Here is a 54,291-nt window from a genome sequence, read left to right on the forward strand (position 1 = left end):
CAGGCTCATAACCTGAAGGTCGCAGGTTCAAATCCTGCCCCCGCAACCACTTTTGTTATAACTCGCTCGAAATCACGATCTGACCTGGCCCCGCAAGTCTAATCGCTTGCGGGGCTTTGGTTTTTAGAAGGAAACGTGTGTTGGCTCCCCTGTGCGTGGTCGAGCGACGCTGCCGGACCATCGAAGGAGGTCCTCGTGCTACTCGTGGTCTGGGGGTCGGGGCCCCCGACCGCCTCGACGAAAATCTCGTAGATGGACGTGCCTTCGAGGTACTCGTGCAGACCGCGATCGGCGCCATCGACTAACTGCGGCAGCGCGTCGTCGTCGGACCGCTTCTCGACGGCCTCTTTTAGACAGTGCTCCGAGCCGAACATTGATTGGATGGCGTCGTGCATCTGCTCGAGCGTGATCCAAGTCGGCACCCCGGCGCGCCGCCAGATCGCGGGCCTGATCGCCTTACGCGGATCCCCGAATTTGCCGGTGACGGACCACTCGCCGGAGCATTCTGCCGACCGTCATCCGGCAGCCCGCCTTGAGAGGCTAACTCTTTGTGAATTTGGAGTTTTGGCCACAAGCTCGCAGCTTCCATGACAGGTCCTGCAGGTCTTGAAGTGGCATCCGCCGATCCTAAATCTTTCTCGCCGAACGGCGGATTACCGCGTTCGGCGCGAGGCTCGACCTTGAGGGTGAGCCGCCGCGCGCTTGCACATCGCTTCTAGCGAAGGGTGTGTTTGACCGTGCGTCCGATGCCGCTGCCGGCCACGACCGGCAGCCCGGCGATGGACCGGCTCGGCACGCTTCGTGCCCCTTGCCCTTCCGATGCAGTGCGGCCGCCGCCGGCGGCTCTTCCGTCCTCGAGGTTCATGGCGATGAATTTCGAGAAGATGGAGGAGTCCGGTCATGACATCACTCGCTGTGGAAACCAGGCCACTGCCGCTCAGGGAGTGGCCGGCGAAGGAAACGGACAAAGGCGGTGGTGACCCCGCGACGGTCAATGGCGCCGTCGCGACCTCGAACTGGAGCACGGATGCCTCGCGAAAGGCGTCTATGCGGCCAGATCCCGTTGACCTGGCCGCGTTCGAGTCGTTTCCCGCGAGCGATCCGCCAGCTTGGCTCGGCATCACCGCCGGCACCCCGATCAGACATGCCGAGAACGTTCCTACCGAAAGGAGGGGGCAATGAGCGCATTTGCCAAGACCAACCGGGACTTCGGTCCGTGCGGGCAGCGGATTCCGGCCCGATCCGTGTCGGCCAGGAAAGCCGATCTCATCGACCTGGACCAGGAGCGCTCGAAGCGCCGTCCATCGTCTGCGTTCTCTGCCAGCCCGGCACTGGGCCCCGCCGTGCGCATATATCGCCCGGCACGGAGCGTCATGCAGGCAGGACGGGCGCGGACCAAGAAGTGGGTACTCGAATTCGAGCCCAGATATGCGACCGAAATCGAGCCTCTCATGGGCTGGACGAGCTCGCGGGATACGCTCCAGCAGGTGAAGCTGACCTTTCCGAGCAAGGAGCGGGCGGTCGCATTCGCGGAACGCCAAGGCTGGCCCTATACGGTCATTGAGCCGCACGAGCCGAAGATTCGTCCCAAGAGCTATGCCGACAACTTCCGGTGGCAACATCCGCCGGCGACTCCGACCGGCGAGAAGGGACAGGCCCGGGGGAGGTGAGCGTGGCGCGCATCACCGTAAACGACTGTCTCGAACGAATCCCGAACCGTTTCGAACTTGTGCTGGTCGCGGCCGAGCGCGCGCGACAATTGGGCCGGGGCGAACCGCAGACGATCGAAGCCGCGGGCGAGCCGCGGACGCTGGTGTCCCTCCGGGAGATTGCCGCCGGCAAGGTCGATGTCAGCGAGTTACGCGAACGGCTGGTTCGCAGGCTCCAGCGCCATGGCTACGAGGAGATCGAGTTCGACGCGCCGCGGGATGCCGCCGGCCTCGGTCTGGAGCCTGATGGCGAGGCGATACTCGCCACCGCCGATCAGGCAAGAGAGGAGCCACGCAGCCATGCAGCGTGAGAACGGCTTGATAGACGGTCGCGCGACGGGTGGCGGCCAGACAGCGAGCCACGGCGAGCGCTGGTCGACCTTGGACTATGCGGTCGCTGCGGCATACGCCGCACTGCTGATAGCGCCCGCGCCGTTCTTCTGGGCGCCGCCGGCTTGGGTGTGGGCACTCATGAGCCTGCCGGGGCGCCCCGCCGAAACCGCAAGGGCGGACGGCCTGCAAGCCAAGCATCGGGAGGCGGAAGTACGACCTGCTGCGGTCGCGGCAAACGACAATGCCGCCGCGGTCCTTGGCAGGGCCCCTGATAGCGACAGGCAATGGGCCTGAAGGCGCTGCAGGAGGCTGTTTAACTCGATCACTAACGAAAGGAAGCACGACAGAGTACAGACACGAGGGAAACAACAATGAGAATCGCGCAAATTGCCCCTCTCTATGAAAGTGTTCCGCCGAAACTCTATGGCGGCACCGAACGCGTAGTGTCCTACCTTACCGAGGAGCTTGTCCAGCAAGGGCACGACGTGACCCTGTTCGCCAGCGGCGACTCACGCACGGCAGCACATCTCGTGCAAGGCAGCGAAACCGCGCTGCGCCTCAATCCCGAAGTCCGTGACCCGTGGCCATACCACGTCGTCATGCTGGACAAGATCAAGCGGCGGGCGGGCGACTTCGACGCCCTCCACTTCCACATCGACTACTACCATTTCCCACTGTTCCGCGAGATGGCGAGCCGGACCGTGACGACGCTGCATGGGCGGCTGGACCTGCCGGATCTGCCGCCGGTCTACAAAGCGTTCCCGGAGATGCCACTCGTTTCGATCTCCGATCATCAGCGCACGCCCTTGCCCGCCGCGAACTGGGCCGGCACGATCTATCACGGCCTGCCCCGCGACCTTCTGAAATTTCAGCCGGACGCGCGTCGCAGCTATCTCGCATTCCTTGGCCGCATTAGCCCCGAGAAGCGACCCGATCGCGCGATCGAAATCGCCCGCCGGACGGGCTTGCCGCTCAAGATTGCCGCCAAGGTGGACAGGGCGGACCAAGCATACTTCGACGAACATATTCGTCCCTTGCTGGACGATCCGCACGTCGAGTTCGTCGGCGAGATCGGCGAGGCGGAGAAGAGCGCCTTTCTGAGCGGAGCGATCGCGCTCCTCTTTCCCATCGACTGGCCGGAACCCTTCGGCCTCGTGATGATCGAGGCGATGGCTTGCGGCACGCCCGTCATCGCCTGGCGCAGGGGCTCGATCCCGGAGATCGTGGAAGACGGGGTGACGGGGGTCATTGTCGACAGCCTGGAAGGCGCAGTGGCCGCAGTGCCCAAGGCCATGGTGCTCGACCGCGCCGCAATCCGCCGCCGCTTCGAGGAAAGGTTTACCGCCGAACGCATGGCGCGCGACTATGTACGTCTGTACCAGTCGCTGGGTGGCGCCCCGACTCAGCCGGCGCTCGATCGCCGACCCGTGTCGACAGTGACAGAAGCGGCGTTCGATCGTGCGCAGGTACAGCGTTCGTCCACGCTCGAGTTTGTTGCGGCGGCCTGAGCGCCGCCGCAATGGACGAAGCGGCGACACCCGCGCGGCATATACCGAAGCCCATCGGGTGTCCCGCTTTCATAGGCAGCATTGGTCCGGAGACACAGCCCATGAGTGAGCCAGACTCGCAGGCCACACCGTCACAGACGGGCGGAGTCAGAAACTACGGAATTACCGCCACCTTCTCGTTGCCGGAAAGGCGGCTGCGGACTCTCAAACACGGTCATACATTCGGACTTTTCGACCCCCACGGCGACATCGTCCCGGGGCGGGGCAGTCCGGATGGCCTTTTCCATGACGACACGCGCTTTCTCTCCGGGCTGCAGCTTCTCATTAACGGCCTCCGGCCACTGCTATTGAGTTCCACGGTTCAGGACAACAACGCCCAGCTAACGGTCCACCTCACCAACCCCGATATCCTCGACGGCGAGACTCTGGTGCTCGCCAAGGACGTCATCCACTTCCTGCGAACCACCTTCATCTGGCAGGGAAGTAGCTTCGAGCGGCTGCGGGTCCAGAACTTCGGTGATCGCGAGCATCGCTTTACTGTCACCTTCTCTTTTGAGGCGGATTTCGCCGACCTGTTCGAGGTCCGCGGACATCGGCGTCCCCGGCGCGGCACCATCGAATGCGCGGTCGAGAATGAGAACGCCGCCGCGTTTCGCTACACCGCGCTCGACGGCCGTCGCCACTCGGCGAACCTTCGGTTCGTGCCCGCGCCGGTGCAGCTCGAGCCCGGCAGCGCCCGGTACGAGCTGACGCTCGCGCCGGGAGAGCAGGCGGCAATTCTGGTCACTTGTGCCTGCGCTAACGGCGATGGTCCAACAGCCTTGGAGCGCGGGTTCCTGCCCAGCTTTCGTGAGGCGCGCCGGGCGCACCGGTTGTCGACGAAACGCGCCGCGGCGATAGAGACTTCGAACGAGATCTTCAACGAAGTCCTCTGCCGCTCCATGGCTGACCTGTACATGCTCCTGACCGATACGGAGCACGGCCCGTACCCGTATGCGGGTGTTCCCTGGTACAGCACCGTGTTCGGCCGGGACGGCATCATCACGGCCATCGAGATGCTCTGGATCGACCCCGAAATTGCGCGGGGCGTTCTTCGCTTTCTCGCGGCGCATCAGGCCAAGGACTTCGATGCGCGCGCGGATGCCGAGCCGGGCAAGATCCTGCATGAGATGCGCTTGGGCGAGATGGCGCGTCTGGGCGAAGTGCCCTTCGGCCTCTACTACGGCAGCGTCGACGCGACGCCGTTGTTCGTACTTCTCGCCGGGCTCTACTACGAACGGACGCAGGACCTTTCGCTCATCCGCAGCCTGTGGCCCCACATCGAGGCGGCGCTCACTTGGATAGACACCCACGGCGACGTCGACGGGGATGGGCTTGTCGAATATGCCCGCAAGGACGCCGCCGGGCTACTGAACCAGGGTTGGAAAGACTCTCATGATGCCGTCTTTCACGACGACGGCCGCACGGCACCATTGCCGATCGCCCTGGTCGAGGTTCAAGGCTACGTCTACGCCGCCAAGCGTCACGCCGCACGGATCGCGCAAGCGCTCGGCGACCAAGCCAGGGCGGACGCGCTCGACCGGCAGGCGGACAGCTTGCGCGACGAAGTCGAGCAGCGCTTCTGGATGGAGGACAAGGACTTCTACGCTCTGGCGCTGGATGGCAACAAGCGTCCATGCCGCGTCCTGACTTCGAATGCCGGCCACCTGCTTTTTTGCGGCCTTCCGACTGTCGACCGGGCCGCCCGGGTCGCGGTCAAGTTGACGGGCACGGCCTTCTTCTCGGGCTGGGGGATTCGTACCGTCGCAACCGGCGAGCCCCGCTACAGCCCGATTTCGTACCACAACGGTTCGGTCTGGCCCCATGACAATGCTCTCATCGCACTCGGGCTCTGCCGCTACGGCGCGAGCGCACAGGCCCAGGAGGTTTTCCAGGCGCTGTTTGACGCAGCAGGATACATGGAGTTGCGCCGTCTGCCGGAGCTGTTCTGCGGCTTTCGGCGCCAGCCCGGTATCGGACCGACCATCTATCCCGTTGCCTGCACGCCTCAGGCCTGGGCAAGCGCAACGCCCTTCGCCTTGCTACAAGCGTGCCTTGGCATCCAGTTCGATGACGCCGGAAGGGAAATCCGGTTCCGGCGGCCCTGGCTGCCCCGCTTCCTGGACGAGCTGGTCATCCGATCGCTGCGGCTCGGCGAAACGCGCGCGGACATCCTGCTCCGCCGCTACGAAGACGATGTCTCGGTCAACGTGCTCGACCGCAACGATGACGTGGCCGTGACCGTGACACATTGAAGGTGGGGTATTCGAGGGCTTGAGCAAGAAAGGGATCCATCGGAGTACAGGCCATGACAGTCAGGAGCTTGCTGGAAAGAAAGGGAAATTTTGTCTCGGTGGCGGCGCCCACGGCCAGGGTCCAGGACATCGTCGATCAGCTTGAGAGCGACGATGTTGCCGCGGTCGTCATCAGCGGTGACGGCAAGGAGATCGAGGGCATCGTATCCGCCCGCGCTATCGCGCGCGGCCTGAAGCAGTTCGGCCGCGACGTGGTGGACCGTCCGGTTGGGGACCTGATGACGCGCGAAGTCGCGACCTGCGATATCGGGGAGCCGCTCAGCCGCGTTTACGAGCTGATGGACGAGCACCAGGTTCGCCACATCCCGATCACCAACGGTGGCGCGCTGTGCGGCATAATCAACACGCTCGCCGTGGTGAAGCATCGATTGGCTGAGATCGACGCGGAAGCAAAAGCGCTGAAGGAATACATAGCCGGGCGGACGTAGAAAGATACAAGGACGTCTGACGTGTGCACTCTGCGTTACTCTGGAGCCGCTCCCCGAGCACGATAGGCGCTCCGGATACGCTGACGGATGTCTCCAGGCTGATCGCCGATCGCTCCAAGGATGGCTTTTAGTTCCTGCCGAATCCCATGGAGTTGGTCTATTAGAGCGAGGACGACCGGTACGGCATCGTCGTTTACATTCATATCGCATCGGAGTTGGCAGACGAGGCAAGCGCGAGCAACATCTGCTTCGTCGAATACCGGGCCGTTCTCTCCCTGTGCGGGAACAACCCAACCGCGCCTTACCCAGAGGCGCAGCTGTCTGAGGGTGATAGCGCCAACGGTCTCGACGAGCTCTCTTTCCGTGAATGTCATGATGCCCTCCGCATTGCGGCGCGGGGGTCATAGCCGTGCGTCTTGCGCCATTCCTTCATAAATGCGTCTAACTCAGGGTCGATTTTTTCCGGCAATGCAACGTCCAATACTACGCGCTGGTCGCCGGCCGCGCCGCGTCCGGTCTTTATGCCTTTGCCCTTTAGTCGCAGAACGTCTCCAGTCGTTGAGCCCTTCGGCACTGTCATCATGACCCGGCCGGTGATAGTCGGTACTTCGACCTTGGCGCCCAGAACCGCTTCGTAGAGGGTAAGTGGGAGGTTGACGACGATATCGTTGCCGTCACGGCGAAAGACGGGGTGGGGTCTAACGCTGACTTCTATCAGGGCATCGCCAGGCGCGCCGCCGCCGACACCCGGCCTGCCCTTTCCCCTAAGCCTCAGCGTGCTGCCGTCGCGTGTGCCAATCGGGATATTCAGGTCGAGTGCGTTCCCGTCCGGGAAGGTGATTCGGCGGCGGCTTCCGTTCACCGCATCCAGGAAATCGACTTCAAGGTGATAGTGGATATCCTCGCCACGGGCCCGGAAGTTCCGGCTTGTGCCGGTCCTTTGCCCGAAGAAATCCGAGAAGACATCCGAAATATCTTCGAACCCGCCCATGCCGCCGGCCGTGCTGTAGCGGTTGGCTCGCCCCGCGTCGGCGTAGTGACGGTAAAAGTGCTGTTCGGCTCGCTCCGCTCCGGAAGCGTCGATCTCACCCCGGTCATAGCGGGCACGCTGCTCGGGGTCGCTTAGGAGATGATAAGCTGCCGAGACCGCCTTGAATCGGCTTTCCGCTTCCTTGTCACCGGGGTGTAGGTCCGGATGGAGCTCCTTCGCGCGCCTGCGATAGGCTTTACGGATGTCGTCCGAGGAAGCATCGCGTTCGACGCCGAGAATTTTGTATGGGTCCTCATTCACCGGCAAGCTCCATCGGCGCCTTGGCGGCCAATTCGGTTTCCGCGCTCGGTCGACGCGGTTCCAGCTTGATAAGGTTTTGCGTTAGTGTCTTCAGCGCCCGCTCATCCAGGGTTTCCCTTGTCAGGAGTGCTTGTGCACTCTCGTCAAGAATGTCCCGATTTTTCTCTAGGATAGCGAGCGTTCGCTCGAACGTTTCATCGACCACGCGTCGTACCGCCGCATCGATCTTTTCGGCGGTCGCTTCGCTGTAACGCCGTTCGGCTTGGCCAACCGGCTTTTCGCCGAGGAACCCCGGCTGCCGGTCATCATAGCTTACATAGCCGAGTTCCTCGTCCATGCCATAGCGCGCGACCATGGAGCGAGCGATATCGGTGGCTTTGGCCAGATCGTCCGCCGCACCGGTAGAGAGGTGACCAAAGACCAGCCGCTCGGCGGCGCGGCCGCCCAGTAGTACGGCGATCTTGTCCTCCAGCTCCTCGCGGGTCATCAGGAACCGATCCTCGGTCGGGCGCTGGATGGTGTAGCCGAGCGCACCAATGCCGCGTGGAATGATCGAGACCTTGTGCACCTCGTCGACGCCGGGAAGCGCCATGGCGACGAGTGCATGTCCCATCTCGTGGTAGGCGACGACCTTGCGCTCCTTGGGATTCAAGAGCCGGTTCCTCTTCTCGAGTCCGGCGACGATGCGCTCGATGGCGCGGGTGAAGTCATCCATGTTGACGGCATCGGCCTTGCGTCGCGTGGCGAGCAGGGCGGCCTCATTGACAAGATTGGCGAGGTCGGCGCCGCTGAAGCCGGTGGTGAGCGCGGCGATCTGCTCGGCGTCGACGTCCGGGCCGATCCGCGCCTTTTTCATGTGAACCCGCAGAATATCGACCCGACCCTTCTTGTCGGGTCGGTCGACGAGGATCTGCCGGTCGAAGCGGCCGGCACGCAGCAGAGCGGGGTCGAGGATCTCGGGCCGATTGGTTGCGGCGAGCAGAACGAGGCCCGTACTCGGATCAAAGCCGTCCAGCTCGGTGAGAAGCTGGTTCAACGTCTGCTCGCGCTCGTCATGGCCGCCGACAGGTCCGGCTGCGCCGCGCGCCCGGCCCAGAGCGTCGAGCTCGTCGATGAAGATGATCGCCGGCGCCTTGGCACGGGCTTGCTCGAAGAGGTCGCGCACGCGCGCCGCGCCGACGCCGACGAACATCTCCACGAACTCGGAGCCGGAGATCGAATAGAACGGCACGCCGGCCTCGCCGGCGACGGCGCGGGCGAGCAGGGTCTTACCGGTGCCCGGCGGCCCGACCAGCAGCACGCCTTTCGGCACGCGCGCGCCGAGCTTGCCGTACTCCTCAGGCGCCTTCAGGAACTCGACGATCTCCTGAAGTTCCTCCTTCGCCTCGTCGACCCCGGCCACGTCGCGGAAGCCGACCTTGGTGTCGGTTTCCACGTAGACCTTGGCCTTGCTCTTGCCGATCGACATCAGCCCGCCGAAACCCTGCCTTTCCGCAAAGCGGCGGATCACGAACATCCAGAGGGCAAAGAAGAGCAGGACGGGTACGACCCAGGAGAGAAGGGTGCTGAGCCACGTGTTTTCGACGGCCCCCGTATACTCGATGCCGGTGCCGCTCAGACGCTCCGCGAGCCCGGGTTCCACGCGCGTGGTGACGAAATGGCTCTTGCCGTTCTGAGGCTGGGTAAAGGTGCCGCGGATGTAGTCCTTGCCGACCACAACGTCCCGGACCAGCCCCTCATCCACATACCGTTCGAACCGGCTGTAGGGAATAGGCTCGACCGACTGCGTCTGAACCCAGAGATCGCGCAGCAGGATCACCCCGAAGACGGCGAGCACGACGTACCATAGGTTGATTTGTGTCTTGCGTTCCATGACGACGTTACCGCAATAAGGTCGACCTTCCAGCTGCACCCAACTTGTCAATACAACGCTGCCGCTGGCGGGCTCTGAAACAAGAATCGGGCACTGGAGCGCGAAGCGGTTTTGCCCGCACGTCCCATTGCGGTGAAGACGAGATACACCCCTTCCCGCCAACCTCGCTATGTGGTTCGCGTAAGCTTCGCGATGAAGTGCGGTGAAGCCGAGGCCTTTCTCGGTAGCCGGAAGCGTGACCTCGGCTTCACCGCATTGCGGCCCGCTTTCGCGGTCGGTTTACGCTGTCGCTCGCCAGCCTCCGCTGCGTGTCTCAAGGGCCTTCCAGCTGGAACTGATGGCGATAAGCGCCCCGAGAACTATGGCACTCCACATCGCCTCGGCCAGCGCCACATAGCCGAGTAGCCAGGGCGAGACCACCAGCCAGATGCCGACGGCGGCGTTCAGCCATTCTTCCCACTCCGCGAAGCGCAGCAGCGCCGCGACCGCCAGGGCAGCGACGACCAGCGCGCTGACCCACGCGTTCCAGGCTGCCGCCGGGACACCGGTCGTCTCGGTAACGCCCGCGCCTTCCGCGGAGCCCGCGAACTGGAATACCCACGGGGTAGTGAACAACAGGACGGCCAAGACAATATTGGCCCAATCCTGCCAACCCGACTTCTGGTCGATTTTCAGAGCCATGTCCTTACCTCCTTCACCTGAGCACGGACCCAGCCGCGCTCATTTCAGCCGGCATCGAGATAGGCGCGGGAATACAGCTGTTCAAGATCTACAGCCGCCCCGTGAGAATCGGTTCGAGCGAAGGTACTTGACAAGCTGCAACTCCATACCAAATCGGTGATCGCGGGATGCCACTGACGGGTCCCGGGGCAAGAAATGGCAAGTCCGACCGGCAGGGTTGGGCGCCAGCACGTTGCTTCGCAACGGAAGGATGTGCGCCTAGTCATTGATTGTCGCTCGGCTCGGTTGTAGCCGGGCCGCGTCGAACAAAGTCGGGCCTTGTCCATCTCTTGCTCTTCCTCCCGGCCCGGCAGGACACCCCCGCACCTTGAGGTTCCATAATCGGCAGCGAGCGATCGCGCGCATGCGCTTGCGCGTGCAGAAGCGATGCGCGGTTGGCCGAGAGGGATTGTGAACGAAGGAGGAAGAGCAATGCAGCTGACACAGATGGGCCGCACCGGCTGGGATCCCTTCGCCGAGATGCGGCAGCTTCAAGCCGATATGAACCGGCTTTTCGACAACGCCGGGGTGTTTCCCGCGGCGCAGGCCTATCCGCCGGTCAATCTCTGGATCGGCGACAGCAGCGTGGTCGTGACTGCGGAGCTGCCGGGCCTCTCCGCCGAGGACGTGGAGCTCACCATCCGCGAGGACACGCTCACCATTAGCGGCGAGCGGCGCCAGGCGGAAGAAGCCGAACACGCTGGCTGGCATCGTCGCGAACGACCGCACGGCGTCTTTTCGCGCACGATCGGCCTGCCGTTCCGGGTCGATCCGGACCAGGTCCAGGCGAAGTTCGACAACGGTGTGCTCGAGGTCGAGATGCAGCGCCCCGAGGCCGACCGTCCGCGCAAGATCGCGATCAACGGCAACTAGCAGCGAACGAAAGGAGGCAACCATGGCCCAGGAAATGACGACCACGGCGAAACGCGAGGTGGTGCCCGCAGAGCAGGGCGAGGTGACTCGCGCCGCGGTGGTCTACAGGCCCGATACCGACATCTACGAGACCGAGGACCAAGTGGTCGTCGTCGCGGACATGCCGGGCGTCGCGCCCGCGGACGTTGACGTCAACCTGGAGCGCCGCGTCTTGACCATCCGCGGTAATTTCCATCGGCAGGCGCACGACGGTTATCGGCTCGTGCATGCCGAGTATGGCGAAGGCGATTACGAGCGCGTCTTCACCCTCTCCGAGGAGATCGACCGCGACCGTATCGAGGCCAGTCACAAGAATGGCGTTCTGACGCTGAAGATGCCGAAGGCGGAGTCGGCCAAGACCCGGAAGATCACGGTCAAGGCCGCCTGACACCATCGGCGCAGAGCAAGCAAGAGAAGGAGGTTGAAATGCAGATCAGTGATCTCATTCCCTGGGGCCGCGACCGCAATGACGTCGCGCGGCAGCAAGGGGACAGCGACAACCCGCTGTTGAGCCTGCAGCGGGATATCAACCGCGTCTTCGACGACTTCTGGAGCCGGTTCGACCGTTCCGCCGGCGCTTCGAACGGACTGGTGTCGGTAACGGGACCGCGCACCGACGTGACCGAGACCGACGAGGCCGTCGATGTCTCCGTCGAGCTGCCGGGTATGGACGAGAAGGATATCGATGTCAGCCTGAGCGATGACGTCCTCACCATCCGGGGCGAGAAGAAGGCGGAGCGGGAGGAGAAGAAGAAGGGCTACTACCTCGCCGAACGCAGCTACGGCTCCTTCTACCGGAGCATTCCCCTGCCGCCGGGCGTCGATTCCGAGAAGGCCGAGGCGCAGTTCAAGAAGGGCGTCCTGACGGTGACGCTGCCGAAGACGCCGGAGGCGCAGGCGAAGGTTCGGAAGATCGAGGTGAAGGCGTCGTGAAGCGGTGCACAGCCTGACGGCCCAAGGGCCGTCAGGTTCTGTGCCCATGCTCCGCGGGTCGTCCGACCACGTCAGGAAAGCGAGGTGGGACGGCCGATGCGAGATCATGGAGGCCGTGATGTGCAGATCGGAGGAACCACAAGACAAACTGAATGCACTTCGCCAGACGCGGCGCGAAGAGACGGTTTTGACGGGAAGAAAGGCGGCCGATCGCCTCGCTCCCGATGAATCCGGGCTCCGTTTGCCGGCGAGCCTCGCTGCGTGCGGCCGCGCGGCACGGTCAGGCGGCGACGCGTCGACCTTGCGTCTGGTCATCGTTTCCAACCGCGTGGCGGATCCTGACCAGGACGGGCAGGCCGGGGGCCTGGCCGTCGCACTGGACGAGATCTTCCGCGTTCGACGCGGCCTTTGGTTCGGATGGAGCGGCCAGGTTCGTCGCGACGCCGATGCCCGCCCCGCCAGAAATCGAAGGGCCGAGAATGTTGATCTCGTGACGCTCGATCTGACGCCGCGGGAGTATCAGGACTGCTATCTCGGCTACGCCAACCGCTGCTTGTGGCCGATCCTTCACTATCGGACCGACCTGGTCGAGTTCCGGCACAGCTATGCCGAGGCCTACCAGGCCGTCAACCGGCGCTTCGCGGAAGCTCTGGGCCCGTTGCTGCGAGAAGACGACCTCATCTGGGTCCACGACTATCACTTGATTCCGCTGGCGCGCGAGTTGCGCCGCTTGGGATACCGACAGCGGATCGGCTTCTTCCTTCACGTTCCCTTCCCGCCGAAGGAAGTGTTCGCCTCTCTGCCCGGGTATGAGGAGATTCTCAGCGCGCTCGTCGCCTACGATCTCCTCGGCTTCCAGACGGAGACGGACAAGGCGTGCTTCCTTTCGACCATGGAAAGGCTGGTGGGTGCGCGTCAAGACGGGCACGGCCAGATCGACGCGTTTGGCCAATCTGTCCAAGTCGGCGTCTTTCCGGTTGGCATCGACGTCGATGGTTTCGCCGAGCTGGCCACTTCACCGAAAGCGCGCCACCACGTGGAAAGGCTGCTGGGCGCGCTTCAGGATCGCGACCTCATCATCGGCGTTGATCGCCTCGACTACACGAAGGGCTTGTCGCATCGCTTTGCCGCCTACCGGAGCCTTCTCGAGCGCGTCCCTGAGTGGCGGAACAAGGTGTCGCTGCTGCAGATCGCGCCCTTGAGCCGGCAAGAGCTTGGCCCGTACACCGTCACGCGCGAGGAACTGGACCGGCTCAGCGGCGAGATCAACGGGGTTTTCGCCGATCTCGACTGGACGCCGATCCGCTACCACGTGAAGCCACTCGCACGATCCACACTCGCGGCGTTGTTCCGCGCCAGCCGGGTCGGCCTTGTCACGCCTTTGCGCGATGGGATGAACCTGGTCGCCAAGGAATTCGTCGCCGCGCAAGACCCGGCCGATCCCGGCGTCCTCGTCCTGTCGCGCTTCGCCGGCGCGGCGGAGGGGATGAAGGAAGCGCTCATCGTCAACCCGCACGACGTGGACGGCACTGCCGACGCGATCAACCAGGCCCTGACCATGCCGCTCGACGAGCGCCTGGCTCGGCATGACGCCCTGCTGCAGAGACTCCGGAAACAGGATGCACAGGCCTGGCACCGCGCGTTCATAGACCGGCTCGCTGCCGGGAAGCCGGCATCTTCGGCCTTCCCCTTGGAAGCCGATGCCCCGGCGCCGATCACGGCAGCGCTCTGCAACGGCTCGCAACCGACTTCTTATCGCGACAGGGAGACACCGTCCAATGACCAGCTCTTAGACCAGGAGTACGAAGCATGACGAGAGCCAACTCATCGATTCTCAAGGCGATAATTATTGTGGTCGCGCTTGCCATGCCGTGGCGCGCGGACGCTGTCGCGCCGCTCGCGGGAGAAGGCGATGGCCGCGGTATCCCCACCGTTGCGCCGTTGCTGGAGAAAGTAACGCCCGCCGTGGTGAATATCTCGGTCGTCTCCGAGCGGCCGATGGAAAGCAATCCCCTTTATCAGGATCCCTTCTTTCGGCGCTTTTTCGATCTCCCCGAACTGCCTCGCAGCAGGCCGCAGATGAGCGCCGGATCGGGCGTGATCGTCGACGCCGCAAAGGGGTACGTGCTCACCAACCATCACGTGGTCGATAAGGGAGACCAGATCGTCGTCACCCTGAAAGACCGGCGCCGGTTCGACGCCGAGCTCGTCGGCAGCGATGCGGAAACCGACATCGCCTTGCTGAAGATCGAACCGGAGGCGCTCACGGACGTGCCGCTTGGCGATTCCGACCGGCTGAAGGTCGGAGACTTCGTGGTTGCCGTCGGCAACCCGTTCGGCCTTGGCCAGACAGTCACCTCGGGCATTGTCAGCGCGCTCGGCCGCGGCGGCCTCAACGTGGAGGGCTATGAGGACTTCATCCAGACCGATGCCCCGATCAACCCCGGCAATTCGGGCGGCGCGCTCCTCACGCTGGACGGCCGCCTCGTCGGCATCAACACCGCCATCATCGCGCCTGCCGGCGGCAACGTCGGCATCGGGTTCGCCGTCCCTGTCAACATGGCACGCGCCGTCATGGAGCAGCTGATCGAGTATGGAGAAGTCCGCCGCGGCCGGCTCGGCGTGATGATCCAGGATCTCACGCCCGATCTCGCCGAGGCTCTGAGGCTGCCGCGGACCGCCGGTGCCGTCATCGCCAGTGTCGAAGAGGACACGCCGGCCGAGCGGGCAGGGCTCAGGCCAGGCGATATCGTGGTGGCGGTGAACGGACGTGCGGTCGAGAACTCCGCCGACCTGCGAAATACCGTCGGGCTGACGCGCGCGGGCTCGGAGGTGGAGCTCACCCTGTTGCGCGATGGAAGAGAAGTCAGCGTTACCGCTCGTCTGGGGCCGGGGGATCGGGTGTCGGCGGCGCCATCCGGCAGGATCGGCCGCGCGCTCGCCGGCGCCGAGTTCGAGGAGCTCAAGCCGGGAATGAACGGCTACGGGGTGGTCGATGGCGTCGCCGTGTCGCAAGTGGCGCCCGGCAGTCCCGCCGCGCGAGTGGGGTTGCGTCCGGGTGACGTGATCATGGCCGTCAACCGGGAGCCGGTGAAGTCAGTCGAAGACCTTTCCCGTGCGATCGACAAGGCTGGACCGGTCATCGCGCTGAACCTTTACCGGAACGGCGCCGAATTGTTCGTCGTCGTCCGCTGACCTGTCCGGCTGAAACGATGGACGATCATCGATTCTTCCTGGAGCTGGTGGCGGTCCTGGTTTCGGCGCGTCTGTTCGCGGCCGTCGCCGTCAAGGCGGGCGCGCCGGCGGTGATCGGCGAGCTGGTTGCTGGCGTCATTCTCGGCCCCAGCCTGCTCGGGTGGTTGGAGGCGGGCGAGATTCTAAGGCTTCTTGCCGAGATCGGCGTCACGCTCCTGCTCTTCGAGGTCGGCCTCGAGACGGATGTTGCGAGGCTGGTCCGCACGGGAGGCAAGGCCGTGACCGTCGCTGTTGCAGGCCTTCTTCTTCCGCTCGGCTTAGGCTTTGCGCTTGCCTACTGGGTTTTCGGCACCTCGTTCCTCGTCGCGCTCCTGGTCGGCGGCACGCTCACCGCGACCAGCACCGGCATAACCGTCCGTGCGCTTTCGGAGTTGGGCCTCCAGAAAAGCCCGGAGGCGCAGATCGTGATCGGCGCGGCAGTGGTCGATGATGTGCTCGGCGTCCTGCTGCTCGTGCTCGTCCATCAGTTTGCCACTGAGGGTGCCGTCCATTGGACCGATACAGCCCGCGTTTTCGTCTTTCTTGTGGGCTTCTTTGCCTTCGCGCCTTTCATTGCCCATCCGCTCACCTGGGCAATCCGCAGACTTGATGAGATGGGGCGCATCCCCGGCTTGGTGCCGACCGTCATCGCGGCGCTCGTGTTCTTCTTTGCGTGGCTCGCGACACTGGTCGGTGCTCCCGCCATCCTCGGGGGCCTTGCCGCGGGCCTTTCGCTTTCTCGTCGCTTCTTCTTGCCGCTCGGGGTCGTCCCCCGGATGGACCGGGACTTTGCGCACAAGGTCGAGGGGCAAATGAAGCCAATCATCCATCTCTTCACGCCGTTCTTCTTCGTGGTCGTCGGTCTCTCGCTGGACCTGAGCCTGGTCCGCTGGGACGAGCCCTTCGTCTGGACGTTCTCTGCGTGCCTGCTTGTCGCAGCTGTGCTCGGCAAGATGATCGGGCCCTTGCTGATCCCGGCGCCATGGCCGTCCCGCGTGTTGATCGGCACGGCGATGGTGCCGAGGGGTGAGGTCGGTCTGATCTTTGCCGAGCTCGGTCGCGGCGCGGGTGTCTTCACGAGCGACGTCTACGCTGTCATGGTCTTCGTGATCGCCCTTACCACGTTGCTCCCCCTCTTTCTTTTCAGGTGGCTGCACGCCCGCGCGCTTCGCGGCGAGGAGGCCTTGCTTGCCCTTGATGTGGCGACGCCAGCGGCCGCTGGTAACGACAAGGAATAGGACAATGAGCGCCCACGCCCTGCACAAGCTGCGCAACATTGTCCATTCGGCGCTTCTGATTGTCGGGATGGCGCTGATCGTGAGCGCCTGCGCGTGGACCCTTTGGGGGACGGAAGGGATCCTTTGGGGGCTCGCCGGGGCGATCCTCGCGATGGTGCTTTCGCCCGCGGTGCCGCCGGCTCTCGTACTTTCACTTTATCGAGCGCGGCCCGTCGGCCACGCGGAGTTGCCGGACGTCTATGCCGCCTTGGCGGAACTTGGCCGGCGGGCCGACTTGCCGGCACCGCCCCGCCTTTACTACGTGCCAAGCGCGGTGCTCAACGCCTTCGCCGTCGGCAACCGGAGCACCGCAGCAATTGCGGTGACGGACGGCATGTTGCGCAACCTGACCTTCCGTGAGCTTGTCGGTGTGCTCGCGCACGAGGTCAGCCATATCGCGAACAACGACTTGTGGGTCATGAATCTTGCCGATGCGATGAGCCGGGTCACCTCGCTGATGTCCTATCTCGGCATCGTTTTGCTGGCGGTGAATCTTCCGCTGATCTCGGCCAACGGCAGTGTGGTGCCCTGGTTGCTCGTGCTGCTCTTGATTGTTGCGCCGACGCTCATGGACTTGCTTCAGCTCGCGCTTTCGCGGGCGCGTGAGTTCGATGCCGATCTCGACGCCGTCAGGCTGACAGGCGAGACGGAGGGGTTGGCATCAGCGCTTGCGAAACTCGAGAGCTGGCAGGGGCGCTTCTGGGAAAGGGTGCTCTTCCCCGGTCGGCGCGTGCCGGACCCGTCTCTTCTTCGCACCCATCCGCCGACCGAGGAGCGCATTCGTCGACTGATGAGGCTCCGCGACGAAATATCGTCGCCGCCGCTGTCGTCCCCGGCAACCCGCGTGGTGGTCGTGCCGGCCACGATCATGCCGGTTGCGAGATCACCCCGGTACCGCTGGCCGGGCATCTGGTACTGAGCTTGGCGTGGGAATAGTGGTACGGGTGGATCGCGATGAGCCGGATTCTAGTTGTACTCGGCATCGTCCTTGTGATCACCGGCCTCCTCTGGCCGTGGCTGGGAAAGCTGGGCCTGGGCAGATTGCCTGGAGACATCGTCATTGAGCGGGAGGGCTTCCGCGTCTACCTCCCGCTTATGACGTCGTTGCTCGTGAGCCTGGCCCTGAGCTTCCTGTTTTGGCTGCTGAGTCGATAGACGGGCGACCTATCTGATCCTAGCGCGGTGCCGGCTCGCCCTCGGCTTTGCCGCTACCATGCCGATGCAGGGGGAGCGCGGCGTGACTGGTTTGCGGCACGGCTGTGTAGCTTTCCTTGTCTTCAGGCGCCGGTGCCGCACGTTGGGTAAAGCGGTACCCGCTGTAGACGGCATAGGCAACCATGGCGACGGCGATGAAAACGAACAGCCCTTCCGGGCCGAGACTCCCCATAACCACGCTCGCTGCAAAGGGTCCCATGGCGGAGCCGATCCCGTAGACGAGCACGAGGCCGCTGGCGGCGGCGATCAACTCGTCTTCTTCGATATGATCGTTAAGATGGGCGACGCAAAGGGAGTAGGCCGGCATCGTCGCGCCGCCGAGCAGGCAAGACAGCGCTATAAGACGCCCCGGCGACGCTTCTGGGTAGGCCGCTATGAGAGCGGCGATAGCGGCGGCCACGGCGGACGTGCCAACGATGACGTATCGTCGGTCCACCCGGTCCGAAAGCCAGCCAAGCGGCCACTGCAGGATCAGTGCACCCGTCAGCATGGCTCCGACGAAAATCGCGATGGCGTCTTTCTCCAGCCCGATCGATTGGGCAAAGGTCGGCGCCATTCCGAAGAATGCACTGACGGTCAGGCCGAGAACGAAGGAGCCGACCAGGGCCAGCGGCGACAGGGCGTAGAGCCGCCCCAGCTTCAGGCGCGTGGCTGCCACCACCCCGGGAATGCCCGCCTCGGTAAGCGTGATCGGCACCAGAGCCAGCGAGAGGCACACCGAGACAAGACAAAACAGAACGAACCCGTCTGCCGGCGCCCGGGTCAGGAATAGCTGGCTCGCCGTCCAGCTCCCGTACATCACGATCATGTACAGCGCCAGCACCCGTCCGCGCCGTTCGCGGCTGGCCGAGGCGTTGAGCCAGCTTTCAGCGACGATCACCAGCCCGGCATAGCAGGCACCGTGCAGTCCCCTTAAGGCGATCCATGCCAGCGGCGTCGCGAAGATCGCAAAGCAGAGCGCGACGGCCGACGCGATCGAGGCGAGGGCGGCGAAGGCACGGATGTGGCCGACCCGCTGAATCAGGCTGGGCGCGTAGATCGAGCCGGCGACGAAACCGGCGAAGTGAGCGGACATGACCACCCCAACCGTCTCGTCGGCCATGCCTTCCAGTCCCGCGCGTACGCCTAGCAGCGTAGCCTGCAGGCCGTTGCCCGCCACGAGCAGGGCAACACCCGCCAGCAACGCCCATAGCTGCACGCTTTCGTGCGTCCTTGTTCTTGCCGATGTCATGTTTCCGTCGTTTTCGCTTGAGGGTCTCCCGAGGTTTCGATCCGACTTATCGGCCCGGCGCCAAGCACGGCGATGCTTCCAGGCCTCCGAGAAGGCCTCACATGGAGCGGTGCTCCCTGTCCAGAAGGTCTACAGGCTTCGACATTCCATGTTCGTAGTAATTCCTAGTACAGACCAGCCGACTGCGGCGGAAACAAAGATCTTAGCCCTCATTCTCCCGTGGTCGATTGAGCACTGGACGTGCCGGTTTGTGTCACTACATAGTCGTCGGATGACCGTTCTGGATCGCATACCGCTTCCATTCGCCATCCAAAGAGGAGGAATTCGCTCGGGTAGTCGGGAGATGTCGAAATGCATCGCATCTTCCAAAGATTCATCGACGATATTTGGGAAAGCGTCGACCTCCAGGGCCTGCAGGACGCCATGGCCGAGGCTGCGGCCGCCCTCGACCTGCGCTGTTTCGCCTATTTGTCCATGCCCCATCGGCGCGGGGCGGACGCACACGTGATCTCTACCTATCCGGCCGCCTGGACCGGCCATTACGTCGAAAGCCACTACGAGCGCGTCGACCCGGTTATTGTCAGGGCCGCGCGTGCGCCGGATCCGTTCGAGTGGGGCCACGGCGTGGATCTGAACGAACTCACACCGCCGCAGCAGCGGTTTTTCGACGAGGCCGCCGGCTTCGGCATCCGCTGCGGCTTCACGATCCCGATCCACGACGGCCAAGGGCCGGTCGCGGCCATTACCTTCGCCGCCGACCAGCGCCATCCAGCGTTCCGCCGCAGCATCGAGACCCATGCGCCGGTCCTGCAGCTCATGGCGATGTACTTTCATGCCCATGCCCGCCGCAAGCTCGTCGCCGACCGCGTCGTCGACGGTGCCGCTCTGTCGCCGCGCGAGTTCGAGTGTCTCCAATGGGCCGCCAGGGGCAAATCCGCCTGGGAAATTGGGTCCATCCTCGGCATCTCCCGCCGCACGGTCGCGTTTCACCTGGATAACGCGAGGGCGAAGCTCGACGTCCGCACGGTCTGCCAGGCCGTTGCGCGCCTGTCCGCATCCAGGCCAGCATCGCACTGACGGGCCATCCGCCGTCACCCTGTGCAACTGCACAGGGTGTTTCTTCCCGGCGCCTCGCCTCCAATACGCGAAGGCCAATCTTCGTAGGAGGCGATCATGATGCAGCTCATCACTCCCGACCGGTACGGCGAGTTCGTAGAGGATCTCGCCGAGATGTACCGCCTGCGCTACCGCGTCTTCAAGCAACGGCTCGACTAGGACGTCGAGGTCAGCGGCGACATGGAGATCGACACGTTCGACGCGCTCCATCCCGCCTATCTCCTTCAGCGTGCGCCCGACGGCCGTGTCCGCGGCTGCGTGCGGCTGCTGCCGACCTCGGGCCCGACCATGCTCCGCGACACCTTCGCCCCGCTGCTGGCCGGCCACCCGGCACCATCGGACCCGGCCGTCTGGGAGAGCAGCCGGTTTGCGCTCGACGTCGGACACGAGGCTGGCGACCCCGCGAGCGGGATCGCCCGGGCGACCTACGAGCTCTTCGCTGGCATGATCGAGTTCGGACTCGCCCGCGGCCTTTCGGACATCGTGACCGTCACGGATCTCCGCATGGAGCGCATCCTTCGCCGCGCTGCGTGGCCGCTGCGGCGTCTTGGCGAGCCGCAGACAATCGGGGGCATGCGCTCGGTGGCCGGCTACCTCGGGGTCTCGCTGGAAGCACTTGCCAAAGTTCGGCAGGGCGGCGCGCTCCGCGGACCGGTCCTCTGGGCACCGGTGGCTTCGGCCGCCGCGTAAGTCCGGTGAGCCGGGCGCAGGGATCGACTGGCGAGAGGAGATCGCCAAGGCGGAGACGGGGGGCGCGCAGCGATCTTCATCTGCCATAAGCGCAGAAACCTGCAGGCATGATAGAGCAACCGAACACCGGCCCCGTTGCTGGATGGCGCCATCGCGCGGCCTATGGCTACACCGCGTCGTTGCCGCGACGCGGCTGGGCCTGGGAGTTCCTTCGGCGCGACGGCGCCTACCGGCGCGCCTGGGCGCACGCGTCGGCCGCCGTCGCGGTCGAAACACCGTTGCCGAACCTTACAGTGATGTCAGCACGGTCCGATCTGCGCGAGATGGCGCATTGGGGGCTGTTTTTTCGCTGACGCGCCTGACCAGAATGCGACCTCGGCTGCCGTCTTCTGGAACCCCTGCGTGTGCCCGCATGTGCTTCCCGCGATCGCGCTCGTTGCGGATTCACGTCTCGGCGCGGAGCGGTTCACCCTGCCAGACATTCCGTGCCAAACCACCGTGCTGCTGACGTCCGATGGGCGCCAGCACCTCTCGGTCATGGAGGCGGGCCACACGCTGCAGCTCAGCGTCACGGGGACGAGCCTATTGCAGCCGGTGCGGCTGATGACCGATGCCGTTCTCCAGTCTCAACAACTCCGCGCTCGCTTTCACGCGCTCGAATGCCTCGCCTGCGTTAACGGCCGCGGCCGGTTTCCGAGCCACCGGCGCATCGAGCCCTCCGGGCGGCGCCTGCGCGTGGTGCTGCAAGCGCTCGACGGCTGGCTCGCTAACGCGCCGTACCGCGAGATTGCCGTGGCGCTCTTCGGCGAGGCGCGCGTCGACGCCGACTGGACCGACCCCCGGGATCATCTCCGCGACCAGGTGCGTCGCGCCGTCCGCCGTGGTCGGCAGCTCATGCGCGGCGGATACCGCAAGTTTCTCCTCTGATACGCCGATCAGGCGTCCTCGAGCAGTTGCCGGTAGCCCGAACGTGTCATCCAGTGCGCCCGCGCGAGGTGGTCCTCCCAGCAGCGACGGGCGGCGGCATCGGTATCCGGGTCCCGTCCAAGCACCAGCCGGGCGACCTCCTGCCAGTCCGCTCCGTCCGCTTCGGCGTCCAGCAGCCGGAGATAGGTGACGAAATGGGCCTCGTCGTAGGGCGTGATCCGCTCCGCCCAGGGGACTTGGTTGGCTATGTGGGAAGTCCGATTGCTCTCCATCTCAGCCCGATCCGTACTGCCGCCTGCCGGACATGGCATGCGGGCCATTGCACATGCGGTCCATCACGAGGGGTACGATATCCTAAAATGGGATAATCCGAAATTGGGATTAGTGGATAGGCCGGTCCCGAATACTGCCGGCCCATCTGTATGTCCAAATCTCTTCGTACACCTCGCCAACAACGACTGCAGGAACTTCTCATACAGCTGCGTAAGGACAAGAGCCTCACACAAGCTGAGGTGGCCGTGCGTCTTGGACGGCCTCAGTCTTTCGTTGCCAAGTACGAGGGCGGTGAACGCCGGCTTGATGTGCCGGAATTCATCGAGGTCAGCGAAGCGCTCGGCACAGACCCCCTCGACATCCTCAAAGAGCTCTGCCGGGTCCGTCCTTGACGAGCAGGTACGAACCCGCTGTAAGCCATCCATCCAGTTGGCCGACCAAACACCGTAGGGACGCGGATGCTCGTCAAGACCAAGCTTGAAGATCTTCCGGCGGACCTCGCTAAATCGCTGCAAAAAACTGACCTGATTATTCGATCCTACTTGGCGGGGGTGTCGTTTATCGTGCAGGACACCGCGAGGGACCCGTCTTACGTCGCCAATCACCTCCTGTCCTACCTCGCTCAGGACATCCTTCAGTCGTCAATTTCGCTGATTGCACTGGCGATGGAGGGGCTCCAAAGCGTAGCGAAGCGCGAGCTGCGCTTCCTCGTAGAAGCGTCGCTCAAGATCTGCTTCGTCCAGCAGAAGAGCTACCAGTCCACCATCGCGGAAAAGCTCGCACAATTCGACAAGGAGCTGTCCTCGCAGCGGATATCAATCAAGCAGAACCTCAATCTTTCGATGGTGCCAGAGAAGCAGCGCGACGCATTCGCCGAGGAAGTGGGGCGCGTCTACGGCCTGACGTCGAACTACGTGCATTTGACCCCTTCGCAAATCCGGCAGCGCATCGTCGCCGTCGATGATGGCAGAACCGCAGGAAAGGAAAACGCTCCCGACATTGACGAACTAAACGGTCTCATCTCACGCGGGCTGGCCGTCTCTTTGGTGTTCTTGTTCCACAGCGTGCCAGAGTATGTGGCTGGCGACTGGCTGGTCGAAGACGACGGGGCAACGGTCAATTGGTACTTTACTGGGTCGCGCTTCATTGCCGGAATCGACAGTTACTTCGACTACAAGCATGAACGTCAAACGCGGACGGGCGACATCCGCGCCACCCGTGACGCCGCTATTCGGTTCTAGTCGCTCTTACGAACCACCAGCCAATGGCGGCTGGCGCGCTCTGCCGCGATGACATCCAAGTCAGGCGTTCGCCAACAGCGGCTGAATTGTCTCCAAATCCCAGTGCGCGTCGATGAACGGGCAATCATAGGCGGGGCCAAGGTTTTCGGTGCGAGCGTCGTCGACGAAGCTTCGTGCCGCAGCATGCAGATTCTCCGGGATGATGAGAAACACCACGTCGTCGGGCGTGAACGCGAAATCACCGACCACGCGCCATTCGCGTTCCCACTCGAAGAAATACTGGCTCGTGCCGTAGCTGCCGGGAACGTCGACGAACGGCGTGACCCGCCAGATCGGGTTTTCGGCGTCGTTGCCCGCCTGCTGCGCGAGCTTCTTGATCGCCTTGGCGACGGCGCGGTCCTTGTAGGCATAGAGGATCGGGTTGCCGCCGCGCCCGATCACGAAGTCCTTGCGGAATACGATGCCGTGCTCGGACCGCTTCGCCGACAGGCGGCCCAACTGGTGCAGTGGCACCTCGCTGAGGCAGGTCGCCAATTGACTCTGGGGATCGGGTGCGGTCTTGCGGCAGATGCCGAAGGCGTTTCGCGCGCGGATCACGCCGCCGCTCAGGATCCCCAGCATGTTCCGGTAGGCGTCCCGGCCCCCATAGTCCTTGGTGAAGTGCACCAGGTGGTTGGACATGTCCGTCCAGCCGGACGCGTTCTCTCCGAACAGCGCCGGAGTCATGGTGCCGGTTCCGGCGTGGCGATGCCGCCGGCCACGTCGAGCAGGTCGCGGGACAGGTCTTCCTTGCCTGCCATGTGCGCGATCTCGAGCGCGGCCATGAGGGCGATCGCGTTGGCGAAGCCGAGCGCCTCGATCAGCTCGTCGTCCCCGTAGTCGGGCTCCAGCGTCGTCTGCTTGTTGCGGCGCACGACCTGGAGATAGCCGGTATGGGTGAAGCTGCACATCGCCGCCCAGGCGCGCTGTCGCGCTTTCGTCAGGATACCCTCGCTGAAGCCTTCCAGCCCTTCGACGGCCGTGACCAGCGCGGCGAAGCTGCGGTCGAGCCGGTCCTTCGTGAAGGCGGTGAGTTCGGTCTCCGTCGCGCACTGGTGGAGCCAGACACCGCGGATATAGGCTTCGAACTGCAGCCGCATGATTGAGAAGGCGGAGCCGGGGAGGTGGCGGGCGATCAGCAGGACCACCGCCTTGTGGTGTTCGAGCGCCACGTCGAGGCAGCTCCCGGCCAGCCGGTAGCGCAAGGCGGAGCCGATTTCGAGTCCGTCGATATGGCGGTCGAGCGTCTGGGCGAGACGTTCGGCCTGGTCTATGGCGTCTGAGAGGCTCACGGCGTCTCGGGTCATCTCTGTTGGGCGTAGCGGCAACGTTCGTTTCATCAGAGTCCGATCATAGCGCAAGTGTCCCAGCAGGTGGGCGCCCGCCCGGCCTGACGGCCGGTCGCCGGGCTCTCGTGAACCGAGCCCGCTGACGCGGTCTCGGCCCTTCGGGCGTCGATCCCTGGCGCGATAGGCAGCCCTGCGGGCTGCCTGACGGCCGCCGCCCTTTCGGGCGGCGAGCTTGTTTGTATTGCCTTTCCCGGTGGCGCGGGGTGGGCGGCGCTCCCTTCTAGGCCCGCCGCGGCGTCCCGCAACCCTCCGCTTCGCTCCGGGTCCTCCACTGCGTTCCGGCCCTCCGGGTGCGGCCCGCCCCTTCGGCGGGCCTTTCCGGTCGCATCTCGCCGCCCACCCCGCTTCCGGGGAAAGGCGCGCGAGGTTTTGCGAGCGGAGGTGTGCCATGCCGGAGCGCAAGCGGGAGACGGTCTATCAGGAGGTCACCGACCGGATTATCTCCGAGCTGGAGCAGGGCCGGGTGCCTTGGGTCCAGCCTTGGGGCAAGGCCAAGGCCGGGATCGGACTGCCGAAGAACGCGGCGACCGAGCGCGCCTATTCCGGGATCAACATCCTGATCCTGTGGGGCGCGGTCATCGATAAGGGATACGCCGCGCAGCACTGGCTGACCTTCCGCCAAGCCCTCAGCCTCGGCGGGCACGTTCGCAAGGGCGAGCGCGGCACCACCGTCGTTTATGCCGACCGCTTCATCCCCAAGGACGAGCAGCAGCGCGCGGCGGAGGTGGGCGACGAGCCGCAGGCGGTGCCCTTCCTCAAGCGCTTTACCGTGTTCAACGTCGCGCAGTGCGACGACCTGCCCGAGCGGGTCCATGGCGGCGCGGAACCGCTGCCCGAGCGCGAGACCGTCCCCCACGCCGAAGCGCTCATAGCCGCGACCGGCGCGGACTTCCGCATCGGCGGCGAGCGCGCTTTCTACGTGCCGGGCGCGGACTACATCCAGGTACCGCCGCAGCCCGCCTTCTTCGAGCAGATCAACTACTACCGGACGTGCTTTCACGAGCTTGGGCACTGGACGGGACACGCGTCCCGGCTCGCCCGCGACCTGTCGGGCTCGTTCGGCTGCAAGACCTATGTCCGCGAGGAACTCGTGGCCGAGATGGCGAGCGCCTTTGTCTGCGCCAGCCTCGGCATCACCCCCACCGTGCGCCACGCGGATTACCTCGGGTCGTGGCTGGAAGTTCTGCGTGAGGACAACCGCGCCATCTTCCGCGCCGCGAGCCACGCCTCCAAGGCCGCCGACTACCTGCTGGCCTTCCGCGAGACCGCCGGCGCGGCGGGAGCGGCGGCATGACCGCCCCCGCTCCCGTGCCACTCGCCAGCGAGCCGACACAAGAGGGCGAACAGACCCTCGTGCCCGGTGTCCGCCCGATCAGCGCCCGCGCGCGCATCGAGTGGCAGATGACCGCGCCGCTACGCCCGCGCGTCCCGCAGAAACCGCTGAACGTCGGCCTGTTCGACGAGGACGCGCGCAATCAGTTGAACCTGTTCTGACCCGGAGGCCCGTCATGATCCTGATCCCCGACGACATCCGCGAACGACTTCTCGCCAACGGCGCCGCCGAGCGCGAGACCGACCACGTGCCGGTCGTGAAGCTGTTCGATCCGACAGGCGCGGCCACGTGGCTGATCACCGAGATGATGCCGGACGGCGACAGCCTGTTCGGGCTCTGCGACCTCGGCTTCGGCTGTCCCGAGCTTGGCTATGTCAGCCTCGCCGAGCTAGAGCGCGTCAAGGGACCGCTCGGCCTCGGCATCGAGCGCGACATCCACTTCGAGGCCCGCCTCCCGCTCTCGGTCTATGCCGAGGCGGCGCGGATCGCGGGCCGCATCACCGAGTCCGAGCGCGTGCTGGCGCAGGCCGCCGCCGCGCTCCGCATCCGAAACCCCGAAATTCCGCCCGAGGGGGCGGGACCGACGCGCCGATAGGCGGCGCACGGCCCCGCCCGTGGCTTCGGCTTCCGGCGGGGCCGCTGACCCAAGACCCAAGGAGAGTGACCATGCAACTCCAACATATCCCCATCGACAAGCTGAACGTCTCCGCGTTCAACATGCGCAACGCCAAGCGCGCGCCGGACGTCTCCGACATCCTGCCGAGCGTCCGCGCACGCGGCATCCTGCAGCCGCTGCTGGTGCGTCCGAACGGCGAGGACGAGCGCTTCGAGATCGTCGCCGGGCGACGGCGCTACTTCGCCGCCAGGGCGGTTGCCGAGGAACGCGGCGAGATCGAGCCCGTGCCCTGCGCCGTGATGGAGCCGGGCGACGACGCGGGCGCGCTCGAAGCCTCGCTGATCGAGAACGCCGCGCGTCTCGACCCCGACGAGATGAGCCAGTACGAGACCTTCGCGCGGCTCACCAAGCAGGGCAAGTCGGTCGCCGAGATCGCCGAGACCTTCGGCATCACCGAGGTCATGGTGAAGCGCCGCCTCGCCCTCGGCAATTTGTTGCCGAGGATCAGGACGGCCTACCGCAAGGGCGAGATCGACGCCGAGACGGTGCGCCATCTCACCATGGCCTCGAAGGCGCAGCAGAAGGACTGGCTCGCCCTGTTCGCCGATCCCGAGCAGTACGCGCCGCGTGGCTTCCAGTTGAAGCAGTGGCTGTTCGGCGGCCAGTCGATCCCGGCCTCCGTGGCCCTGTTCCTGGTCGAGGACTATCCCGGCCAGATCGTGGCCGACCTGTTCGGCGAGGACGCCTACTTCGCCGACGCCGATCTGTTCTGGCAGAAGCAGAACGAGGCCATCGCCGCCAAGCGGGACGAACTGCTGGAGGCCGGGTGGTCCGAGGTCGTGGTGCTGGAGCCCGGCCAGTACTTCCACACGTGGGAGCACGAGAAGACCCCGAAGAAGAAGGGCGGCAAGGTGTTCATCGCCGTCTCCCACCGGGGCGAGGTCGAACTCCACGAGGGCTGGCTCGGCCGCAAGGAGGCCCGCCGCGCGGCGCGGAAGGCCGCGTCGGCGGACGCGGACGGCGAGACGACCGAGGTCGCACCCGCCGCGCGGCCCGAGGTCACCAAGGCGATGCAGAACTATCTCGACCTGCACCGCCAGGCCGTGGTGCGCCTCGCGCTTGTCGCCCATCCGGGCGTGGCGTTGCGGCTCATGGTGGCGCACGCCGTGGCGTCGTCGGGCCACTGGCAGGTGAAGCCCGAGCCGCAGCAGGCGCGCAGCGACGCCGTCGCCGAGAGCGTCGCGAACAGCCCCGCGCAGCAGGCCTTCGACGCCGAGCGGCAGGCGGTGTTGGCCCTGCTGGACCGGCCCGACTACCACCACTCTGTCACGCAGCCCGGCTACGACGCCTATCCCACAGCGGTGGTGTTCGCCAAGTTGCTGACGCTCTCCGACAAGGACGTGCAGCGCGTCGCCGCCTGCGTTATGGCCGAGACCTTGGAGGCGGGCAGCGCCGTGGTCGAGGCGGTCGGCAACCACCTGGACATGGACGCGGGACAGCATTGGCAGCCCGACGACGCGTTCTTCGACATGATCCGCGACAAGGCCGTGCTCAACGCCATGCTGGCCGAGGTCGCGGGCAAGCGGTGTGCCGACGCCAACGTCGCGGAGAAGGCCAAGACCCAGAAGAAGATCATCCGTGACTGCCTCGACGGGGCGAACGGCCGCGCCAAGGTCGAGGGCTGGTTGCCCGGCTGGCTGGCCTTTCCGGTCCGGGCCTACACCGAGAACGGCAGTCTCAAGACGGCCGACGAATGGGCGCGGGTGCGCGACCTGTTCGATGCCGCATGATCCGTCGCGGGCGGCGGCCATCCGGCCGCCGCCCGCTCATGATTAAACCCTAGTTCGCCAGATCAGGAGCACAGTTCTGGAAATTGCGCACGGAAACCATAAATATTGGCGGCGTGAGCTTAGCCTGACAGGTCTGCTCAGTTGGGGTTCGATTCCCCTTCACATCGCCTGTCTCGGTGGCCTTCTGACGTTCCTGGGGCTGTCAGCCTTGCATTTCTGCAACGAACGCCCTCAAAAGCGAGGGGAAAGGGAGGTGACCATGACACAGACAGGTAAAACTCGCTCTTTCGACGGGTACCAGGTTATGAAGGCATTTACTTCAACCACATGGGCCATCGGGACGGGGATGTGGGCTGGTCTTGCCCTGTCAGGCTAAGCTCACGGAGAAGCTGGACCGACGGACTATTCCGAAGGTTAACGGTTGTCAAACAAACCGGAAATCGCTGACGCCCACTTGATGGCATCATAGGCGGCACGGCGAAGGGCCGGCTTCGATCCATGTACGTCGCCCATGGTCCTGCGTAGGATCTGCAACATTTGAGCTGCGTGATTGGTAGCGTTCTTCGCTTCGCTGACGATAGCCTCAGCGTCGGCTTCGGCCATGCCAATCGCCATGAGCTCAGCTTTCATATCGTCGAAAACACCCAGGTGCTTGGCCGCCGTGTTGACCTTCGCCGCGAAGGCGACGTGTGCTGGATCGCCGATACTGTGTGCTGCATACAATTCCTGCATCAGTGTATCGACCGCTCCACAAGCGGCGGTGATGGCCCCAGTCTCATCTCCGCCCACGAGGCGCTTCATTGCTTTTGCAAGCTCGGAAGCTGGAGACGACGGAAGGAAAAGTGCCTCGCGCCGATCAAGAAGAGCAACGGGTACGAAGGCGCCATCGACATATTCGTAGCCATGCTGAGTGAAAAGCTCACGAACCCGTTCGCTGTCCGAAAAATGATCGGCGAGTATCCGTAGCGCTGTTAGACGCGCTCCAGGTTCGAGGCGATAGAACGCCTGCTCGACCCCGGCTAGGAATGGATCCCAATACTGCTTCGGAGCATTGACCCCAGTGATTCCAGCTGCGGCGACGGCTGCGCGTGCGTTGGTGAGTGAAAGGCTGCGGAGCTCAGCAAGGAGCACCCCGAAGAGCCGTCCGACTTCTTCCTCAGATAGCATCTCTACACTCGGAGACGTCATGCGTTTTGTCCGTAAGCAGCATGTTTGATCTGTAGGCAAAGGCGGTCATGTATTCTTCTGCGGCCATGCTTGCCTCGCAGGTGAGTTTAGTGCCTATAAGTAACCCACGGCATGCACCCACGAGAACTTCTTTTCTAGGGGTATCTGCTCGTTCTAGAACAACCAAGAGAACGGCAGCGCCTGTACGCGGCGACAGCGGGTGCAGCGAAAGTTTTCCGTGAAAACGAGGCGGCAGGCGTTGTGCACTGTGACGCCGAGCGGCGCTCTGCAATCGGGACACCGGATATGCGGGGCAAGCGTTTCGCTCAGGGTGGCGCAGACGGACACAGCGTTCTCGTCGCCGTGCACCAGGTCGGCTCCGAACAGGGAACGGACGACGAACGCTGTCTTCGCGCCGTCTTCCATCGGCTTGACCCGATCATAGAGTTCGAGGACGACATGGGCTAGGTAGAGCAGCAAATACGGCAGATGCGCATAGAGCCCCTCGTAGATGTCGTCCTCGGATGGGTCCTTGAAGATGAAGTTGAAGTTCTCGGGGCTCGTTCGTAGCTCGATCCGTTGCACCGTGACGAGGTGCACCGCGTGCTGGAACAGTCCGTAGAGACCTACTCCGTTACGCGCGTCGAATAGCGTCTCGCAGACATGCTCGGCGTCGACATACGCACCGAGCCGTGTGCGAGCGAGCGCCTGGGCGACGATCTCCTTCCGGCGATTCCCCAGCCTGCTCGGCGCCAACACCGTCGGGTCGCCGGCGGTGAAGGCGGCATAGAAACCGTCTTCGTCTCCGAGCACCCACGACAGATAGACGAGACTGTCCGTCAACGGCTTGCGCAACAGGTTGAGGGCGACGACCGACTTCCGCTTCTCGAGGCAGCTCAGCGCCTCGAACAGGTGATGCAGCGTGTCCGACACCATGCCCATGGTGATCGTGTTGAGGACGATCCGGCGCGCCGCGTCGCCGTAGCCGGCGCGGCGGAGCGCGGTCAGGCTGTCTTCTTCGGCGAGCGCCTCCAGCGCCTCCGCTTCGCTGGGATCCTGGAATGTCACGGTCACCCAATGGGCACGGGCGCCCTCGTACTCGACCAGCATCCGGGCGCATTCGTCATGCAGGAAATAGCAATACTCATGCGCCAGACGGAGGTGCTGGGGAATACGCGCGAGACGGCGGCGCGGAATGAGGACGCCCGTTGTGGTCATGGCTCGACAGTACCATCGGCGTGCCTCGCTTGTCCGGTTTGCGGTCGCGAAAGCGTTTCAACCGCGGTCGTGATTGCTGCCTGCTTGGGGTGCGGAGGCCGAGATTGGTGTAGAGCTTGCACGGCCCCTGTTCCCGGTGTGCGGACAGGCGAGGGCATGTAGCCGATGCCCGGTATTGGGCCCCCGCGACTCCGCTATCCGCCCAACGGCCGGCGTCACGATCCCGATCCGGCAGCACCTTCTTGTCGCCTCGCGGTCCGAACGAGCGTGCATCTTCGATGAGGCGAGCGGTGGCCTCGATGAGGCCCGTCGCCGTGGTCACCGGCTGACGAAACCAGCTACCATACTGTCGATCCGCCGTCGTGAGATGGCCCCATAGCCCTGCTCCGGCTGTGAGGACCTATGGCGGTCCCCGTCCCGGCGAAACCGGCTCCGGCGACTATTTTCCCCGCCCGCCTTCGCGCGCTCCGGCGGGCTTCCTCGCGCCCGCTGCGCTCCAAAATAGTCGCCTCCACCGGTCCTCCGCTGGCGCTCCGGCCCTCCGGGTGCGCCGGTCCGGCGCCCGCCATGGACGGTCCGCCGTAAGCAGGGCGATGGGCGCCCTGCACCATCAAAGGAGGATCAGATCATGGCAGCCATCGGATACGTCAACCGCCAGGCGGACGGCTCCTACAAGGGCTTCATCAACACCCTCAGCATCCGGCGCAGCGTCGTGCTCGTGGCGAACCGCGACAAGGACGCCGAGAACCAGCCCGACTTCCGGGTCTTCACCGACGACCGCGACCGGGTGGAGCTCGGCGCCGGCTGGAAGCGGGTGGGCCAGAACTCGGGCAACAGCTACGTCTCGCTGAGCCTGGCCGCCCCGGAATTCGGGCCGCGCAAGCTCTACGCCAACCTCGGCCGCGCCGCCGGGCAGGACGATCCCGACACCTTCGCGATCATCTGGAACCCGGTCGACTGACGGCCGCCGCCTCGGCCCCGCGCCCTCCCGGGCGCGGGGCCTTTCGCCTGTCCCGGAAGGGGAGGCGAATTCCCGGACGGCCGTTTTCGCCGGTCCCGGATCGCTCCCTCGCGCGCCCATCCTCGCCGTCAACGGCGCGATCCTGCCGGTCGCGACGAGGTGACGACGATGAGCGACGACGACCACGAACGCGCCGCCCGCGCGAAGAAAGGCAGCCCCTTCCTCAACACCGCCCAGGCCGCCCATTACGTCGGCCTGTCGGGCCGCACGCTCGAGAAAATGCGCGTGACCGGCGGGGGGCCGAAGTATCGCAAACACGGCCGCTACGTCCGCTACCACATCGACGACCTCGACGCCTGGTCCGACTCCCGGTCCAAGGGATCGACCTCCGATGCGTGAGGATCGGCTCCTGCTGTCCGGCGCTCTGCGGCCGACGCGGCGCCGGCGCGGGCGTCGCCGCCCGTGCGTCCCGTTCGCCCTCGCGGGCCTCGGGCTCGCGGCGCTCGGCTTCGCGGCGCTTGCCGAGCCGGCGCCGCGCCTGGTCTGGAACGCCAGCGCCAGCGTGCCCGTGGGGCTCTACTGGGTCAGCCGCGCCGCACCGGTGCGTGGCGATCTGGTGCTCGCCACCCTGCCGCCCGACGCCCGCCGGCTCGCGGCCGACCGTGGCTATCTGCCGGCCGGGGTACCGTTGGTGAAGCGTCTCGTGGCGATTGCGGACGACGTCATCTGCGCCGTCGGCGATGCCGTCTTCATCAACGGCACGTATGTCGCCACGCGTCGCAATCGCGACTCCTTGGGCCGCGAACTGCCGCGCTGGACCGGCTGTCGCACGCTCGCCGCCGACGAGCTGTTCCTGCTGATGGCCGGTGTCTCCGGCTCGTTCGACGGCCGGTACTTCGGGCCGGTGCGGGGCGCCATGATCATCGGGAGGCTCGTGCCGCTATGGACCGGGTGACCGTCCTGGCGCTGGGCGCGGTTGTCCTTGCGACTTTTGCCTGCTCGTCCTCCGTCGTCGCTGAACCGGTCACCGTCGAGCAGCGGCTCGACCGCTGGGAGCCGTTCATCGCCGAGGCCTTCGCCCGGTTCGCCGTCCCGAAGACTTGGATACGCGCGGTTATCGCGGCCGAGAGCGTGGGGCGAATTATGCTCGACGGCCGTCCGATCACTTCATCCGCCGGCGCCATGGGGCTCATGCAGGTGATGCCGGGGACCTATGAAGAGATGCGTCGGCGACATGGTCTTGGTGGCGATCCGCACGACCCACGCGACAACATCTTGGCCGGGACCGCCTATCTCCGCGCTCTGTACGAGTGCTTCGGATTCCCCGGCCTCTTCGCCGCCTACAATGCCGGGCCCGGTCGCTACCAAGAGCATCTGACCGACGGGCGACCGCTGCCGCGCGAGACCCGTGCCTACCTCGCACGGCTCGATCCGTCGCGTCTGGCAACAGAGGCCGCACGGGCCGCGGAAGCGGATCGGCGTCTCTTCTTCCCTTTGCGCGCGACGGTGACGGACGGTCGCGAGTCGTCGTCGACGATGGCCACGGACAGCCTGTTCGTGCCCTTGCGTACCGTTCCGGGCGAGGACCGATGAACCGCGACGGCGCGGCCGGTGCCCTGTCGGAGCGAGAGGGCCTCGTCTCGGTTGTCCCAGCGTACCAGCCAGGACGAAGCGCCCGTCAAGGATGCACGGTCCCCCCAAAATGCTCCGCTGCGCTGGCGCTCCGCTCCGCATTTCGGCTCCCCCGCGCCCCGCTTCGCGGCGCCTCCGGCGTCCTTGACGGCCGCTTCGCCGGCCGATGGCGGGAGCTGTCCTCGATGAGGAGGACAGCAACTACGGAGGTTCCGATGACCACGCTTCACACGCATCCGCACGCCGCGTTCGACCGCTTCCCGCAGCTCCGCCGCGACCTGATCGCCGAGTTCGGAACGGACAAAATCGACGCCGTTATCGAGCATTTCATCGCCGCCGAGCGCGCCGATTTCCACTGGGACGGACGCATCGCGGAGATGAATCTCGGCGCCTGGGAGAGCCTCGACGACGAGGACGAGACGTATGAGCGGGTGGCAATTCTCGGCTACTTCCGCGCCCGCTACTACGTCGCGACGTGTCTCGTCGATGGCGACCGGCACATTCATTGGATGCTCGGTCTGCGGCATTTCGAGAGCTTCGAGAGCGCCGAACAGGCGTTCCTGGCGGGCGGCGGGTGATCCCGCCGACCGCCTCGGGAGCGACGCTGTTTGGTGCCGCTCCCACCTTCTTTATGCGGTGATCCCGGCCGGTGCTCGGCCCGTCGCCCGAGCCGAGGTTCGATGAGAGATCGCAGGTAATCGCAGGAGGGAGGGCAGGTGGCTCGGAAGTCCGGTAGGGCAAGATAAAAGGATGGCGCCATAGGTCGCTTATGTCTTTGTCTGCACATCGTTTTCCCTGGCGCCATGCCTTGCCGGGATGGCGCCAGGGCGCCCGCAACTCCTTGGTCTGCCGCGATCTTCATGGCGCCGGCTTGCGGCGGGGGACGGCAGCCGTCTACTCGTGGATCACGATGCCAACTGACCGGCGGCGATCATGAAGGATGACGACGACTTCACGCCGAGGCTCGGCCGGATCCGCGCGCGCGGCAGCAAGCGTGGCCGCCGTTACCTGCACCAGGTGCTGCGGTCGGTGGCGTTCGCCGGCGGCCGGCCGTCGGCGGGCCGCGGCACCTTCCAGGGCAACCGCATTGGCCGCGGCGCCGGCGTCGGCCGGGTGCTCGCTTCCCGCGACCGCTACGCCGCCTACCGGGCGCGCCGGGTGATCGTGAAGTCGCGGATCGTCAAGCTGCAGGGGCAGGGGCGGAAGGCGGCCCAGCTTCATCTCCGCTACATCCAGCGCGACGGCGTCACCCGCGAGGGGTTGCCCGGCGATCTGTATGACGCCGAGTCCGACCGCGCCGACGGCCGGGCGTTCCTTGAGCGCGGGGAGGGCGACCGGCACCAGTTCCGCTTCATCGTCTCGGCCGAAGACGCCGCCGAGTACGACGAGCTGAAGGGCTTCACCCGCCGGCTGATGCGGCAGATGGAGGAGGACCTCGGCACCCGGCTCGACTGGGTGGCGGTCGACCATTTCAACACTGGCCATCCCCACACCCACATCGTGCTGCTCGGCCGGGACGATCAGGGCAAGGACCTGGTCATTGCCCGCGACTACCTCGCCAGGGGCATGCGTGAGCGGGCGGCGGAGATCGTCGGCCTCGACCTCGGGCCGCGGTCCGATCTGGAGATCGAGCACCGCCTGCGCCGGGAGGTGGAGCAGGAGCGCTTCACCAGCCTCGACCGCGGCCTGCTGCGCGAGGTCGGTGATGACGGTCTTGTCGGGTCCAGCACCGTGGACGGCGACGCCTTCCGCCAGACGCTGCGCGTCGGCCGGTTGCAGAAGCTCCGCCGCCTCGGGCTCGCCGAGGAGGTTGGTCCGGGCCGGTGGCGGCTCGCCGAAGACCTGGAGCCAGTGCTGCGCCGGATGGGCGAGCGCGGTGACATCATCAAGACGATGCACCGGGAGATGGTCCGCGAAGGGCGGGACCGGGCGACCGCGGACTACGCCATCTACGACCCGGCCGACCCAAAGGCGCGGCGGCTCGTCGGCCGCGTCGTTGCGCGCGGTCTCTCCGACGAGATCGACGACCACCATTACCTGATCGCGGATGGTGTCGACGGCCGGGCCCATTACATCGACATCGGCAGGGCGGACGCGACTGACCCATTGCCGGACGGCGCGATCGTCGCCATCGAGCCGATGCGGGCCGCGCCGAGAGACGTGGACAGGACTATCGCCGAGATCGCGGACGCGAACGATGGACGATACAGCGTGGACATCCATCTCCGGCACGACCCCACGGCGACGGTAACGTTCGCCGAGACGCATGTGCGGCGGCTCGAGGCGATGCGGCGGCGCGGCATGGGCGTCGAGCGGCAGCTGGACGGCACCTGGATGATCGCGCCCGATCATCTGGACCGGGCGGCGGCTTACGAACGAAGCCGGGCACAGGCGAGCCCGGTCATCGTCGAGATGCTGTCAGCCGTGTCGCTCGACCGCCAGGTCGGCGCCGCCGGCGCGACGTGGCTTGACCGCGAGTTGCTCGCCGACACGCCGACGACCCTCCGGGACGCGGGCTTCGGCCGCGAGGTGCGCCAGGCGCTCGACCGGCGCCGGCAGTGGTTGGTCGAGCAGGAGCTCGCCCGCCAGGAGCACGACCGGATCGTCTACCGCGCCAACATGTTGGGCATCCTGCGCCGGCGCGAGCTGACACGGGTCGCGGATCAGCTCTCGGGTGAGCTTGGCCTGCAATACGCCGAGAGTGAACTCGGCCAGCGGATCGAGGGTGTCTACCGCCGGCGGCTCGACCTCGCCAGCGGCCGGTTTGCGGTGATCGAGAAGGCGCGTGAGTTCACGCTGGTGCCCTGGCGGCCGGTGCTTGAGCGCAACCTCGGGAAGCGGGTGTTCGGTGTGGCGCGCGGTGATGCGATCTCTTGGTCGCTGGGACGGAAGCGGAACGGACCGGGGCTATCGTAGGAACAGGATGTCGAATTCCCACACGCGCGGATTGCGTCAATGTACGATCGGTACCATGAGCCGACTCCTACAGCGCACCGCGCAGGCTTGCCGCTGTCTATTGTTTTCAAGCCAGCGAATGCTCGGGTGCAAAGGGAGCCCGATGATCAGTCAGGAACGTCCGCCGCAACTCCGGCAGCGCTTCGCGTGCTTCGGCCTCGCCCAGCCCGGCCAGTCGCTCAATCTGCCCGGTATTGTCCATGACGAACGTACCGATCGGGACCGTTGGGCTGTAACGCCAAACCTTACTGCCGTTGTGCGGATGCCCGGTGAGGATCTTCGCGGTGCCAAGCGCGGCATGGGACTGGCCCTGAAACATAAGGCTGATCACGTTCCGCCCCAGTATTCCCATGCCGGCAACACCGGGGTCGCATCCGAATATCCACGCTTCGTCAGAACAGCCAAGGCTGAGCACACGCAACTCGTCACCAGGCCAGCCGAGTATTCCCACGGCCTCGACAGCAGCGAGGCCGACCGGATTGTTAGCCCAAATGCCGCCATCGATCAGATGGCTGCCGGACGGCAGGCGATGAGCCGGAAAGAACACCGGCGCCGCAGCCGTCGCCAACGCCACATCGACGACGCTGGCGCGATAGTCCATCTCCAGCCGGCGATGATGTGCGGTCTTGAATACGTAAACCGCCTGCTGGTCCCGGTGATATGCAGGGATGACGAGACGCGTCTCGCTCTCTCCGAGCTTCCGGTCACCGAATATCTGTGCCAGTTCACTGCGCAGCGCATCGGCATCGTACTTCGGTCGAAAAGGCCAACGAGCGAGACGCAGGCAGCGCTTCAGCAGCCCCTCAGGCTGCCCGAACACGCTCGGACCGTTCTCACGGTAGAACCGGAGTATCTCGGAAGCTGGAAGGCCCATGCCCAGACCGAGCGCGATGATGCCGCCGGTCGAGGTACCGGCTATAAGGTCGAAATGATCGACAATGCGCTCCCCGGTCGCCTGCTCAATGGTGGCAAGGAACGCGGCAGGCAGGACACCCTTTATGCCGCCGCCGTCGATGGCAAGGACGCGCCTCACGTTGCGCTTCCGATGTCGTGGCCGATTACTTCCATGCCTTCGCCGCCTACTGGATGTTCACGATGAACTGCCCGCTGCGTGCCGCCAGCAGCCCGTCCTTGACGACAAAGCACTCGATGCTGTGACTGCCCCTATAGAGTGTGCTCTCCCGCCGCGTCAGCTTGCCGGCGGTGATAACACCCTCGTCGAACCCGCCGCGCAAACCGTTGACCCGCTCCGCTTCCAGTCCGGTATTCACCACCTGCCAGTACACCTTGTATGGCCTGGGTACGTTTGTGTCGGCCTGGAATGTCAGAGAGGCATGTTTCGGCAGGGACCGGCCGTCGCTGCCAAAGTCCTCAGGACGAAAACCATTTCGTGCGACGGTGGCCCTCTCGATCTCCACATCGCCCTGCGTCGCCGGGTCCCATGGCGGACGCTGACGATGGGCCGGGTTCAGGACGATGCGTGCCCTTGCTCCTGCACCGGCAAGTACGCGTGCTAGCGCGTTGTTGCCGCCAGCCGGGCGTTTCGCCCTCGCTGCTTCCACCAACCGCTTGCCCAGATGCGTTTCCAGACCGGAAAGCGCCTGGTCGCGCGTCACTCCGGCCGCCGCAGCGGCGAAGTCTGCGCGGGCTTCTTCCAGCCACTCGAAAAACGCCGCCTGTCGCTCCGGATGTTCCTGCCACTTGTCGGCAAAGTTCTCGGCTGGGTCGGTCGGGTTGGCGATCCAGGCTACCCCCTGCCGGTACTCAATATACTCTTCCATCCGATCGAGGATGCTGTAGAGCGCCTCCGCGATAGTCGGCTCCTGGTTATAGGCATGGGCCGCCAGCGTCGTGATGATGATCGAGATCGGTTTTTCATCCGACCGCTCGACATACATCATGTCCCGGTGCCGCTTCAGAATCTGGACAGCCGATTGCAGGGGCGTGCGGACCTTGTACTCGGGAATATCCTCGACGCTGGCACGGGCCTCCATTGCCAGCTTGAGGCGGCGCGCCTCGAAGACCACCTTCATGCGCGACCGGAACCACTCCCAGTATCCCTTCGGGTTGCTGTGCGGCCAGTCATCCGAAACCAGACGGTAGTTCGGATGGTCGCGGTCGGTTATCGCGATGGCGGTATCCGACCATTCGGTCGATAGTCCACGCTGTTCCAGCAGCAGACGCTTTCGCGCACCGTCGGGGACAGCCGGCAGCGTGTCGAGATGGAACTGGGCGCTGTCCGCATAGGGAAGCGTCCAGCACCGTCGCCCCTCTTCGGGATCGTCCATCCCGTGCGCGGCGGCATACGCCTTCAGCTCTCGACCTAGTGCTGCTTTGAGCTGCGCCTGCGTCACCCGCGCCTTCGATGCCGACAGCTCACACACCAGATCGACATCGTAGTCTTCTGCATCCGATACGGGCCTGATCGCGGTACCAAGCCGAAACGACCCCTGTATATAGACCTGGGGATCGGCCTGACGCAGACTCGACGCCTCGCGATGCAGCCAGTCCCCGACCGACTTGTAGCTGCGCTCGGCAGCCTCGTATCGACTAGGGGGTATCTGAAGGGACTCCGCCAGATCTTCCAGCAGCTCTTCGATATGCTTCGGTACCCTCATCGGCGGAGCCCTTTCCGTCAGCCCTTCGGGGGATACGGGTCGCGCCCGTGGCTGTCACTGTCGGCAATACGGCCATCCTGATTGTGGATGCGGAATTCCGTCCCCTGGTTGCGGCTGATCTCACGACCGCGATCGATCGCCTCGCGCTTCGTCTCGTGATGGCTGCTTGCGCGGCTGGCGCCGCCGCGCTTCACGTCCCAGCCCCCATCGGGGTTCGGGACGACATGGTGGGTCTTAGGTCCTCGGCTCATAGCCTTGCCTTTCATCGCTGAATGGTTGCTGCGCCCACAGGCGCATAGAAAGTTCGCTACTCTGAACTATATGGGGCATTGCTATCCGGAAGTCAAGGCTGTAAAATAAGTCTACTCCGAACAACGCGTTAATCATCTAGATGGAGGAGCCGTACCCCGTGCCGACGCCCCTGGGAGAGAGGATTCGCCGCCTGCGAACGCAGAAGGGCTATACCCTGGACCAGCTCGCCGAGCTGGCCGATTCCAGCAAGAGCTACATTTGGGAGCTGGAGAACAAGAACCCGCCGCGACCGTCGGCGGAAAAGCTGGCGAAGATCGCGGAACAGCTCGACACAACCATTGAGTATCTTCTCGAAGGCGATGAGAAGATCACCGAGGATGACGCCGCCGACGCCAGCTTCTACCGCCAGTATCGGAAGATGGATTCGGCCACAAAGGCCAAGATCCGGCAGATGGTCAAGCTGTGGGGCGACGAAAAATGACCGAACGGCTGTCGCCGCAGCGCTGGGCAAACACACTCACCACCCTGCTCAACAGCGCCTTTGGCGATGGCCCCGATCGCTTCCCCGTCAACGTCGGGCAACTCGCCAAGGACTACTCCCACCAGCGCTTTCCCGACGACCCCGTAACCCTGGTGCAGGGCGATGCCCTGTCCAACTTCGACGGCGCCCTCTATCGCGCCCCCGCCCACAAGAAGGGCTGGGGCATCATCTACAACAATGCCGTCCGCTCACCTGGCCGCATCAACTTCACCCTGGCCCACGAGTTCGGCCACTACCTCCTTCACCGGCAGGATCACCCTGACGGTATCGAATGCAGCCAGCAGGACATGCTTCGGTGGGACAGCGACTACGCCCGGATGGAGCAGCAGGCCAACGAGTTCGCCGCGACCCTTCTAATGCCCCTCGACGACTTTCGCCGGCAGTTGGAGCCTCGGGCCAAGCCAAGCCTCGACGATATCGGCAGCTGTGCCGATCGCTACCGCGTGTCGCTCATCGCCGCCACGTTGCGCTGGCTCCAGTACACGGAGCGGCGTTCGGTCCTCGTTCTGTCGCGGGAAGGCTTCATCCTGTGGGCCCGGTCAAGTCCGCGTGCCCTCAAGACTGGCGTCTTCTTCCGCACCGCGAACCGGCCGCCGGTGCCTGTTCCCGCTACTTCGCTACCCATGCAGCCCGACTATCTGGATAGCAGCAAGGGCACCGTCGAGCACGACGCCGGAGTCTGGTTTGCCGAGCCCTGCCAGGAGATCGCCCTGCTGTCCGACCACTACGACTTCGCCATCTCGCTCATCCATCTTGACGACGCCGCGCCACGCTATTCGTCGCCGGAAGCCCCGGAGGATGAAGAGAACACCTACGATCGCATGATTAACCGCACTCCAGGGTCATCCTGGTTCGGCTGACGTCAAGCCTGCGGTGCGTACCGCCGCCGCTCGGGTGTCAGCCTTCGTCTGCGATGCGGCGGCGCTCCCGACCGAGACCTTTGGGGAAGGGACCAACTGGTGTCTGCTTCGGGTGAGTTTGCCGCTCGCAGCGTGACAAAGGGGCTGACTCCGCACCTTCCTCGGTGATCGAAATAGCACCGCGCTGAACACCTATTTGCTGCCCTGTATCGCTTCGTCAGCGATTGCTTCTTGGGAGCGCTTCTGAAGGGCAGGGTCGGCGAGGATCAGGCGCCCTACAGGATGTGGCCTCGTCGCACTGACGGGCGTCGGCTGAAATTCCAGATACGGTTCGGCTCGCGCGTAGAACACTCCTGTGTCACCCCATAGCCATTCGCGCTGGCCACGTTCATCGGGCTCCCCGTACCTTGCGATGATCTCTTTGCCAAGATCGACATCATTGTCGGTCTCGAAAACGTTGGCCGCAACTTGATACAGGCGTGGACCATCCGGCGTCGGCGTGAAGAACGCCTCGACCCGAGCATCACCTCGAACAAGCCTGATCTTGTTCACGCCGGTGTAGGTATTGCCGTTAATCCGCTGGCCACGCCGTTGCGCGACCGCCTGCTTGAAGGACGGAGCAGGGTCGCGCCTGACAATGTCGAAACCATTTTCCTCGCCAGCGGCTTCGGCCTCCGAAGCACTCATTCCGAGCCTGAGCCCCATTACTTCGAAACTACTGGGATCGGCAGCCCAGGCACGCGGCATCGTTGTCGTGACTGCGATTGCGAGGGTAAGACCGAGAAGGGCGGAATGCTTCCTCATTGCCAGCTCCGTCGATGTAATCCTGTCTCCCGAGCCCCCTTCGGCGGCGGTCGCCCACCATCCCCCATTATGACCTTTGTCGGTGTGATGACTTTACCCCGTCGTGGACTCCAGTTCCACGCTCCGCTCAGCGATCTACGCTCTCATAGCCTCTACTTGGCAAGCGCAGAAGAGGGCGTAGACCAGCGTAAATAAAGGCGATTTCCGATTCCGTCGTCCTGATGAATCCCTTGGGGCGTGACGCGACGCGCATGTCGCATCGACGTGTGGACCCAAGGGCATGACACCGACCAAGCTCCTCATCGGCCAGGCTCTCATCGTCTTCGCCATCGTCATCGGCGGGGTGTGGGCGACGACGCAGTGGACCGCGGCGATGCTGGGCTACCAGCCGCGGCTCGGTGCTCCCTGGTTCGAGCTCCTGCAGTGGCCGGTCTACTACCCCTGGCGCCTGTTCGAGTGGTGGTACGCCTACGAGCCCTACGCGCCGGACCTGTTCCGGCGCGCCGGAATGCTGGCCGGCGCCAGCGGTCTGCTCGGCACCGTGGTCGCCGTCGTCGGCTCCCTGTGGCGGGCGCGGCAAGGCCGGTTCGTTACCACCTACGGCTCCTCACGCTGGGCGACCCGCAGGGAGGCGGAGCGGGCCGGACTGTTCGAGCCGCGCGGCGTGTTCCTCGGCCGGTTGGGGCGCGATTATCTGCGCCACGACGGGCCGGAGCACGTCATGGCCTTCGCGCCGACGCGCTCGGGCAAAGGCGTGGGGCTCGTGATCCCGACGCTGCTGTCCTGGACCGGCTCGGCCGTTATCCACGACATCAAGGGCGAGAACTGGCAGCTCACGGCCGGCTGGCGGTCGCGGTTCTCGCACTGCCTGCTGTTCAACCCGACCGACCCGCGCTCGGCCCGCTACAACCCGCTTCTCGAGGTCCGCAAGGGGCCGCACGAGGTCCGCGACGTCCAGAACATCGCCGACATCCTGGTCGACCCGGAGGGCATGCTGGAACGCCGGAACCACTGGGAGAAGACCAGCCACACCCTGCTGGTCGGCGCCATCCTGCATGTCCTCTATGCCGAGGAGGAGAAGACGCTGGCCCGCGTCGCGAGCTTCCTCTCCGACCCGCGCCGGTCGTTCGAGCACACGCTCCGGGCCATGATGGCGACCAACCACCTCGGCACGCCGCGGGACCCGGTGGTACATCCGGTGGTCGCCCAGGCGGCGCGCGAGGCGCTCAACAAGTCGGAGAACGAGCGCTCCGGCGTGCTGTCGACCGCTATGAGCTTCCTCGGGCTTTACCGGGACCCGACCGTGGCGGCCACCACCGCCGCCTGCGACTGGCGCATCGCCGATTTGGTCGACGCCGAGCGGCCTGTCTCGCTCTACCTCGTCATCCCGCCGTCCGACATCTCGCGGACCAAGCCGCTTGTGCGCCTGGTCCTGAACCAGATCGGCCGGCGGTTGACCGAGCGCCTGGAAGGCAGCCCGGACAAGGGGCGCCGCCATCAGCTCCTGATGATGCTGGACGAGTTTCCGGCGCTGGGCCGCCTCGACTTCTTCGAGACGGCGCTCGCCTTCATGGCGGGTTACGGCATCCGCGCCTACCTGATCGCGCAGTCCCTGAACCAGATCTCCAAGGCCTATGGCGAGAACAACGCGATCCTCGACAACTGCCATGTCCGGATTGCCTTCTCGTCCAACGACGAGCGGACGGCGAAGCGCATCTCCGACGCGCTCGGCACCGCGACCGAGCTGCGCGCCCAGCGCAACTACGCCGGCCATCGCCTCGCGCCCTGGCTCAGCCACGTCATGGTGTCGCGCCAGGAGACGGCGCGGCCGCTGCTGACGCCGGGCGAGGTGATGCAGCTCCCGGCCTCCGATGAGCTGGTGCTCGTCTCGGGCCTGCCGCCGCTCCGCGCCAAGAAGCTCCGCTACTACGAGGACCGCAACTTCACCGCGCGGATTGCGGACGCGCCCGCACTGTCGGACGACGGCTACCGCGACCGCCCGGTACCCCGACGAGACGACTGGACGGGCCAGGTCCGCGGTACCGACGCACGTCTCGCTGCCGCGGCGGACCGCGAGCTCGGCCTCGCCGACGCGGACGACGAGGGCGGCCTGCAGCACCAGCGCCATCCCGGCATGCCCGAGCCCGAGGTGTCGAAGCCCGTCGAGCCCGCGCGGCAGAGCGACCTCGATCTTCTGGACGACGAGGCCGACGCGCCCGCCCAGACCAAGACCATGGACCGTGCCCGGCGGCTCTCGGCGGTTGCCCGCGCCTACGGCATCGACGGCGATCCGGGCCGGCGCGACGACGACCTGCTGCCGGGATTCTAAGGGGATGCCATGAAGCCGCGCCATCACCTCTATCTCGACGATGAGCTGACGGAGCAGCTCGAAGCGCTCGCAGCCAAGCCCGGCTCGTCCAAGTCGGCGATCGTCTCGGACGCGTTGCGCAGCTTCCTCGCGCGGCGCGGCGCCAACGAGCTCGACGACCGCCTCAGGGTCCGGCTCGACCGGGTCAGCCGGCAGCTCAACCGCATCGAGCGCGACCAGCAAATCCTGCTGGAGAGCCTGGCCCTCTTCGTCCGCTACTACCTCACCGTGACCGCGCCGCTCCCGGAGGCGGATCAGGAGGCGGCCCGCGCGCTCGGCCAGGAGCGCTTCCAGGCCTTCATCGAGCAGGTCGGCCGCCGCATCGCTGGCGGCCGGACGCTGGCGGGCGAGGTGCTTGCGCAGACGTCCCAAGAGGAGGCCGAGCCATGAGCGGCACCGACGGACACGCGGAAAGCCGCCAGCGCCGCCGCACCATGCTGCGCACGGCGATGGGGTCGGCGATCGGCGCGGCGCTCGCCGATCCCGCGGTCATCGAGGTGATGGTCAACCCGGACGGCAGCCTGCGCCTCGACCGGCTGGGCGAGGGCAGGGTGGATACTGGCGAGCGCCTGAAGGCAGCCGAGGTCGAGCGGATCATCCGCCTGGTGGCGAGCCACCTGAGGGTCGAGGCGCATGCCGGCAACCCGGTCGTGAGTGCCGAGCTACCGGAGACCGGCGAGCGCTTCGAGGGGCTGCTGCCGCCGGTCTCGACCGCGCCCTGCTTCGCGATCCGCAAACCGGCGGCGAAGGTCTATACGCTCGAGGACTACGTCGCGGACCGGATCATGATGCCGTTGCAGGCGGACGCTCTGCGCAGGGCCGTCCGCGCGCGGCGCAACACCCTCATCGCCGGCGGCACCAGCTCGGGCAAGACGACCCTCGCCAACGCTCTGCTCGCTGAGGTCGCCCAAGCCGACGAGCGGGTGATCCTGATCGAGGATACGCGCGAGCTGCAATGCGCGGCGCCCGATTGCGTGGCGCTCCGCACCAAGCCCGGCGTCGTGGGCCTCGCCGACCTGGTGCGCTCGACCATGCGGCTTCGGCCCGACCGCATCATCGTCGGCGAGGTCCGCGGGCCGGAAGCCCTCGACATGTTGAAGGCCTGGAACACCGGTCATCCCGGCGGCATCGCCACGGTCCACGCCAACGCGGCCCAATCGGCGCTCTACCGATTGGAGCAGCTCATCGAGGAGGCCGTGGTCACGGTGCCCCGCCGGCTCGTCGCCCAGGCCATCGACCTCGTCGTCTTCATCCGCGGCCGGGGCGAGGGGCGCCGCGTCGAGACCATCGCCGAGGTCGAGGGCCTCGACGCGCACGGCGACTACCGCGTCGTCGAGCTCTCGCCGGCTCGCCTCCACGCCCTGTGAACGTAAGGAGCAGGCTCATGCGTCAACCCTGCCATCGACACATTGTACTCCCGACACTGGCCGCACTCGTTGTCCTCGGCATCACCACGCCGGCGCTCGCCGCCGGATCGGGCATGCCGTGGGAGGCGCCGCTGGAATCGATCCTGCAATCGATCGAGGGGCCGGTGGCGCGCATCATCGCCGTGATCATCATCATTATCACCGGCCTGTCGCTCGCCTTCGGCGACACCTCGGGCGGCTTCCGGCGGCTGCTGCAGATCGTCTTCGGCCTCTCGATCGCCTTCGCGGCGACAAGCTTCTTCCTGACCTTCTTCTCCTTCGGCGGCGGGGCGCTGGTCACATGACGGAGCACGTCGAGGGCTTCGAGGTGCCGCTGCACCGCGCGCTGACCGAGCCGATCCTGCTCGCCGGCGCGCCGCGCACCGTCGCCATCGTCAACGGCACGCTGGCGGCAGCACTGGGTTTGGGCCTCCGGCTCTGGATCGCCGGGCTCCTCGTCTGGGCCATCGGTCATTCGCTCGCCGCGTTCGCGGCGAAGCGCGACCCGCAGTTCGGTCAGGTGCTGAGCCGCCACCTCCGGCACAAAGGATGGCTCGAATGCTGAACCTCGCCGAATACCGCGGCAAGCCGCAACGTCTCGCCGATTACCTGCCTTGGGCGGCACTGGTCGCGCCCGGCGTGGTGCTCAACAAGGACGGCAGCTTCCAGCGGACCTTCCGCTTCCGCGGCCCCGATCTGGAGAGCGCGACCGAGCCCGAGCTGGTCGCCACCTGTGCCCGGCTCAACAACGTGCTGCGGCGCTTCGGGTCGGGCTGGGCGCTGTTCTTCGAGGCCGAGCGCCACGCCGCGCCCGGCTACCCGGCGTCCGAATTCCCGGACCCGGCCTCCTGGCTGGTCGACCGGGAGCGCCGCGCCACCTTCGAGAACAGCTTGGGCGAACTCGATGGGGAGCCGGCGCGCCGTCACCGGCAGCACTTCGAGAGCAGCTACTACCTGACGCTCCTCTATCTCCCGCCACCGGACCAAGTGAACCGGGCCGAGCGGGCGCTTCTGGAGACCCCGCCCGACGAGCGCGGGATCGACTACCGCGACCATCTCGAGGCCTTCGTCGCGGAGACCGACCGGGCGCTCGACCTGCTCTCCGGCCTGATGCCCGTCTGCGCGCCGCTCGACGACGCCGAGACGCTCACCTACCTGCACGGTACCGTCTCGGCCCGGCGCCATCCGGTCGCGGTGCCCGAGACGCCGATGTACCTGGATGCGGTGCTCGCCGATACGCCGCTCGCCGGCGGGCTCGAGCCGACGCTCGGCGACCGGCATCTGCGCACCGTCACCGCGCTGGGCTTTCCGAACACCTCCCGGCCGGGGCTGCTCGACGACCTCAACCACCTCGGCTTCGAATACCGCTGGGTCACGCGCTTCATACCGCTCGACAAGACCACGGCCAACAGCGCGTTGACTCGTCTTCGGCGCCAGTGGTTCGCGAAGCGCAAGTCGATCGCCGTGCTCCTGCGCGAGGTGCTCTACAACGAGCCGGCGCCTCTCCTCGACTCGGATGCCGACAACAAGGCGGTCGATGCCGACGCGGCGCTCCAGGAGTTGGGTGGCGACCACGTGGCCTTCGGCTATCTGACGGCCACCGTCACGGTCTGGGACGAGAGCCGGGCCGGGGCTGCCGAGAAGGTCCGCGCGGTCGAGCGCGTCATCAACGCGCACGGCTTCACCACGATCCGAGAGACCGTCAATGCCGTCGAGGCATGGCTCGGAAGCCTGCCGGGACACGTCTATGCCAACGTCCGCCAGCCGCTGGTCCACACGCTGAATCTGGCGCATCTCGTGCCGCTGTCCGCGGTGTGGGCCGGGCCGGTGCGCAACGAGCATCTCGACGGACCCCCGCTGCTGCTCGCCGAGACCGGCGGCACCACGCCGTTCCGTCTTTCCACCCACGTCGGCGACGTCGGCCACATGCTGGTGGTCGGCCCGACCGGCGCCGGCAAGTCGGTGCTGCTGGCGCTGACGGCCTTGCAGTTCCGGCGCTACGCGGGCGCCCAGGTCTATGTCTTCGACAAGGGCGGCTCAGCCCGCGCCGCGGCGCTTGCCATGGGCGGCCGGCACCATGCGCTCGGCATCGGCGGCGCGCTCTCGTTCCAGCCCCTGCGGCACATCGACGATCCCGTCGTCCGGAGCTGGGCGGCGGAATGGATCGCCGGCCTGCTCGCGCACGAGAAGGTCGTCCTTGCGCCGGAAGTGAAGGAGAACGTCTGGTCGGCGCTCGGCAACCTCGCCTCGGCGCCGCCGGCGGAGCGCACCCTTACCGGGCTCTCTGTCGTCCTGCAGTCGAATGCCCTGCGGTCGGCACTCGCACCCTACACGCTCGAAGGCCCCTACGGCGCGCTGCTCGACGCCGAGGAGGAGGAGCTCGCGCTGGCCGACGTGCAGTGCTTCGAGATGGAAGAGCTGATGCAGGAAGCGGGCGCCGTCCTGCCGGCGCTCACATATCTCTTCCATCGCCTGGAGGCGCGGTTCGGAAGCCCGTCCCCGACTGGATCGGGGAGCCGGCCGACGCTTCTGGTGCTCGACGAGGCCTGGCTCTTTCTCGACAATCCGCTGTTCGCCGGGCGCATCCGCGACTGGTTGAAGACGCTGCGCAAAAAGAACGTCGCCGTCGTCTTCGCCACCCAGTCGCTCGCCGATATCGCCGACAGCACCATCGCGCCGGCGCTGATCGAGTCCTGTCCGCAACGCATCTTCCTGCCGAACGATCGGGCGCTCGAGCCGCAGAGCCGGGAGGCCTACGAGCGCTTCGGTTTGAACACGCGGCAGGTCGAGCTGATCACCGCCGCCCAGCCGAAGCGCGACTACTACCTGCAGTCCTGGCGCGGCAACCGGCTGTTCGAGCTGGGCCTCGGCCCGGTGGCGCTCGCCTTCTGCGCCGCATCCCAGCCGGCCGACCAGGCGCTCATTGACCGGGTGCTGGCGGAAAATGGGCCAGAGCAGTTCGCCGAGGCCTGGCTCCGGGTGCGCGACCTCGACTGGGCAGCCGACCTGCTACGCGACTTCCCCGCCGAACAAGGAGGACAGCCATGAAGCGCCATCTCGGTGTTGCCTGCCTGGCGGTGTGCCTCGCTCTTGCACCAATCCAGCCGGTGCAGGCGCTGACCGTGTTCGATCCCTCGAATTACAGCCAGAACGTCCTGCAGGCAGCTCGGGCGCTGCAACAGATCAACAACCAGATCCGCAGCCTGCAGAACCAGGTGCTGATGCTGCAGAACATGGCGAAGCACCTGGAGCGTCTCGATTACTCCTCTCTCGGCGCGATCCAGGCGGCGCTCGGCCGGATCAACCTGCTGATGGCGCAGGCCGAAGGCATCGCGTTTCGGGTCGATCGCACCGAGCAGGAATTCGCGCGGCTTTACCCCAAGGAGTACGCGGCGACCGTAACCACCGACGAACTCGCCCGCGACGCGCGCGGCCGCTGGGAGCATTCGATGGACGCCCTGCGCCAGACCATGCTGGTGCAGGCCGAGGTCGTGCAGAACGTCGAGGCCGACAGCGGCGAGCTCGCGCGCCTCCTCGCCGAGTCCCAGGCCGCCATCGGCAGCCTTCAGGCGCAACAGGCGACCAATCAGCTCATGGCGCTCTCGACCAAGCAGCAGCTCCAGACCCAGGAGTTGGTCGCCGCCCAGTACCGCGCCGAGGCGCTGGAGCGCGCCCGCGCGGCCGCCGCCCAGGAGCAGGCACGCGCGCAGTTCGACCGGTTCCTCGGCGACGGCAAGGCCTACACGCCGCTGGACTGAGGTGAGCGAGGCGACGCCATGGACGACATCAACGTCATCGACCGCTTCACGCAGACCTTCGTCACCTATATCGACTCGGGCTTCGGTCTGCTGACGGGCGACGTCGCCTTCCTCACGTCACTCCTGGTCGCCATCGACATCACGCTCGCCGGGTTGTGGTGGGCGCTGGACGAAGGCTCCAACGTTCTCGCCCGGCTCATCCGGAAGGTGCTCTATGTCGGCGCCTTCGCGCTCATTCTGAACAACTGGCAGTTCTTCGCGGATCTTATCTTCCAGTCCTTCTCGGGGCTGGGTCTCAAGGCGACGCCCACCGGGCTGACTCCGGATCGCCTGCTGCAACCGGGCTACGTTGCCGGCACGGGCTTCGAGGCCGCCTATCCGCTGATCCGGCAGGCGGGCGAGCTTCTCGGCTTCACGACCTTCTTCGACAATGCGGTGACGATTGTTGTGCTGGTCTTCGCCTGGCTGGTCGTGGTGCTCGCCTTCTTCATCCTCGCCGTCCAGCTCTTCATCACCATCATCGAGTTCAAGCTGACCACGCTCGCCGGCTTCGTGCTGGTGCCCTTCGCGCTGTGGAACAAGACGGCCTTCCTCGCCGAGCGTGTGCTCGGCAACGTGGTCGCCTCCGGCATCAAGGTCATGGTCCTCGCCGTCATCATCGGCATCGGCACCACGCTGTTCGGCGACTTCATCGGTGCCCTCGACGGCGAGGAGCCCAGCCTCGAGCAGGCGATGTCACTAGTGCTGGCCTCGCTCGCGCTGTTCGGCCTCGGCATCTTCGGGCCCGGCATCGCCGCCGGCCTGGTCTCTGGCGCACCCCAGCTCGGCGCCGGCGCTGCTGTTGGCACGGCGGGCGCGGTGGCCGGCGGCACGCTTGCCGGCGGTGCGGCCGCGGTCGGTATGACCCGCATGGCCGGTGCTGGCGGATTGTCCGCCGTGCGCGCCGGCACGGCGCTTTCGGCTGGCACCGGCGCGGCCTACGGGATGGGCAAGGCCGCGTCGGGCGCCACCGGAGCGGCCGGCATGGTCGCTGGTATGGTCGGTGTCGCCAGGGCAGGGGCCGGTACGGCCCACGCCGCCGGGGCGCGCATGGTCGGTGGTTTCGCCGAGAGTGCGCAGCGCGGCCGCACGGCGGCATGGCAGGCGACCGGCGGCCGGCCGGCAGGTGGTCCTGCGATCGCCTCGGCTCCCCTGGGCGACGGCGGCGTTCCGGTATGGGCGCGGCGCCTGCGGGCGGAGCAACGCCGCCGTGCGCGCCTTCATTCGACCGAGCAGGCAGTCCGGGAAGGGGACCGGCCCGGCGCCGGCGCGAATCCCGACCTGTCCGAGAGGGAGTGAGCCATGTTCCGGCGTGCGACCAACCGTTACGGCGACACCCCCGAGCCCGTCACCCCGTACCAGAAGGCGGCGCAGCTCTGGGACGAGCGCCTCGGCTCGGCGCGCGTCCAGGCCCGGAACTGGCGCCTCATGGCCTTCTTCTGCCTGGCGCTCGCCGCCGGGTTTGCGGCTGCCCTCATCTGGCAGTCGGCGCAGAGCCGGATCACGCCCTATGTCGTCGAGGTCGACGAGCTCGGCGCCGCCCAGGCGGTGGCGCCGGCCGTCCAGCCCTACGAGCCGACCGACGCCCAGATCGCCCATCACCTGGCGCGCTTCGTGCGGAACGTTCGCTCGCTCTCGATCGACCCCATCGTCGTGCGCAAGCGCTGGCTCGAGGCCTACGACTTTGCGACCGACCGGGCCGCCCAGACCCTCAACGAGTTCGCTCGCATCAACGACCCCTTCAAGGCAGTCGGCGAGCGCAGCGTCTCCGTCGAGGTGACGAGCGTCGTGCGCGCTTCGGACGACTCCTTCCAGGTCAAGTGGACCGAGCGGACCTGGGAGGGTGGCAGCCTCGCCAAGACCGAGCGCTGGACCGGCATCCTGTCCATCGTCATCCGCCAGCCGCGCGACGTGGCGACGCTGCGCAAGAACCCGCTCGGCATCTACGTGCACGGCCTCGACTGGTCGCGCGAGCTCAACCCCGGAGAAACGCCATGACTCCCATCCGCCACCTACTGTGCGGCGTGTCGGCGCTGGCGCTCGCCGCCTGTGCCGCCAAGGGCACGCCGCCCCCGGAGATCACTTACGACACCGGCGACTTCGTGCCCGCCGCCGTAGAGCAGGAGCCGCCCAGGCCGGTCGAGATCGTCGCCGTGCCCGAGCCGTTGCCGCTGCCGGGCCAGCTGAAGCCGGCGCCGAACGGGGAGCCGGCCGCGCCCGACGAAGGCCCGCCGACGGACCGGGTCGACGATGCCAATGCTGCTGCGCGGCTGGAGCCGACCGAGGACGGCTACATCAACGCGGTCCAGGTCTATCCCTTCACGAGGGGCGCGCTCTATCGCCTCTACGCGGCGCCGGAGCAGGTGAGCGATATCGCGCTTCAGCCGGGCGAGAAGCTGGTCGCGGTTTCGGCCGGCGACACGGTGCGCTGGGTGGTGGGCGACACCACCAGCGGCACCGGCGAACGCCAGCAGGTGCATGTGCTGGTGAAGCCGGTGGCGCCGGACCTCCGGACCAACCTCGTCATCACCACCGACAGGCGGGCCTATCACCTGGAGCTGGAGAGCACCGAGGAGACCTACATGGCCTCGGTCTCGTGGCACTATCCGCACGAGGAGCTCGTCGCCCTTCGCCGGCAGAACGAGCGGGCGAATGAGACACAAAGTGTCGCGCAGGGTCTCGCACTCGACCGTCTCCGCTTCCGCTACGAGGTCACCGGCGACACGCCGCCGTGGCGGCCGCTCCGCGCGTTCGACGACACTTACAAGGTCTACATCGAGTTCCCGCGACGGATCGACCAGGGCGAAGCACCGCCGCTGTTCGTGGTCGGTCCCGAGGGCGGGGCGGAGCTCGTCAATTACCGCGTGCGTGGCAACTACTACATCGTCGACCGCCTGTTCGCCGCCGCCGAGCTCCGCCTCGGCGAGGATCCCCAGCAGGTGGTCCGCATCAGTCGCACGGACGGGCGCCAGGCAAACGCGGCGCCGGCACGGGACGAGACGGAGGTCCGGTGATGGCGGACCAGGCCGAACCGCGCAGCACCCCGCCGAAGAGCGACCCGGAAAGCTTAACGCTCCGAGCCCGGCCACGGCCCGTCACGCGCTTCAGCCGCAAGGTCCTGATCGCGGGCGCGGCACTCGGCTCGGCGGCGATCCTCGGAGCGACCCTCGTGGCGCTCGATCCGCCGACGTTCCGCGAGGAGCGACGTGGCGACGAGCTGTACAGCACCGAGCGTAAGCCGACTGCCGAGGGGCTGGCCGAGCTGCCGAGTGACTATGGCGACATGCCGAAGCCGACACCGGAGCTGGGCCCGCCGCTTCCCGGTGACGTGGGGCCGCCCGTGGTCGACATGGAGCGGGATCTCGGCGTGGCGCCGCCATCGGTACCGGCGTTCCGGCCCGACCCGGAGGCCGATGCCGCCCGGGCCGAACGTCTGCGTCTCGCGCAACAGGCACGAAAGGCGCGCGAGTCGGAGGTGTTCTTCCAGATCTCCGCACGGCAAGGAACTACCGACGCCGCGGCGAATCCGGGGACAGGGCAGGGGGCATCTGACCCATACGTGGATGGCTCTGACGACCAAAGCCGGCTCGCACTCGACCCCGCCCGGGATCAGAACCACCAGGGCCGCAAGCTCGACTTCCTGAACCAGCGCGTCGACGACGCGGTCTACAATCCGCACCCGCTCCAGGACCCGGTCTCGCCCTACGTGGTGATGGCGGGCACGGCGATCCAAGCGAGCCTGGTAACGGGCATCAACTCCGACTTGCCCGGACTGGTGATCGCCCAGGTCACCGGGAACGTCTACGACACGCCGACCGGCCGGCATCTCCTGATCCCGCAGGGCGCGCGCCTGATCGGAGAATACGACAGCGTCGTCGCCTTCGGGCAGAGCCGGGCGCTCGTCATCTGGAACCGCATCGTCATGCCGGACGGCTCCTCGATCGTGATCGAGAACCTGCCGGCGACCGATACGGCCGGCTACGCGGGTCTCGAGGACGAGGTCGACTACCACACCTGGCGGCTGATCGCCGGCGTGGCGCTCTCGACGCTGCTCGGCGTCGGCACCGAGCTGACCTTCGGCGAAGAGGAGGGCAATCTCTTGCGGGCAATCCGCGAATCCGCCCAGCGCGACGCCAACCGCGCCGGTCAGCGCATCACCGAGCGCAACCTCAACATCCAGCCGACCATCACCGTCCGGCCTGGCTGGCCGCTGCGCGTCATCGTCCACAAGGACCTGGTGCTGAGACCCTACCGCGGCTGACGGAGGAGATAGCCATGCCCGACCTGAAGCTGTCCAAGCTCCCCGACCGGACACCGGTCAAGATCACCGTCACGGTCACGCCCGAGCTGAACAAGGCGCTTCAGGCCTATGCCGAGCTCTACCGCGAGACCTACGGCGAGGCCGAGCCCGTGGCGGAGCTCATCCCTTACATGCTGGAGAGCTTCCTCGCCGCCGACCGCGGATTCGCCAAGGCGCGGCGGGAGCGCTCGTCCCCGAAACGCGGCTGACCCGATCAACGGAAGGAGGCAGAGCCATGTCGATCATCGGTACGTTCACCCCCACCAAGAACGGTGGTTGGACCGGCACCATCCGCACGCTCACCATCGACGTGAAGGCGCGGTTCGTGCCCAACGACAACCGCGACAGCGACCGCGCGCCGGATTTCCGGGTGTTCGTCGGACGCTCAGAGGTTGGCGCTGCTTGGCGCGAGCGCACAAGTGGAGAAAGCCCGAAAGACTACGTCAGCGTCCGCCTCGACGATCCAACACTGGCGGAGCCGATATCCGCGGCTATGTTTACGGTCGCTGAGAGCCAGTCCGCGCAGCTCGTCTGGAGTCGACGGTAGTTACAGTAGCCTAATGGACTTAACGTTCTTAGAGACCGTTTGAGAAAGGGGATTCCCCTCGGGTGGGTTTCGTGATTCACCCTGTGCATGTGGACACGAGAGACGCGAGGCCGGATGGCCGGGATCGAGCGGAAGACCAAGCGGTACCCGACCGATCTGACCGACGAGGAGTGGTCGCGGATCGCGCCGTTGCTGCCGACGCCGGCGCGGCGCGGGCGCAAGCCGAGCGTCGATCTCCGCGAGGTGTTGAACGCGATCCGCTACATGACCCGCACCGGCGGCGGCTGGCGGATGCTGCCGAAGGACTTCCCGCCGTGGCAGACGGTGTACTGGTGGTTTCGCCGGTTCGTGCGGCTGATGCTGTTCCAAACTATTCATGACATCGCCCTGATGGTCGACCGCGAACGGGCCGGACGCGAGGCGAGCCCGAGCGGCGGTGTCGCCGACAGCCAGAGAGTCAAGGCCCCGGCGCC

General features: G+C 65.9%; 60 protein-coding genes and 1 pseudogene (1 of these 61 only partly in view). 46 read left to right on the forward strand and 15 right to left on the reverse strand.

Annotation, left to right across the window (positions count from 1 at the left end; translation table 11 throughout):
* Positions 1-98: 98 nt before the first annotated feature.
* On the reverse strand, positions 99-395 hold the full coding sequence (locus AUP43_RS11355) for a hypothetical protein (protein ID WP_157089330.1): 297 nt from the start codon (positions 393-395) through the stop codon (positions 99-101).
* Between the two features lie 783 nt (positions 396-1,178).
* Here AUP43_RS11355 and AUP43_RS19415 point away from each other — a divergent pair.
* The 6 genes from AUP43_RS19415 (at position 1,179) to AUP43_RS11390 (ending at position 6,332) form a co-directional block, all read left to right on the forward strand.
* A complete protein-coding gene (locus AUP43_RS19415) occupies positions 1,179-1,670 on the forward strand; it encodes an ETC complex I subunit (RefSeq protein WP_084462750.1) in 492 nt (163 codons plus the stop codon).
* Between the two features lie 2 nt (positions 1,671-1,672).
* The gene (gene rpoZ / locus AUP43_RS19680) at positions 1,673-2,020 is read left to right on the forward strand and encodes a DNA-directed RNA polymerase subunit omega (protein ID WP_067556817.1); all 348 of its coding nucleotides are present in this window, start codon (positions 1,673-1,675) and stop codon (positions 2,018-2,020) included.
* A complete protein-coding gene (locus AUP43_RS11375; protein WP_067556820.1) occupies positions 2,010-2,336 on the forward strand; it encodes a hypothetical protein in 327 nt (108 codons plus the stop codon). The genes rpoZ and AUP43_RS11375 overlap by 11 nt, the downstream gene beginning before the upstream one ends.
* Positions 2,337-2,413: 77 nt before the next feature.
* Positions 2,414-3,550: a glycosyltransferase family 4 protein gene (locus AUP43_RS11380; RefSeq protein ID WP_084462752.1), complete on the forward strand. Its 1,137-nt coding sequence runs from the start codon at positions 2,414-2,416 to the stop codon at positions 3,548-3,550.
* Positions 3,551-3,651: 101 nt separating this feature from the next.
* Positions 3,652-5,844, forward strand: coding sequence for an amylo-alpha-1,6-glucosidase (locus AUP43_RS11385; RefSeq protein WP_067556823.1), 2,193 nt, complete (start codon positions 3,652-3,654; stop codon positions 5,842-5,844).
* Between the two features lie 53 nt (positions 5,845-5,897).
* Positions 5,898-6,332 carry a CBS domain-containing protein gene (locus AUP43_RS11390; RefSeq protein ID WP_067556826.1) on the forward strand — a complete coding sequence of 145 codons (435 nt, stop codon included), beginning with the start codon at positions 5,898-5,900 and terminating at the stop codon, positions 6,330-6,332.
* Between the two features lie 35 nt (positions 6,333-6,367).
* Here the strand turns inward: AUP43_RS11390 and AUP43_RS11395 are convergent, their stop codons facing one another.
* From AUP43_RS11395 to AUP43_RS11410, 4 genes are all read right to left on the reverse strand, one after another.
* Positions 6,368-6,706: a MerR family transcriptional regulator gene (locus AUP43_RS11395; RefSeq protein WP_067556829.1), complete on the reverse strand. Its 339-nt coding sequence runs from the start codon at positions 6,704-6,706 to the stop codon at positions 6,368-6,370.
* Positions 6,703-7,623, reverse strand: coding sequence for a DnaJ C-terminal domain-containing protein (locus AUP43_RS11400; RefSeq protein WP_067557097.1), 921 nt, complete (start codon positions 7,621-7,623; stop codon positions 6,703-6,705). Before AUP43_RS11400 ends, AUP43_RS11395 begins: the two co-directional genes overlap by 4 nt.
* On the reverse strand, positions 7,616-9,496 hold the full coding sequence (ftsH, locus tag AUP43_RS11405; protein ID WP_067556832.1) for an ATP-dependent zinc metalloprotease FtsH: 1,881 nt from the start codon (positions 9,494-9,496) through the stop codon (positions 7,616-7,618). Before ftsH ends, AUP43_RS11400 begins: the two co-directional genes overlap by 8 nt.
* 279 nt (positions 9,497-9,775) lie before the next feature.
* Positions 9,776-10,177 (reverse strand): SPW repeat protein, encoded by a 402-nt coding sequence (locus tag AUP43_RS11410; RefSeq protein ID WP_067556837.1) that lies wholly within the window; start codon positions 10,175-10,177, stop codon positions 9,776-9,778.
* Between the two features lie 471 nt (positions 10,178-10,648).
* Here AUP43_RS11410 and AUP43_RS11415 point away from each other — a divergent pair, with 471 nt between their 5' ends.
* From AUP43_RS11415 to AUP43_RS11450, 8 genes are all read left to right on the forward strand, one after another.
* Positions 10,649-11,089, forward strand: coding sequence for an Hsp20/alpha crystallin family protein (locus AUP43_RS11415; protein ID WP_067556842.1), 441 nt, complete (start codon positions 10,649-10,651; stop codon positions 11,087-11,089).
* A gap of 22 nt (positions 11,090-11,111) precedes the next feature.
* Positions 11,112-11,516: an Hsp20/alpha crystallin family protein gene (locus AUP43_RS11420; protein ID WP_067556845.1), complete on the forward strand. Its 405-nt coding sequence runs from the start codon at positions 11,112-11,114 to the stop codon at positions 11,514-11,516.
* 38 nt (positions 11,517-11,554) lie between these two features.
* On the forward strand, positions 11,555-12,061 hold the full coding sequence (locus tag AUP43_RS11425) for an Hsp20/alpha crystallin family protein (protein WP_067556850.1): 507 nt from the start codon (positions 11,555-11,557) through the stop codon (positions 12,059-12,061).
* Positions 12,062-12,167: 106 nt separating this feature from the next.
* Positions 12,168-13,874 carry an alpha,alpha-trehalose-phosphate synthase (UDP-forming) gene (locus AUP43_RS11430; protein WP_232315091.1) on the forward strand — a complete coding sequence of 569 codons (1,707 nt, stop codon included), beginning with the start codon at positions 12,168-12,170 and terminating at the stop codon, positions 13,872-13,874.
* On the forward strand, positions 13,871-15,256 hold the full coding sequence (locus AUP43_RS11435) for a DegQ family serine endoprotease (RefSeq protein WP_067556853.1): 1,386 nt from the start codon (positions 13,871-13,873) through the stop codon (positions 15,254-15,256). The genes AUP43_RS11430 and AUP43_RS11435 overlap by 4 nt, the downstream gene beginning before the upstream one ends.
* A 17-nt stretch (positions 15,257-15,273) precedes the next feature.
* The gene (locus tag AUP43_RS11440; RefSeq protein ID WP_084462753.1) at positions 15,274-16,533 is read left to right on the forward strand and encodes a cation:proton antiporter; all 1,260 of its coding nucleotides are present in this window, start codon (positions 15,274-15,276) and stop codon (positions 16,531-16,533) included.
* Between the two features lie 4 nt (positions 16,534-16,537).
* Positions 16,538-17,491 (forward strand): zinc metalloprotease HtpX, encoded by a 954-nt coding sequence (locus AUP43_RS11445; protein WP_067556856.1) that lies wholly within the window; start codon positions 16,538-16,540, stop codon positions 17,489-17,491.
* Positions 17,492-17,526: 35 nt separating this feature from the next.
* Positions 17,527-17,727 (forward strand): DUF2905 domain-containing protein, encoded by a 201-nt coding sequence (locus AUP43_RS11450; RefSeq protein ID WP_067556860.1) that lies wholly within the window; start codon positions 17,527-17,529, stop codon positions 17,725-17,727.
* Positions 17,728-17,746: 19 nt separating this feature from the next.
* Here AUP43_RS11450 and AUP43_RS11455 read toward each other — a convergent pair whose 3' ends face one another.
* On the reverse strand, positions 17,747-18,985 hold the full coding sequence (locus AUP43_RS11455; protein ID WP_198154890.1) for an MFS transporter: 1,239 nt from the start codon (positions 18,983-18,985) through the stop codon (positions 17,747-17,749).
* Between the two features lie 384 nt (positions 18,986-19,369).
* Between AUP43_RS11455 and AUP43_RS11460 the strand changes: the two genes are divergently transcribed.
* The 4 genes and pseudogenes from AUP43_RS11460 (at position 19,370) to AUP43_RS11470 (ending at position 21,751) form a co-directional block, all read left to right on the forward strand.
* The gene (locus AUP43_RS11460) at positions 19,370-20,095 is read left to right on the forward strand and encodes a helix-turn-helix transcriptional regulator (protein WP_067556867.1); all 726 of its coding nucleotides are present in this window, start codon (positions 19,370-19,372) and stop codon (positions 20,093-20,095) included.
* Between the two features lie 210 nt (positions 20,096-20,305).
* Positions 20,306-20,824: pseudogene (locus tag AUP43_RS11465) on the forward strand (acyl-homoserine-lactone synthase); the annotation flags it as partial.
* Between the two features lie 107 nt (positions 20,825-20,931).
* Positions 20,932-21,177 (forward strand): transcriptional regulator domain-containing protein, encoded by a 246-nt coding sequence (locus AUP43_RS19015; RefSeq protein ID WP_157089331.1) that lies wholly within the window; start codon positions 20,932-20,934, stop codon positions 21,175-21,177.
* Positions 21,178-21,238: 61 nt separating this feature from the next.
* Positions 21,239-21,751, forward strand: coding sequence for a DUF2285 domain-containing protein (locus tag AUP43_RS11470; RefSeq protein WP_232315093.1), 513 nt, complete (start codon positions 21,239-21,241; stop codon positions 21,749-21,751).
* 8 nt (positions 21,752-21,759) lie between these two features.
* On the opposite strand, the gene AUP43_RS11475 is transcribed toward AUP43_RS11470, so the two are convergent.
* On the reverse strand, positions 21,760-22,023 hold the full coding sequence (locus tag AUP43_RS11475; RefSeq protein WP_067556870.1) for a DNA -binding domain-containing protein: 264 nt from the start codon (positions 22,021-22,023) through the stop codon (positions 21,760-21,762).
* Positions 22,024-22,173: 150 nt separating this feature from the next.
* Here AUP43_RS11475 and AUP43_RS18690 point away from each other — a divergent pair, with 150 nt between their 5' ends.
* Both AUP43_RS18690 and AUP43_RS11485 read left to right on the forward strand, forming a co-directional pair.
* On the forward strand, positions 22,174-22,416 hold the full coding sequence (locus AUP43_RS18690) for a helix-turn-helix domain-containing protein (RefSeq protein WP_084462754.1): 243 nt from the start codon (positions 22,174-22,176) through the stop codon (positions 22,414-22,416).
* Positions 22,417-22,482: 66 nt separating this feature from the next.
* Positions 22,483-23,265 (forward strand): hypothetical protein, encoded by a 783-nt coding sequence (locus AUP43_RS11485; protein WP_067556876.1) that lies wholly within the window; start codon positions 22,483-22,485, stop codon positions 23,263-23,265.
* 60 nt (positions 23,266-23,325) lie between these two features.
* Here the strand turns inward: AUP43_RS11485 and AUP43_RS11490 are convergent, their stop codons facing one another.
* Together AUP43_RS11490 and AUP43_RS11495 are read right to left on the reverse strand one after the other, a co-directional pair.
* Positions 23,326-23,991, reverse strand: a complete 666-nt coding sequence (locus AUP43_RS11490) for an abortive infection system antitoxin AbiGi family protein (RefSeq protein ID WP_067556878.1) — start codon at positions 23,989-23,991, stop codon at positions 23,326-23,328.
* Positions 23,988-24,596 carry a DUF6988 family protein gene (locus AUP43_RS11495; protein ID WP_067556881.1) on the reverse strand — a complete coding sequence of 203 codons (609 nt, stop codon included), beginning with the start codon at positions 24,594-24,596 and terminating at the stop codon, positions 23,988-23,990. The genes AUP43_RS11490 and AUP43_RS11495 overlap by 4 nt, the downstream gene beginning before the upstream one ends.
* A 445-nt stretch (positions 24,597-25,041) precedes the next feature.
* Here AUP43_RS11495 and AUP43_RS11500 point away from each other — a divergent pair, with 445 nt between their 5' ends.
* The 4 genes from AUP43_RS11500 (at position 25,042) to AUP43_RS11510 (ending at position 28,392) form a co-directional block, all read left to right on the forward strand.
* Positions 25,042-25,947 carry an ArdC family protein gene (locus tag AUP43_RS11500; protein ID WP_067556884.1) on the forward strand — a complete coding sequence of 302 codons (906 nt, stop codon included), beginning with the start codon at positions 25,042-25,044 and terminating at the stop codon, positions 25,945-25,947.
* The gene (locus AUP43_RS19020; RefSeq protein WP_157089332.1) at positions 25,944-26,147 is read left to right on the forward strand and encodes a hypothetical protein; all 204 of its coding nucleotides are present in this window, start codon (positions 25,944-25,946) and stop codon (positions 26,145-26,147) included. Before AUP43_RS11500 ends, AUP43_RS19020 begins: the two co-directional genes overlap by 4 nt.
* Before the next feature lie 14 nt (positions 26,148-26,161).
* Positions 26,162-26,581, forward strand: a complete 420-nt coding sequence (locus AUP43_RS11505) for a DUF2958 domain-containing protein (protein ID WP_067556887.1) — start codon at positions 26,162-26,164, stop codon at positions 26,579-26,581.
* Positions 26,582-26,652: 71 nt separating this feature from the next.
* A complete protein-coding gene (locus tag AUP43_RS11510) occupies positions 26,653-28,392 on the forward strand; it encodes a ParB/RepB/Spo0J family partition protein (RefSeq protein WP_067556890.1) in 1,740 nt (579 codons plus the stop codon).
* Between the two features lie 414 nt (positions 28,393-28,806).
* Here AUP43_RS11510 and AUP43_RS11515 read toward each other — a convergent pair whose 3' ends face one another.
* Both AUP43_RS11515 and AUP43_RS11520 read right to left on the reverse strand, forming a co-directional pair.
* Positions 28,807-29,559, reverse strand: a complete 753-nt coding sequence (locus AUP43_RS11515) for a hypothetical protein (RefSeq protein WP_067556892.1) — start codon at positions 29,557-29,559, stop codon at positions 28,807-28,809.
* Positions 29,560-29,733: 174 nt separating this feature from the next.
* On the reverse strand, positions 29,734-30,777 hold the full coding sequence (locus AUP43_RS11520) for a hypothetical protein (protein ID WP_067556895.1): 1,044 nt from the start codon (positions 30,775-30,777) through the stop codon (positions 29,734-29,736).
* 628 nt (positions 30,778-31,405) lie between these two features.
* On the opposite strand from AUP43_RS11520, the gene AUP43_RS11525 reads away from it, so the two are divergent.
* The 6 genes from AUP43_RS11525 to rlxS all read left to right on the forward strand — a co-directional run bounded on the left by AUP43_RS11525 (position 31,406) and on the right by rlxS (position 36,286).
* Positions 31,406-31,738, forward strand: a complete 333-nt coding sequence (locus tag AUP43_RS11525) for a DUF736 domain-containing protein (protein ID WP_067556901.1) — start codon at positions 31,406-31,408, stop codon at positions 31,736-31,738.
* 168 nt (positions 31,739-31,906) lie between these two features.
* A complete protein-coding gene (locus AUP43_RS11530) occupies positions 31,907-32,137 on the forward strand; it encodes a helix-turn-helix transcriptional regulator (protein ID WP_067556904.1) in 231 nt (76 codons plus the stop codon).
* Complete coding sequence (locus AUP43_RS11535; RefSeq protein WP_067556907.1) at positions 32,130-32,693, forward strand: S26 family signal peptidase; 564 nt, start codon at positions 32,130-32,132, stop codon at positions 32,691-32,693. Before AUP43_RS11530 ends, AUP43_RS11535 begins: the two co-directional genes overlap by 8 nt.
* Positions 32,681-33,331: a lytic transglycosylase domain-containing protein gene (locus tag AUP43_RS11540; RefSeq protein WP_067556910.1), complete on the forward strand. Its 651-nt coding sequence runs from the start codon at positions 32,681-32,683 to the stop codon at positions 33,329-33,331. Before AUP43_RS11535 ends, AUP43_RS11540 begins: the two co-directional genes overlap by 13 nt.
* Before the next feature lie 254 nt (positions 33,332-33,585).
* Positions 33,586-33,948, forward strand: coding sequence for a hypothetical protein (locus AUP43_RS11545; protein WP_067556913.1), 363 nt, complete (start codon positions 33,586-33,588; stop codon positions 33,946-33,948).
* 355 nt (positions 33,949-34,303) lie between these two features.
* Positions 34,304-36,286: a relaxase/mobilization nuclease RlxS gene (gene rlxS, locus AUP43_RS11550; RefSeq protein WP_067556916.1), complete on the forward strand. Its 1,983-nt coding sequence runs from the start codon at positions 34,304-34,306 to the stop codon at positions 36,284-36,286.
* Positions 36,287-36,392: 106 nt separating this feature from the next.
* On the opposite strand, the gene AUP43_RS11555 is transcribed toward rlxS, so the two are convergent.
* Genes AUP43_RS11555 through AUP43_RS11565 form a run of 3 tightly spaced genes read right to left on the reverse strand, consistent with a single transcriptional unit; the run spans position 36,393 to position 39,194 of the window.
* Positions 36,393-37,358, reverse strand: a complete 966-nt coding sequence (locus AUP43_RS11555) for a CBASS cGAMP-activated phospholipase (protein ID WP_067556919.1) — start codon at positions 37,356-37,358, stop codon at positions 36,393-36,395.
* A gap of 46 nt (positions 37,359-37,404) precedes the next feature.
* Positions 37,405-38,943, reverse strand: coding sequence for a nucleotidyltransferase (locus AUP43_RS11560; RefSeq protein WP_067556922.1), 1,539 nt, complete (start codon positions 38,941-38,943; stop codon positions 37,405-37,407).
* A 17-nt stretch (positions 38,944-38,960) separates the two neighbouring features.
* On the reverse strand, positions 38,961-39,194 hold the full coding sequence (locus AUP43_RS11565) for a DUF2188 domain-containing protein (RefSeq protein ID WP_067556925.1): 234 nt from the start codon (positions 39,192-39,194) through the stop codon (positions 38,961-38,963).
* Between the two features lie 158 nt (positions 39,195-39,352).
* On the opposite strand from AUP43_RS11565, the gene AUP43_RS11570 reads away from it, so the two are divergent.
* Complete coding sequence (locus tag AUP43_RS11570; protein ID WP_067556930.1) at positions 39,353-39,676, forward strand: helix-turn-helix domain-containing protein; 324 nt, start codon at positions 39,353-39,355, stop codon at positions 39,674-39,676.
* On the forward strand, positions 39,673-40,596 hold the full coding sequence (locus tag AUP43_RS11575; RefSeq protein WP_067556933.1) for an ImmA/IrrE family metallo-endopeptidase: 924 nt from the start codon (positions 39,673-39,675) through the stop codon (positions 40,594-40,596). Before AUP43_RS11570 ends, AUP43_RS11575 begins: the two co-directional genes overlap by 4 nt.
* Positions 40,597-40,788: 192 nt before the next feature.
* On the opposite strand, the gene AUP43_RS11580 is transcribed toward AUP43_RS11575, so the two are convergent.
* The gene (locus AUP43_RS11580; RefSeq protein ID WP_067556936.1) at positions 40,789-41,400 is read right to left on the reverse strand and encodes a hypothetical protein; all 612 of its coding nucleotides are present in this window, start codon (positions 41,398-41,400) and stop codon (positions 40,789-40,791) included.
* 280 nt (positions 41,401-41,680) lie between these two features.
* On the opposite strand from AUP43_RS11580, the gene AUP43_RS11585 reads away from it, so the two are divergent.
* From AUP43_RS11585 to AUP43_RS11650, 14 genes are all read left to right on the forward strand, one after another.
* The gene (locus AUP43_RS11585) at positions 41,681-43,729 is read left to right on the forward strand and encodes a conjugal transfer protein TraG (protein ID WP_067556938.1); all 2,049 of its coding nucleotides are present in this window, start codon (positions 41,681-41,683) and stop codon (positions 43,727-43,729) included.
* A 9-nt stretch (positions 43,730-43,738) separates the two neighbouring features.
* On the forward strand, positions 43,739-44,158 hold the full coding sequence (locus tag AUP43_RS11590) for a ribbon-helix-helix domain-containing protein (RefSeq protein WP_067556940.1): 420 nt from the start codon (positions 43,739-43,741) through the stop codon (positions 44,156-44,158).
* Entirely contained in the window at positions 44,155-45,135 is a 981-nt protein-coding gene (gene trbB, locus AUP43_RS11595; protein WP_067556942.1) for a P-type conjugative transfer ATPase TrbB, read from the forward strand. The genes AUP43_RS11590 and trbB overlap by 4 nt, the downstream gene beginning before the upstream one ends.
* Positions 45,136-45,152: 17 nt before the next feature.
* Positions 45,153-45,479, forward strand: coding sequence for a TrbC/VirB2 family protein (locus AUP43_RS11600; protein WP_067556945.1), 327 nt, complete (start codon positions 45,153-45,155; stop codon positions 45,477-45,479).
* The gene (locus AUP43_RS11605) at positions 45,476-45,739 is read left to right on the forward strand and encodes a VirB3 family type IV secretion system protein (RefSeq protein WP_067556948.1); all 264 of its coding nucleotides are present in this window, start codon (positions 45,476-45,478) and stop codon (positions 45,737-45,739) included. Before AUP43_RS11600 ends, AUP43_RS11605 begins: the two co-directional genes overlap by 4 nt.
* Positions 45,733-48,222, forward strand: coding sequence for a conjugal transfer protein TrbE (gene trbE, locus AUP43_RS11610; RefSeq protein ID WP_067556951.1), 2,490 nt, complete (start codon positions 45,733-45,735; stop codon positions 48,220-48,222). Before AUP43_RS11605 ends, trbE begins: the two co-directional genes overlap by 7 nt.
* Positions 48,219-48,932 (forward strand): P-type conjugative transfer protein TrbJ, encoded by a 714-nt coding sequence (gene trbJ / locus AUP43_RS11615; RefSeq protein ID WP_067556954.1) that lies wholly within the window; start codon positions 48,219-48,221, stop codon positions 48,930-48,932. Before trbE ends, trbJ begins: the two co-directional genes overlap by 4 nt.
* 18 nt (positions 48,933-48,950) lie before the next feature.
* Positions 48,951-50,270, forward strand: coding sequence for a P-type conjugative transfer protein TrbL (gene trbL / locus AUP43_RS11620; protein ID WP_067556957.1), 1,320 nt, complete (start codon positions 48,951-48,953; stop codon positions 50,268-50,270).
* Between the two features lie 3 nt (positions 50,271-50,273).
* Entirely contained in the window at positions 50,274-50,969 is a 696-nt protein-coding gene (trbF, locus tag AUP43_RS11625; protein ID WP_067556961.1) for a conjugal transfer protein TrbF, read from the forward strand.
* The gene (gene trbG, locus AUP43_RS11630; protein ID WP_067556964.1) at positions 50,966-51,985 is read left to right on the forward strand and encodes a P-type conjugative transfer protein TrbG; all 1,020 of its coding nucleotides are present in this window, start codon (positions 50,966-50,968) and stop codon (positions 51,983-51,985) included. Before trbF ends, trbG begins: the two co-directional genes overlap by 4 nt.
* On the forward strand, positions 51,985-53,232 hold the full coding sequence (locus AUP43_RS11635) for a TrbI/VirB10 family protein (RefSeq protein ID WP_067556966.1): 1,248 nt from the start codon (positions 51,985-51,987) through the stop codon (positions 53,230-53,232). The genes trbG and AUP43_RS11635 overlap by 1 nt, the downstream gene beginning before the upstream one ends.
* A 14-nt stretch (positions 53,233-53,246) precedes the next feature.
* Entirely contained in the window at positions 53,247-53,480 is a 234-nt protein-coding gene (locus tag AUP43_RS11640) for a DUF2274 domain-containing protein (RefSeq protein WP_067556969.1), read from the forward strand.
* Between the two features lie 26 nt (positions 53,481-53,506).
* A complete protein-coding gene (locus tag AUP43_RS11645; RefSeq protein ID WP_067556972.1) occupies positions 53,507-53,818 on the forward strand; it encodes a DUF736 domain-containing protein in 312 nt (103 codons plus the stop codon).
* 87 nt (positions 53,819-53,905) lie between these two features.
* A protein-coding gene (locus AUP43_RS11650) for an IS5 family transposase (protein WP_084462755.1) crosses the window boundary here: on the forward strand, positions 53,906-54,291 show its start. Its footprint extends 439 nt past the window's final position; 386 of the gene's 825 nt are visible here — the first part of the coding sequence; its start codon is at positions 53,906-53,908; the stop codon falls past the right edge of the window.

Origin of the sequence: Oceanibaculum pacificum (assembly GCF_001618175.1) — a bacterium.
Lineage (GTDB): Bacteria > Pseudomonadota > Alphaproteobacteria > Oceanibaculales > Oceanibaculaceae > Oceanibaculum > Oceanibaculum pacificum.

Coding starts and splice junctions, on each gene's coding strand:
- AUP43_RS11355 (WP_157089330.1), bottom strand. CDS start 395: ATGCACGACGCCATCCAATCAATGTTCGGCTCGGAGCACTGTCTAAAA.
- AUP43_RS19415 (WP_084462750.1), top strand. CDS start 1,179: ATGAGCGCATTTGCCAAGACCAACCGGGACTTCGGTCCGTGCGGGCAG.
- AUP43_RS11375 (WP_067556820.1), top strand. CDS start 2,010: ATGCAGCGTGAGAACGGCTTGATAGACGGTCGCGCGACGGGTGGCGGC.
- AUP43_RS11380 (WP_084462752.1), top strand. CDS start 2,414: ATGAGAATCGCGCAAATTGCCCCTCTCTATGAAAGTGTTCCGCCGAAA.
- AUP43_RS11385 (WP_067556823.1), top strand. CDS start 3,652: ATGAGTGAGCCAGACTCGCAGGCCACACCGTCACAGACGGGCGGAGTC.
- AUP43_RS11390 (WP_067556826.1), top strand. CDS start 5,898: ATGACAGTCAGGAGCTTGCTGGAAAGAAAGGGAAATTTTGTCTCGGTG.
- AUP43_RS11395 (WP_067556829.1), bottom strand. CDS start 6,706: ATGACATTCACGGAAAGAGAGCTCGTCGAGACCGTTGGCGCTATCACC.
- ftsH (WP_067556832.1), bottom strand. CDS start 9,496: ATGGAACGCAAGACACAAATCAACCTATGGTACGTCGTGCTCGCCGTC.
- AUP43_RS11410 (WP_067556837.1), bottom strand. CDS start 10,177: ATGGCTCTGAAAATCGACCAGAAGTCGGGTTGGCAGGATTGGGCCAAT.
- AUP43_RS11415 (WP_067556842.1), top strand. CDS start 10,649: ATGCAGCTGACACAGATGGGCCGCACCGGCTGGGATCCCTTCGCCGAG.
- AUP43_RS11420 (WP_067556845.1), top strand. CDS start 11,112: ATGGCCCAGGAAATGACGACCACGGCGAAACGCGAGGTGGTGCCCGCA.
- AUP43_RS11425 (WP_067556850.1), top strand. CDS start 11,555: ATGCAGATCAGTGATCTCATTCCCTGGGGCCGCGACCGCAATGACGTC.
- AUP43_RS11430 (WP_232315091.1), top strand. CDS start 12,168: ATGGAGGCCGTGATGTGCAGATCGGAGGAACCACAAGACAAACTGAAT.
- AUP43_RS11435 (WP_067556853.1), top strand. CDS start 13,871: ATGACGAGAGCCAACTCATCGATTCTCAAGGCGATAATTATTGTGGTC.
- AUP43_RS11440 (WP_084462753.1), top strand. CDS start 15,274: ATGGACGATCATCGATTCTTCCTGGAGCTGGTGGCGGTCCTGGTTTCG.
- AUP43_RS11445 (WP_067556856.1), top strand. CDS start 16,538: ATGAGCGCCCACGCCCTGCACAAGCTGCGCAACATTGTCCATTCGGCG.
- AUP43_RS11450 (WP_067556860.1), top strand. CDS start 17,527: ATGAGCCGGATTCTAGTTGTACTCGGCATCGTCCTTGTGATCACCGGC.
- AUP43_RS11460 (WP_067556867.1), top strand. CDS start 19,370: ATGCATCGCATCTTCCAAAGATTCATCGACGATATTTGGGAAAGCGTC.
- AUP43_RS19015 (WP_157089331.1), top strand. CDS start 20,932: ATGATAGAGCAACCGAACACCGGCCCCGTTGCTGGATGGCGCCATCGC.
- AUP43_RS11475 (WP_067556870.1), bottom strand. CDS start 22,023: ATGGAGAGCAATCGGACTTCCCACATAGCCAACCAAGTCCCCTGGGCG.
- AUP43_RS18690 (WP_084462754.1), top strand. CDS start 22,174: ATGTCCAAATCTCTTCGTACACCTCGCCAACAACGACTGCAGGAACTT.
- AUP43_RS11485 (WP_067556876.1), top strand. CDS start 22,483: ATGCTCGTCAAGACCAAGCTTGAAGATCTTCCGGCGGACCTCGCTAAA.
- AUP43_RS11490 (WP_067556878.1), bottom strand. CDS start 23,991: ATGACTCCGGCGCTGTTCGGAGAGAACGCGTCCGGCTGGACGGACATG.
- AUP43_RS11500 (WP_067556884.1), top strand. CDS start 25,042: ATGCCGGAGCGCAAGCGGGAGACGGTCTATCAGGAGGTCACCGACCGG.
- AUP43_RS19020 (WP_157089332.1), top strand. CDS start 25,944: ATGACCGCCCCCGCTCCCGTGCCACTCGCCAGCGAGCCGACACAAGAG.
- AUP43_RS11505 (WP_067556887.1), top strand. CDS start 26,162: ATGATCCTGATCCCCGACGACATCCGCGAACGACTTCTCGCCAACGGC.
- AUP43_RS11510 (WP_067556890.1), top strand. CDS start 26,653: ATGCAACTCCAACATATCCCCATCGACAAGCTGAACGTCTCCGCGTTC.
- AUP43_RS11515 (WP_067556892.1), bottom strand. CDS start 29,559: ATGCTATCTGAGGAAGAAGTCGGACGGCTCTTCGGGGTGCTCCTTGCT.
- AUP43_RS11520 (WP_067556895.1), bottom strand. CDS start 30,777: ATGACCACAACGGGCGTCCTCATTCCGCGCCGCCGTCTCGCGCGTATT.
- AUP43_RS11525 (WP_067556901.1), top strand. CDS start 31,406: ATGGCAGCCATCGGATACGTCAACCGCCAGGCGGACGGCTCCTACAAG.
- AUP43_RS11530 (WP_067556904.1), top strand. CDS start 31,907: ATGAGCGACGACGACCACGAACGCGCCGCCCGCGCGAAGAAAGGCAGC.
- AUP43_RS11535 (WP_067556907.1), top strand. CDS start 32,130: ATGCGTGAGGATCGGCTCCTGCTGTCCGGCGCTCTGCGGCCGACGCGG.
- AUP43_RS11540 (WP_067556910.1), top strand. CDS start 32,681: ATGGACCGGGTGACCGTCCTGGCGCTGGGCGCGGTTGTCCTTGCGACT.
- AUP43_RS11545 (WP_067556913.1), top strand. CDS start 33,586: ATGACCACGCTTCACACGCATCCGCACGCCGCGTTCGACCGCTTCCCG.
- rlxS (WP_067556916.1), top strand. CDS start 34,304: ATGAAGGATGACGACGACTTCACGCCGAGGCTCGGCCGGATCCGCGCG.
- AUP43_RS11560 (WP_067556922.1), bottom strand. CDS start 38,943: ATGAGGGTACCGAAGCATATCGAAGAGCTGCTGGAAGATCTGGCGGAG.
- AUP43_RS11565 (WP_067556925.1), bottom strand. CDS start 39,194: ATGAGCCGAGGACCTAAGACCCACCATGTCGTCCCGAACCCCGATGGG.
- AUP43_RS11575 (WP_067556933.1), top strand. CDS start 39,673: ATGACCGAACGGCTGTCGCCGCAGCGCTGGGCAAACACACTCACCACC.
- AUP43_RS11580 (WP_067556936.1), bottom strand. CDS start 41,400: ATGAGGAAGCATTCCGCCCTTCTCGGTCTTACCCTCGCAATCGCAGTC.
- AUP43_RS11585 (WP_067556938.1), top strand. CDS start 41,681: ATGACACCGACCAAGCTCCTCATCGGCCAGGCTCTCATCGTCTTCGCC.
- AUP43_RS11590 (WP_067556940.1), top strand. CDS start 43,739: ATGAAGCCGCGCCATCACCTCTATCTCGACGATGAGCTGACGGAGCAG.
- trbB (WP_067556942.1), top strand. CDS start 44,155: ATGAGCGGCACCGACGGACACGCGGAAAGCCGCCAGCGCCGCCGCACC.
- AUP43_RS11600 (WP_067556945.1), top strand. CDS start 45,153: ATGCGTCAACCCTGCCATCGACACATTGTACTCCCGACACTGGCCGCA.
- AUP43_RS11605 (WP_067556948.1), top strand. CDS start 45,476: ATGACGGAGCACGTCGAGGGCTTCGAGGTGCCGCTGCACCGCGCGCTG.
- trbE (WP_067556951.1), top strand. CDS start 45,733: ATGCTGAACCTCGCCGAATACCGCGGCAAGCCGCAACGTCTCGCCGAT.
- trbJ (WP_067556954.1), top strand. CDS start 48,219: ATGAAGCGCCATCTCGGTGTTGCCTGCCTGGCGGTGTGCCTCGCTCTT.
- trbL (WP_067556957.1), top strand. CDS start 48,951: ATGGACGACATCAACGTCATCGACCGCTTCACGCAGACCTTCGTCACC.
- trbF (WP_067556961.1), top strand. CDS start 50,274: ATGTTCCGGCGTGCGACCAACCGTTACGGCGACACCCCCGAGCCCGTC.
- trbG (WP_067556964.1), top strand. CDS start 50,966: ATGACTCCCATCCGCCACCTACTGTGCGGCGTGTCGGCGCTGGCGCTC.
- AUP43_RS11635 (WP_067556966.1), top strand. CDS start 51,985: ATGGCGGACCAGGCCGAACCGCGCAGCACCCCGCCGAAGAGCGACCCG.
- AUP43_RS11640 (WP_067556969.1), top strand. CDS start 53,247: ATGCCCGACCTGAAGCTGTCCAAGCTCCCCGACCGGACACCGGTCAAG.
- AUP43_RS11645 (WP_067556972.1), top strand. CDS start 53,507: ATGTCGATCATCGGTACGTTCACCCCCACCAAGAACGGTGGTTGGACC.